This window comes from Streptomyces sp. NPDC058000 (assembly GCF_042886435.1).
Taxonomy (GTDB): Bacteria; Actinomycetota; Actinomycetes; order Streptomycetales; family Streptomycetaceae; genus Streptomyces.
Genome location: NZ_JBHVQS010000030.1, coordinates 1 through 55,898, shown reverse-complemented (window position 1 = coordinate 55,898; position 55,898 = coordinate 1). Strand labels below are relative to the sequence as shown.

At 71.9% G+C, this 55,898-nt stretch carries 53 protein-coding genes (1 of these 53 running past the window's edge); 19 read left to right on the top strand and 34 right to left on the bottom strand.

The genetic code is table 11. The annotated features are described in order from the left end of the window. A protein-coding gene (locus ACFVT2_RS26010) for an MFS transporter (protein WP_390021765.1) crosses the window boundary here: on the top strand, positions 1-984 show its 3' portion. Its footprint begins 339 nt before the window's first position; only the last 984 of its 1,323 coding nucleotides appear in the window; its start codon lies off the left edge, out of view; its stop codon occupies positions 982-984. 70 nt (positions 985-1,054) lie between these two features. On the opposite strand, the gene ACFVT2_RS26005 is transcribed toward ACFVT2_RS26010, so the two are convergent. From ACFVT2_RS26005 to ACFVT2_RS25950, 12 genes are all read right to left on the bottom strand, one after another. Continuing rightward, positions 1,055-1,648 carry a Uma2 family endonuclease gene (locus ACFVT2_RS26005; RefSeq protein WP_390021764.1) on the bottom strand — a complete coding sequence of 198 codons (594 nt, stop codon included), beginning with the start codon at positions 1,646-1,648 and terminating at the stop codon, positions 1,055-1,057. 97 nt (positions 1,649-1,745) lie between these two features. Beyond that, positions 1,746-3,023, bottom strand: a complete 1,278-nt coding sequence (locus tag ACFVT2_RS26000) for a thymidine phosphorylase (RefSeq protein ID WP_390021763.1) — start codon at positions 3,021-3,023, stop codon at positions 1,746-1,748. A gap of 110 nt (positions 3,024-3,133) precedes the next feature. Then, positions 3,134-3,535: a cytidine deaminase gene (locus ACFVT2_RS25995; RefSeq protein ID WP_390021762.1), complete on the bottom strand. Its 402-nt coding sequence runs from the start codon at positions 3,533-3,535 to the stop codon at positions 3,134-3,136. 58 nt (positions 3,536-3,593) lie between these two features. Continuing rightward, positions 3,594-4,874, bottom strand: coding sequence for an ABC transporter permease (locus tag ACFVT2_RS25990; protein ID WP_390021761.1), 1,281 nt, complete (start codon positions 4,872-4,874; stop codon positions 3,594-3,596). Beyond that, a complete protein-coding gene (locus ACFVT2_RS25985; protein WP_390021760.1) occupies positions 4,871-6,115 on the bottom strand; it encodes an ABC transporter permease in 1,245 nt (414 codons plus the stop codon). Before ACFVT2_RS25985 ends, ACFVT2_RS25990 begins: the two co-directional genes overlap by 4 nt. Beyond that, positions 6,112-7,626: an ABC transporter ATP-binding protein gene (locus ACFVT2_RS25980; protein ID WP_390021758.1), complete on the bottom strand. Its 1,515-nt coding sequence runs from the start codon at positions 7,624-7,626 to the stop codon at positions 6,112-6,114. The genes ACFVT2_RS25985 and ACFVT2_RS25980 overlap by 4 nt, the downstream gene beginning before the upstream one ends. 196 nt (positions 7,627-7,822) lie before the next feature. Then, entirely contained in the window at positions 7,823-8,860 is a 1,038-nt protein-coding gene (locus tag ACFVT2_RS25975; RefSeq protein WP_390021756.1) for a BMP family protein, read from the bottom strand. A 204-nt stretch (positions 8,861-9,064) separates the two neighbouring features. After that, complete coding sequence (locus ACFVT2_RS25970; RefSeq protein ID WP_390021827.1) at positions 9,065-10,279, bottom strand: amidohydrolase; 1,215 nt, start codon at positions 10,277-10,279, stop codon at positions 9,065-9,067. Positions 10,280-10,501: 222 nt separating this feature from the next. Next, positions 10,502-11,665, bottom strand: coding sequence for a hypothetical protein (locus tag ACFVT2_RS25965; protein WP_390021826.1), 1,164 nt, complete (start codon positions 11,663-11,665; stop codon positions 10,502-10,504). Between the two features lie 151 nt (positions 11,666-11,816). Then, entirely contained in the window at positions 11,817-12,776 is a 960-nt protein-coding gene (locus ACFVT2_RS25960; RefSeq protein WP_390021754.1) for an N-acetylneuraminate synthase family protein, read from the bottom strand. 126 nt (positions 12,777-12,902) lie between these two features. Beyond that, entirely contained in the window at positions 12,903-14,126 is a 1,224-nt protein-coding gene (locus ACFVT2_RS25955) for a cytidylyltransferase domain-containing protein (protein WP_390021753.1), read from the bottom strand. Between the two features lie 104 nt (positions 14,127-14,230). Beyond that, the gene (locus ACFVT2_RS25950; RefSeq protein WP_390021752.1) at positions 14,231-15,607 is read right to left on the bottom strand and encodes a DUF6716 putative glycosyltransferase; all 1,377 of its coding nucleotides are present in this window, start codon (positions 15,605-15,607) and stop codon (positions 14,231-14,233) included. Between the two features lie 210 nt (positions 15,608-15,817). Here ACFVT2_RS25950 and ACFVT2_RS25945 point away from each other — a divergent pair, with 210 nt between their 5' ends. The 3 genes from ACFVT2_RS25945 to ACFVT2_RS25935 are packed head-to-tail and all read left to right on the top strand — an operon-like array spanning position 15,818 to position 19,343. Beyond that, positions 15,818-16,795 (top strand): glycosyltransferase family 2 protein, encoded by a 978-nt coding sequence (locus tag ACFVT2_RS25945; RefSeq protein ID WP_390021750.1) that lies wholly within the window; start codon positions 15,818-15,820, stop codon positions 16,793-16,795. Next, a complete protein-coding gene (locus ACFVT2_RS25940) occupies positions 16,795-18,159 on the top strand; it encodes a polysialyltransferase family glycosyltransferase (RefSeq protein WP_390021749.1) in 1,365 nt (454 codons plus the stop codon). Before ACFVT2_RS25945 ends, ACFVT2_RS25940 begins: the two co-directional genes overlap by 1 nt. Then, positions 18,159-19,343, top strand: coding sequence for an acyltransferase family protein (locus tag ACFVT2_RS25935; RefSeq protein WP_390021748.1), 1,185 nt, complete (start codon positions 18,159-18,161; stop codon positions 19,341-19,343). Before ACFVT2_RS25940 ends, ACFVT2_RS25935 begins: the two co-directional genes overlap by 1 nt. A 56-nt stretch (positions 19,344-19,399) precedes the next feature. Here the strand turns inward: ACFVT2_RS25935 and ACFVT2_RS25930 are convergent, their stop codons facing one another. After that, entirely contained in the window at positions 19,400-20,080 is a 681-nt protein-coding gene (locus ACFVT2_RS25930; protein ID WP_390021747.1) for a TetR/AcrR family transcriptional regulator C-terminal domain-containing protein, read from the bottom strand. 38 nt (positions 20,081-20,118) lie between these two features. Here ACFVT2_RS25930 and ACFVT2_RS25925 point away from each other — a divergent pair, with 38 nt between their 5' ends. Continuing rightward, entirely contained in the window at positions 20,119-21,717 is a 1,599-nt protein-coding gene (locus ACFVT2_RS25925) for an FAD-dependent monooxygenase (RefSeq protein ID WP_390021745.1), read from the top strand. A gap of 35 nt (positions 21,718-21,752) precedes the next feature. Here the strand turns inward: ACFVT2_RS25925 and ACFVT2_RS25920 are convergent, their stop codons facing one another. The 3 genes from ACFVT2_RS25920 to ACFVT2_RS25910 form a co-directional block, all read right to left on the bottom strand. Beyond that, the gene (locus tag ACFVT2_RS25920; RefSeq protein ID WP_390021744.1) at positions 21,753-22,133 is read right to left on the bottom strand and encodes a hypothetical protein; all 381 of its coding nucleotides are present in this window, start codon (positions 22,131-22,133) and stop codon (positions 21,753-21,755) included. Between the two features lie 103 nt (positions 22,134-22,236). Beyond that, positions 22,237-23,229, bottom strand: coding sequence for a radical SAM protein (locus ACFVT2_RS25915; protein WP_390021743.1), 993 nt, complete (start codon positions 23,227-23,229; stop codon positions 22,237-22,239). Between the two features lie 121 nt (positions 23,230-23,350). Further along, complete coding sequence (locus tag ACFVT2_RS25910; protein ID WP_390021742.1) at positions 23,351-23,887, bottom strand: hypothetical protein; 537 nt, start codon at positions 23,885-23,887, stop codon at positions 23,351-23,353. A gap of 520 nt (positions 23,888-24,407) precedes the next feature. On the opposite strand from ACFVT2_RS25910, the gene ACFVT2_RS25905 reads away from it, so the two are divergent. Beyond that, entirely contained in the window at positions 24,408-25,745 is a 1,338-nt protein-coding gene (locus ACFVT2_RS25905) for an XRE family transcriptional regulator (RefSeq protein WP_390021741.1), read from the top strand. Between the two features lie 4 nt (positions 25,746-25,749). Here ACFVT2_RS25905 and cutA read toward each other — a convergent pair whose 3' ends face one another. The 3 genes from cutA to ACFVT2_RS25890 all read right to left on the bottom strand — a co-directional run bounded on the left by cutA (position 25,750) and on the right by ACFVT2_RS25890 (position 28,272). Beyond that, positions 25,750-26,082: a divalent-cation tolerance protein CutA gene (gene cutA, locus ACFVT2_RS25900; protein ID WP_390021740.1), complete on the bottom strand. Its 333-nt coding sequence runs from the start codon at positions 26,080-26,082 to the stop codon at positions 25,750-25,752. A 130-nt stretch (positions 26,083-26,212) separates the two neighbouring features. Continuing rightward, positions 26,213-27,610, bottom strand: coding sequence for a gluconate:H+ symporter (locus ACFVT2_RS25895; RefSeq protein ID WP_390021738.1), 1,398 nt, complete (start codon positions 27,608-27,610; stop codon positions 26,213-26,215). Positions 27,611-27,756: 146 nt separating this feature from the next. Beyond that, complete coding sequence (locus tag ACFVT2_RS25890) at positions 27,757-28,272, bottom strand: gluconokinase (RefSeq protein ID WP_390021736.1); 516 nt, start codon at positions 28,270-28,272, stop codon at positions 27,757-27,759. Positions 28,273-28,472: 200 nt separating this feature from the next. Between ACFVT2_RS25890 and ACFVT2_RS25885 the strand changes: the two genes are divergently transcribed. Continuing rightward, positions 28,473-29,183: a FadR/GntR family transcriptional regulator gene (locus tag ACFVT2_RS25885; protein WP_390021734.1), complete on the top strand. Its 711-nt coding sequence runs from the start codon at positions 28,473-28,475 to the stop codon at positions 29,181-29,183. A 19-nt stretch (positions 29,184-29,202) separates the two neighbouring features. Here ACFVT2_RS25885 and ACFVT2_RS25880 read toward each other — a convergent pair whose 3' ends face one another. Both ACFVT2_RS25880 and ACFVT2_RS25875 read right to left on the bottom strand, forming a co-directional pair. Next, on the bottom strand, positions 29,203-29,415 hold the full coding sequence (locus ACFVT2_RS25880; protein ID WP_039633444.1) for a hypothetical protein: 213 nt from the start codon (positions 29,413-29,415) through the stop codon (positions 29,203-29,205). Positions 29,416-29,493: 78 nt separating this feature from the next. After that, positions 29,494-31,074: a methylmalonyl-CoA mutase gene (locus ACFVT2_RS25875; protein ID WP_390021732.1), complete on the bottom strand. Its 1,581-nt coding sequence runs from the start codon at positions 31,072-31,074 to the stop codon at positions 29,494-29,496. Positions 31,075-31,210: 136 nt separating this feature from the next. Between ACFVT2_RS25875 and ACFVT2_RS25870 the strand changes: the two genes are divergently transcribed. Next, positions 31,211-31,513 (top strand): peptidoglycan-binding protein, encoded by a 303-nt coding sequence (locus ACFVT2_RS25870; RefSeq protein WP_390021731.1) that lies wholly within the window; start codon positions 31,211-31,213, stop codon positions 31,511-31,513. 242 nt (positions 31,514-31,755) lie between these two features. Here the strand turns inward: ACFVT2_RS25870 and ACFVT2_RS25865 are convergent, their stop codons facing one another. The 3 genes from ACFVT2_RS25865 to ACFVT2_RS25855 form a co-directional block, all read right to left on the bottom strand. Continuing rightward, positions 31,756-32,802, bottom strand: a complete 1,047-nt coding sequence (locus ACFVT2_RS25865) for a hypothetical protein (protein ID WP_390021730.1) — start codon at positions 32,800-32,802, stop codon at positions 31,756-31,758. Beyond that, positions 32,802-33,539 carry an RNA polymerase sigma factor gene (locus ACFVT2_RS25860; RefSeq protein WP_390021728.1) on the bottom strand — a complete coding sequence of 246 codons (738 nt, stop codon included), beginning with the start codon at positions 33,537-33,539 and terminating at the stop codon, positions 32,802-32,804. Before ACFVT2_RS25860 ends, ACFVT2_RS25865 begins: the two co-directional genes overlap by 1 nt. Before the next feature lie 521 nt (positions 33,540-34,060). Then, entirely contained in the window at positions 34,061-35,770 is a 1,710-nt protein-coding gene (locus tag ACFVT2_RS25855; RefSeq protein ID WP_390021727.1) for a glycoside hydrolase family 20 protein, read from the bottom strand. A gap of 204 nt (positions 35,771-35,974) precedes the next feature. Between ACFVT2_RS25855 and ACFVT2_RS25850 the strand changes: the two genes are divergently transcribed. The 5 genes from ACFVT2_RS25850 (at position 35,975) to ACFVT2_RS25830 (ending at position 40,350) form a co-directional block, all read left to right on the top strand. Next, positions 35,975-36,742: a 2-oxo-4-hydroxy-4-carboxy-5-ureidoimidazoline decarboxylase gene (locus ACFVT2_RS25850; RefSeq protein ID WP_390021726.1), complete on the top strand. Its 768-nt coding sequence runs from the start codon at positions 35,975-35,977 to the stop codon at positions 36,740-36,742. 182 nt (positions 36,743-36,924) lie between these two features. Beyond that, positions 36,925-37,305 (top strand): succinate dehydrogenase, cytochrome b556 subunit, encoded by a 381-nt coding sequence (gene sdhC, locus ACFVT2_RS25845; protein WP_016574684.1) that lies wholly within the window; start codon positions 36,925-36,927, stop codon positions 37,303-37,305. A gap of 6 nt (positions 37,306-37,311) precedes the next feature. Beyond that, positions 37,312-37,791, top strand: a complete 480-nt coding sequence (locus ACFVT2_RS25840) for a succinate dehydrogenase hydrophobic membrane anchor subunit (RefSeq protein ID WP_390021724.1) — start codon at positions 37,312-37,314, stop codon at positions 37,789-37,791. Between the two features lie 31 nt (positions 37,792-37,822). Beyond that, positions 37,823-39,577 (top strand): succinate dehydrogenase flavoprotein subunit, encoded by a 1,755-nt coding sequence (sdhA, locus tag ACFVT2_RS25835; RefSeq protein WP_390021722.1) that lies wholly within the window; start codon positions 37,823-37,825, stop codon positions 39,575-39,577. Beyond that, positions 39,577-40,350, top strand: a complete 774-nt coding sequence (locus ACFVT2_RS25830; protein ID WP_390021720.1) for a succinate dehydrogenase iron-sulfur subunit — start codon at positions 39,577-39,579, stop codon at positions 40,348-40,350. The genes sdhA and ACFVT2_RS25830 overlap by 1 nt, the downstream gene beginning before the upstream one ends. 152 nt (positions 40,351-40,502) lie before the next feature. On the opposite strand, the gene ACFVT2_RS25825 is transcribed toward ACFVT2_RS25830, so the two are convergent. Then, entirely contained in the window at positions 40,503-40,940 is a 438-nt protein-coding gene (locus ACFVT2_RS25825; RefSeq protein ID WP_390021719.1) for a MerR family transcriptional regulator, read from the bottom strand. 74 nt (positions 40,941-41,014) lie between these two features. On the opposite strand from ACFVT2_RS25825, the gene ACFVT2_RS25820 reads away from it, so the two are divergent. Then, positions 41,015-41,836 (top strand): alpha/beta fold hydrolase, encoded by an 822-nt coding sequence (locus ACFVT2_RS25820; protein ID WP_390021717.1) that lies wholly within the window; start codon positions 41,015-41,017, stop codon positions 41,834-41,836. Between the two features lie 103 nt (positions 41,837-41,939). Here ACFVT2_RS25820 and ACFVT2_RS25815 read toward each other — a convergent pair whose 3' ends face one another. The 7 genes from ACFVT2_RS25815 to ACFVT2_RS25785 all read right to left on the bottom strand — a co-directional run bounded on the left by ACFVT2_RS25815 (position 41,940) and on the right by ACFVT2_RS25785 (position 47,050). Then, positions 41,940-42,449 carry an FBP domain-containing protein gene (locus ACFVT2_RS25815; protein WP_390021716.1) on the bottom strand — a complete coding sequence of 170 codons (510 nt, stop codon included), beginning with the start codon at positions 42,447-42,449 and terminating at the stop codon, positions 41,940-41,942. Positions 42,450-42,519: 70 nt separating this feature from the next. Beyond that, complete coding sequence (locus ACFVT2_RS25810) at positions 42,520-43,956, bottom strand: hypothetical protein (protein ID WP_390021715.1); 1,437 nt, start codon at positions 43,954-43,956, stop codon at positions 42,520-42,522. Between the two features lie 62 nt (positions 43,957-44,018). After that, on the bottom strand, positions 44,019-44,330 hold the full coding sequence (locus tag ACFVT2_RS25805; RefSeq protein ID WP_390021714.1) for a hypothetical protein: 312 nt from the start codon (positions 44,328-44,330) through the stop codon (positions 44,019-44,021). A gap of 167 nt (positions 44,331-44,497) precedes the next feature. Then, complete coding sequence (locus ACFVT2_RS25800; RefSeq protein WP_390021713.1) at positions 44,498-45,256, bottom strand: serine hydrolase; 759 nt, start codon at positions 45,254-45,256, stop codon at positions 44,498-44,500. Between the two features lie 95 nt (positions 45,257-45,351). Continuing rightward, complete coding sequence (locus ACFVT2_RS25795; RefSeq protein WP_390021711.1) at positions 45,352-46,095, bottom strand: isocitrate lyase/phosphoenolpyruvate mutase family protein; 744 nt, start codon at positions 46,093-46,095, stop codon at positions 45,352-45,354. Continuing rightward, positions 46,092-46,541 carry a carboxymuconolactone decarboxylase family protein gene (locus ACFVT2_RS25790; protein ID WP_390021710.1) on the bottom strand — a complete coding sequence of 150 codons (450 nt, stop codon included), beginning with the start codon at positions 46,539-46,541 and terminating at the stop codon, positions 46,092-46,094. The genes ACFVT2_RS25795 and ACFVT2_RS25790 overlap by 4 nt, the downstream gene beginning before the upstream one ends. Before the next feature lie 5 nt (positions 46,542-46,546). Continuing rightward, positions 46,547-47,050: a carboxymuconolactone decarboxylase family protein gene (locus ACFVT2_RS25785; protein WP_390021709.1), complete on the bottom strand. Its 504-nt coding sequence runs from the start codon at positions 47,048-47,050 to the stop codon at positions 46,547-46,549. 47 nt (positions 47,051-47,097) lie between these two features. On the opposite strand from ACFVT2_RS25785, the gene ACFVT2_RS25780 reads away from it, so the two are divergent. Continuing rightward, the gene (locus ACFVT2_RS25780; protein ID WP_390021708.1) at positions 47,098-48,537 is read left to right on the top strand and encodes a PLP-dependent aminotransferase family protein; all 1,440 of its coding nucleotides are present in this window, start codon (positions 47,098-47,100) and stop codon (positions 48,535-48,537) included. Positions 48,538-48,652: 115 nt separating this feature from the next. Here ACFVT2_RS25780 and ACFVT2_RS25775 read toward each other — a convergent pair whose 3' ends face one another. Together ACFVT2_RS25775 and rocD are read right to left on the bottom strand one after the other, a co-directional pair. Next, a complete protein-coding gene (locus ACFVT2_RS25775; RefSeq protein ID WP_390021707.1) occupies positions 48,653-49,543 on the bottom strand; it encodes a hypothetical protein in 891 nt (296 codons plus the stop codon). A 107-nt stretch (positions 49,544-49,650) separates the two neighbouring features. After that, entirely contained in the window at positions 49,651-50,856 is a 1,206-nt protein-coding gene (gene rocD / locus ACFVT2_RS25770) for an ornithine--oxo-acid transaminase (protein ID WP_390021705.1), read from the bottom strand. 363 nt (positions 50,857-51,219) lie between these two features. On the opposite strand from rocD, the gene glyA reads away from it, so the two are divergent. The 4 genes from glyA to ACFVT2_RS25750 all read left to right on the top strand — a co-directional run bounded on the left by glyA (position 51,220) and on the right by ACFVT2_RS25750 (position 55,726). Next, the gene (gene glyA, locus ACFVT2_RS25765) at positions 51,220-52,497 is read left to right on the top strand and encodes a serine hydroxymethyltransferase (protein ID WP_390021704.1); all 1,278 of its coding nucleotides are present in this window, start codon (positions 51,220-51,222) and stop codon (positions 52,495-52,497) included. Between the two features lie 256 nt (positions 52,498-52,753). Beyond that, positions 52,754-53,767 carry a tryptophan--tRNA ligase gene (trpS, locus tag ACFVT2_RS25760; protein WP_390021702.1) on the top strand — a complete coding sequence of 338 codons (1,014 nt, stop codon included), beginning with the start codon at positions 52,754-52,756 and terminating at the stop codon, positions 53,765-53,767. Positions 53,768-53,871: 104 nt separating this feature from the next. Beyond that, positions 53,872-54,471 carry a 2'-5' RNA ligase family protein gene (locus ACFVT2_RS25755; protein ID WP_390021700.1) on the top strand — a complete coding sequence of 200 codons (600 nt, stop codon included), beginning with the start codon at positions 53,872-53,874 and terminating at the stop codon, positions 54,469-54,471. 340 nt (positions 54,472-54,811) lie between these two features. Then, a complete protein-coding gene (locus tag ACFVT2_RS25750; RefSeq protein WP_390021825.1) occupies positions 54,812-55,726 on the top strand; it encodes a YihY/virulence factor BrkB family protein in 915 nt (304 codons plus the stop codon). Positions 55,727-55,898: the final 172 nt, after the last annotated feature.

Genomic DNA, 55,898 nt, shown 5'->3' with positions numbered 1-55,898 from the left:
ACCATGATGACGGCCTCCCTCACCGTCGCCGCGATGATCGCGCTGCTGGTGCCGTTCGCCCCCTCCCTCGGTACGTTGATCGCGCTGCGCGCCGTCCAGGGCATCGCGCTGGCCGGGCTGCCCGCGTCGGCGATGGCGTTCCTGGCCGAGGAGGTGCGCGCCAAGGCGCTGGTGGCGGCGATCGGCCTGTTCGTGGCCGGCAACAGCATCGGCGGGATGTCCGGGCGGATCGTCACCGGCTGGGTCGCCCAGGCGTGGGGCTGGCGGGCGGCGCTCGGCGCGGTGGGCGTACTGGCCGTGGTGTGCGCGGTGGCGTTCCGGCTGCTGGTGCCCCGGGCCCGGCACTTCGTGGCGCGCTCGGTGGGCCCACGGGCACTGGCCCGCACGCTCGGCGGGCACCTCGCCGATCCACTGCTGCGCCGCCTCTACGCCATCGGCGCCCTGTTCATGACGGTCTTCGGCGCGGTCTACACAGTGATCGGCTACCGCCTGGTCGCCGAGCCGTTCAACCTGCCGCAGGGCATCGTCGGCTCGATCTTCGTGGTCTACCTGGTCGGTACGGTCTCCTCGGCCGCGGCCGGGAAGCTGGTCGGCCGGGTCGGCCGGCGCGGTGCGCTCTACCTGGCCGTGGGCACCACCGCCGTCGGTCTGCTGTTCACCCTGGCCTCGTCGGTGGGCGCGGTGCTGGCGGGCCTGATCCTGATCACCGCGGGCTTCTTCGCGGGCCATGCGGTCGCCTCGTCGTCGGTCAGCCGCACCGCCAAGACCGCCCGGGCCCAGGCGTCCGCCCTGTACCAGTGCGCGTACTACATCGGCAGCAGCCTGGGCGGCGCGCTCGGCGCCGCCGCCTTCCACTCCGCCGGCTGGTCGGGCACCGTCCTCCTCGGCCTGGCCGCGATGGTCGGCGCCGCCGGCATCACCCTGTACGCCACCCGCAAGGCAAGCGCCGAACGCCGCCTTCTGCACCTCCAGAAGGCCGCGTAACACCCCACAGCGCGAAGGGCCCGCCCCACCACCTGTCCTGGTGGGGCGGGCCCTTCGTCGTGAGGGAGCCTCAGCTGCTGGGGAAGAGCGCGGTGTCGACCGTGACATCGAACGGCGCCGGCAGGTGCAGCTTGTCGCCGTACTTCACGGTTTCGAGCACGCGATACCGACCTCCCGCCGGCTGTCCGTACAGCGTTGCGGTGGGCCTGCCGGAGTGCCAGGGGTCGAGCAACAGGTAGAGGGGAACGCCGGCGTCGGCGTAGCCTTGGAGCTTCTCAACCCGGTCGTGATTCGCATTGGACCGGGACGTGATCTCGACGATCAGCTCGGCGGCGTCAGCCATGCGGCGCTCACCGCGGCGCGGCAGCAGTTTCTTGGGAATGACCGCCAGGTCGGGGATGTAGAGCCCCTGCTGGCTGGGAACGGTCAGCCCTTGCGTCTGGTAGATGCCCCAGTCCCGGGGGATGACGGTGTACAGCAGGCGCTGAAGTTCGTCCGCGGTGTCGTTGTGGTCGCTCTCCGGCGGTGGTGCCACGGTGACGATCCCCTCAATGATCTCCACCTTGCAGCCCTCCGGAGCGTCAGTCCGCTCCCATGTGCGGAGTGCCTCGTTCCAGCTGCTTTCATCAGCCTGGTGGGGGCGCTCGGCGATCACTGCTGCCATGGTGTGCTCCTCTATCGGTACGTCACCGATCCCAGCATGCCGAACGGGACCGGTGCCGGTCCACCGATCCCGTTCACCCGAATGAGAAAACCGCAGGTCAGGCGATACGTTCCAGCACGACCGGACGCGCCGCGAACGGGGTGTCCGACGGGCCGATCTGCACCCCGCCGTTCAGGGCTTCGAGCGCGTAGTCGAACTTTTCCGGGGTGTCGGTGTGGAGGGTGAGGAGGGGCTGGCCGGCGGTCACCGGGTCGCCGGGCTTGGCGTGGAGTTCGATGCCCGCGCCGGCCTGCACCGGGTCCTCCTTGCGGGCCCGGCCGGCGCCCAGGCGCCAGGCGGCGAGGCCGACGGCGTAGGCGTCGAGAGACGTCAGCACACCAGAGGCGGTGGCGGTGACGGTGTGCTGTTCGCGGGCGAGGGGGAGGGTGGCGTCCGGGTCGCCGCCCTGGGCGCTGATCATGCGGCGCCAGTGGTCCATGGCGGAGCCGTCGGCCAGTGCCTTGGCCGGGTCGGCGTCCTTGAGGCCGGCCGCGTCGAGCATCTCGCGGGCGAGGGCGAGGGTGAGGTCGACGACGTCGGACGGGCCGCCGCCGGCCAGCACCTCGACGGATTCGCGGACTTCGAGGGCGTTGCCGGCCGTGCGGCCGAGCGGGGTGGCCATGTCGGTGAGGAGGGCCACCGTCTTGACGCCGTGGTCGGTGCCCAATCCGACCATGGTGGAGGCGAGTTCACGGGCGTCGTCGAGGTGCTTCATGAAGGCGCCGGAGCCGACCTTGACGTCGAGGACGAGGGAGCCGGTGCCTTCGGCGATCTTCTTGGACATGATGGAGGAGGCGATGAGCGGGATCGACTCCACGGTGCCGGTGACGTCGCGGAGGGCGTAGAGCTTCTTGTCGGCGGGGGCGAGGCCGTCGCCGGCGGCGCAGATGACCGAGCCGACGTCGCGCAGGACGTCCAGCATCTCGGCGTTGCTGAGCTGGGCGCGCCAGCCGGGGATGGACTCCAGCTTGTCGAGGGTGCCGCCGGTGTGGCCCAGGCCGCGGCCGGAGAGCTGCGGGACGGCGGCGCCGCAGGCGGCGACCAGCGGGGCGAGCGGGAGGGTGATCTTGTCGCCGACGCCGCCGGTGGAGTGCTTGTCGGCGGTGGGCCGGGGCAGCGAGGAGAAGTCCATCCGCTCACCGGAGGCGATCATGGCGGCGGTCCAGCGGGCGATCTCCTTGCGGTTCATGCCGTTGAGGAAGATGGCCATGGCGAGGGACGACATCTGTTCGTGGGCGACGTCGCCGCGGGTGTAGGCGTCGATGACCCAGTCGATCTGTTCGGGGGTCAGCTCACCGCGGTCGCGCTTGGTACGGATGACGGAGATGGCGTCCATGGACGGGTTCCTTTCGAACGGGTAGCTCCCGTTCTACACGCATAGACGCGACGGCCGCCAGGGCGGGCGGCGAGCGGCGCCATCCGCGGTCCGCGGGGCGCCGCCCGCCGTCATTCCGCCAGGTGTCCCGGACCGAACGCGTCCGGCAGCAGTTCCGCCAGCGGCCGGATGCCGGCCGCGGTGTCCACCAGCATCTCCGGTCCGCCGTGCTCGTGGAGGAGTTGCCGGCAGCGGCCGCACGGCACGAGCAGCTCGCCCTTGCCGTCGACGCAGGTGAACGCGGTCAGCCGGCCCCCGCCGCTGGCGAACAGGGCGGAGACCAGGCCGCATTCGGCGCACAGCGCGAGACCGTACGAGGCGTTCTCGACGTTGCAGCCGGTGACCGTGCGGCCGTCGTCCACCAGGGCGGCGGCGCCGACGGGATAGCCGGAATAAGGGGCGTAGGCCCGGGACATGGCGTCCCGGGCCTGCGTCCGCAGTGCGGTCCAGTCGACCGGCACTTGGTGCGTCATGCGCGGTGTCTTCCTTCGTTTCTTGCTTCGCGCGGGGTGCGGGGATCCGCTCCGCGCGTCAGTGGCCCTGGCCCTTGCGGTAGGGCTTGCCGATCGCCTTCGGGGCCCGCAGGCGCTGCGAGAAGAGCGCCAGGACCAGCAGCGTAGCGATGTACGGGCTGGCCTCGACCAGTTCCAGCGGGACGTTGTCGGAGAGGGCGTACCAGACCACCAGAACGGCGGCGGCCACCGCGGCGACCGCGGCCTGGGCCCGCTTGGCGGCGCGCAGCCGCACCAGCGCCAGCCCGGCGAGCAGCGCGGCCAGACCCAGCAGCAGGGCGTGCACGGTCGGGCCGCCGCTGCGCAGCTGCATGGCGTCCATGAAGCCGAACAGGCCCGCGCCGAGCGCGACGCCGCCCGGCCGCCAGTTGCCGAAGATCATCGTGGCCAGGCCGATGTAGCCGCGGCCGCCGGTCTGGCCGTCCTGGTAGAAGTGCACGCTGATCGCCAGGAAGGCGCCGCCGAGGCCGGCCAGCGCGCCGGAGACCAGGATCGCCGCGTACTTGTAGCGGTAGACGTTGACGCCCAGCGACTCGGCGGAGAGCGGGGCCTCGCCGCAGGAGCGCAGCCGCAGGCCGAACGACGAGCGCCAGAGGAGGAAGAAGGTTCCGACGAAGAGGCCGACGGTGAGCAGGGTCAGCCAGGAGACGCCGGTGACCGCGCCGCCGAGCACCCCGGCGAGGTCGGAGACCAGGAACCAGTGGTGGCCCTCGATCCCGTTCAGCCAGTCCGCGAGGCCGGGGACGGTGAAGGTCGGCATGTCGGGCATCGGCGGGGACTGCTTGTCGTTGCCGCCGGCCAGCATCGCGGCGCTGTGCTCCTGGCCGAACCACAGGGTGGCGAGGTACTGGGTGGCACCCAGCGCCAGGATGTTGAGGGCGACACCGGAGACGATGTGGTCGACGCCGAAGGTGACGGTGGCGACGGCGTGCACGAGGCCGCCGAGCGCGCCGCCGAGGATGCCGGCCGCGGCCGCCGCCCAGGGGCCGTGCTGCCAGCCGACCGCGCCGGCCGCGAACGAGCCGAGCATCATCATGCCTTCGAGGCCGATGTTGATCACGCCGGCCCGTTCGGACCACAGACCGCCCAGACCGGCCAGCCCGATCGGCACGGCGGCGCTGAGCGCGGCCCCGAACTGGCCGCCGGAGGTGAGGTCCCCGGCACCGCTGACGGCCCGCAGGGCGGAGACCGCGACCAGCGCGCCGGCGATGATCAGCAGCACCCAGGGGTAGGTCAGCTTCCGCCGTCCGCCCGTGCCGGGAGCCGCGGGCCGCACCGCGGACTTGAGTTCGGTACTCACGCCGTCACCTCCGGCTTGTCACTGTTGTCGGCGCTGTCGGTGTTGCCGGTGCTGCCGGTGCTGCCGGCGTTACCAGTGCTGCCGGTGCTGCCGGCGCCGTCGCCGGTGCGGGCCAGCGCGGCCAGTTCCTCGCCGACCTTGCGCTGCTGGAGGCGCAGCCCGTAGCGGCGGACGACCTCGTAGGCGATGACCACGCAGAGCACGATGACGCCCTGGATGACGCCGACGATCTCCTGGGCGTAGCCCTCGAACTCCAGCCGGGAGCCGGTGCGGTCGAGGAACGCCCACAGCAGTGCGCCGAACGCCATCCCCGCCGGGTGGTTGCGGCCGAGCAGCGCGATGGCGATGCCGGTGAAGCCGATGCCGGCCGGGAAGTCGGTGCCGTACTGGAACGATTCGCCGAGCAGGGTCGGCATCCCGACCAGGCCGGCCGCGGCACCGGACAGCAGCATGCTGATGACGATCATCCGCTTGACGCTGACGCCGCTGGCCTCGGCGGCCGGTTCGGAGGCGCCCACCGCCCGCAGGTCGAAGCCGAAGCGGGTGCGGTTGATCAGGAACCAGTACAGGGCACCGGCCAGGACCGCGACCACCACGAAGCCCTCGACCGGCTTGGGGTGGGTGGAGAAGGCGAAGAAGTGGCTGGACTCCGGCAGGAACTTGGTGTGCAGGAGGTTGCCGTCCTTGATGGCGAGCCGGCCGTCCTGGAGGAAGTAGCCGATCACCGAGGCCGCGATGGAGTTCAGCATGATCGTGGTGATCACTTCGCTGACCCCGCGGGTGGTCTTCAGCAGACCCGCGATGCCCGACCAGATCGCGCCCACCAGCATCGCGATGACGATGAGCAGGATGATCTGGAGGGCGCCGGGCAGGGCTATGGCGCCGCCGACCGCAGCCGCGGCGAAGGCGGCCAGTCGGTACTGCCCGTCCACCCCGATGTTGAAGAGGTTCATCCGGAAGCCGATGGCCACCGCGAGCGCCGAAAGGTAGTACGGCACCGCCTTGTTGATGATCCAGACCTGGCTGTCGCTGTAGTGGCCGTAATCGGCCATGATCCCGTAGGCCCGGAACGGGTTCTCGCCGGACGCCAGGAAGACCAGCGAGCTGATGACGATCGCGGCGACGATGGCCAGCGCCGGTGCGGCGATGGCGAGCAGGACCTTGTCCCGGGCGGCGCTGCGCGCGAGGGCGGCAACGGCCGGGTTCTTCTTGGCCGTTGGGGTGGTGGTGGACGTACTCACTTCCCGCCACCCCCTTGGGCGGCGGCGGTGTCGTCCGACGCGCTGAGGTGGCCGCTGGCGGCACCGGTCATGGCGGAGCCCAACTCCTCCGGGGTGATCACGGCGGGGTCGGCGTCCGCGACCAGTCGGCCCCGGTACATCACCCGCAGGGTGTCGGACAGCCCGATCAGCTCGTCCAGGTCGGCAGAGATCAGCAGGACCGCCAGGCCCTCCCGGCGCGCGGCGCGGATCTGCTCCCAGATCTGGGCCTGCGCACCGACGTCGACCCCGCGGGTGGGGTGGGCGGCGATCAGCAGCTTGGGGTGGTGGCTCATCTCGCGGCCGACGATCAGCTTCTGCTGGTTGCCGCCGGAGAGCGAGGCCGCGGTGACCTCGATGCCGGGGGTGCGGACGTCGTACTCGGCGACGATCCGCTCGGTGTCCTTGCGGGCGCCGGCCAGGTCGAGGAGCTTGCCCTTGCTGTTCGGGCGCTCGGTGACGTGGCCGAGGATGCGGTTCTCCCACAGCGGGGCGTCCAGCAGCAGGCCGTGCCGGTGCCGGTCCTCGGGGATGTAGCCGATACCGCCCTTGCGCCGGGCGCGGGTGGAGGACCGCGACAGGTCCGTGCCGTCGAGGGTGATGGTCCCGCCGTCGGGCGTGCGGGTGCCCATGACGGCCTCGACCAACTCGGCCTGCCCGTTGCCCTCGACGCCGGCGACGCCCAGCACCTCGCCCTTGCGGATGGTGAACGAGATGCCGTCCAGCACCGTGCGGACCTCGCCGCTGGCGTCGGTGGTGGTCAGCCGCACGTCGCTGACCCGCAGCAGTTCCTCGTCCGTGACGGTGGACTCGCGGGTCTCCGGGGACGGCAGTTCGCTGCCGACCATGAGTTCGGCCAGCTGCTTGGGGGTGGTCCCGGCCGGCTCGACGGACGCCACCGTCGTACCGCGCCGGATGACGGTGATGTCGTCGGCGACCGACAGCACCTCGCCCAGCTTGTGCGAGATGAAGATGACGGTCAGGCCCTCGGACTTGAGCTCGCGGAGGTTGTCGAAGAGCGCGTCGACCTCCTGCGGGACGAGGACCGCGGTCGGCTCGTCGAGGATCAGCGTCCGGGCGCCGCGGTAGAGGACCTTGAGGATCTCCACCCGTTGCCGGTCGGCGACGCCCAGGTCCTCGACGAGCACGTCGGGCCTGATGTTCAGCCCGTACGCGTCGGAGATCTCCCGTATCCTCGCGCGGGCGCCGGCGCCGATGCCGTGCAGTTTTTCCGCGCCGAGGACGGTGTTCTCCAGGACGGTGAGGTTGTCGGCGAGCATGAAGTGCTGGTGCACCATGCCGATGCCGCGGGCGATGGCGTCGCCCGGGGAGTGCAGGGCGACGCGTTCGCCGTCGAGCGCGATGGTGCCCTCGTCCGGCTTCTGCATGCCGTAGAGGATCTTCATCAGGGTGGACTTGCCGGCGCCGTTCTCGCCGCACAGGGCGTGGACGGTGCCACGGCGGACCGTGAGGTGGATGTCGTGGTTGGCCACGACGCCGGGGAACCTTTTGGTGATCCCGCGGAGTTCTACAGCAGGGGCGTCCTGGCCGGGCGGGCTGCTGCTGGTGGGCGCTGCGTTGATGGCGCACTCCCCTCAGGGGCGAAGGAGCGGAAGAAGCGGACAGGGTGGGGCGGGGAGGCGGGGCCGGCGGCGCTCACACGAGGCTGCCGGGTACGGCCCCGGGAGGCTACGACTTCGGCGTCTCCTTGACCTTCACCTGACCCTCGATGATCTGCTTCCGGGCCGCGTCGATCTGCGGCTGGATGTCCGAGATGAAGCCGCCCGAGGTGGCGAGCGAGACACCGCCGTGCTTCAGGTCGTAGGTGTGGATGCCGGTCAGCGGCTTGTGCTGCTCACAGCTCTTGATCAGGTCGAAGACCGCCACGTCCACGTTCTTCACCACGGAGGTCAGGATGTGGTCCTTGTAGCGGGCCAGTCCCGGCTGCCGGTACTGGTCGGAGTCCACCCCGATCGCCCAGGCGCCCTTGACCTTGCTGATCGCCTCGATGGAGCCGGCGCCGGACTGGCCGGCGGCCGAGTAGATGATGTCGATCCCGCTGTCGAGCATGCCCTGGGCCTTGGCCTTGGCTGCGGCCGGGTCGTTGAACCCCTTGTCGTTGTTGGGGTACAGGTACTGCGAGACGACCTTGGCCTTCGGGTCGGTGGCGCGCACGCCCTGCTCGAAGCCGGCCTGGAACTTCTGGATCAGCGCGTTGTTCACGCCGCCGATGAAGCCCACCTTGTGGGTCTTGCTCTTCAGCGCGGCCGCGACCCCGGCGAGGTACGACCCCTCGTGCTCGGCGAACACCATCGCGTCGACGTTCTTGCCGGTCGGCACCGCGTCGACCACGCCGAAGGTGGTGTCCGGGAAATCCTTGGCGACGTTCTGCACGGACTGGCTGTAGGCGAAGCCCACCCCGATCACCGGGTTGTACCCGGCCTCGGCGAACGACGTCAGCCGCTGCTCACGGTCCGCCTCGGTCTCGCCGTTCTTCGCGGTGAGCATCTTGACCTTGACGCCCAGCTGCTTGCGGGCGTTCTCCGTACCGCGGGCGGCCGCCTCGTTGAACGAGTGATCGTCCCGACCGCCGATGTCGAAGGCCAGCCCGACACCCGCGTGTGTGGCGCGGTTGGCCTCGGCGAAGCTCTGTCCGCAGGCGGTGGCGGTGAGCGCGAGACACGCGGTGGCGGTGGCCGCGGCGGCAACCCTGATAACCCGACGCACGGGGCCTTCCCTTCGCTGTAAGCGCCCCCAGTGGCGCTGGCTTGTCGGGAGATTAACGCGCGTAGACCTGGCGCAAAACCCTCCACTGCGTTGCCGTTACCGATTCGTCTCTCAGGGCACGGCCCGGAAACACAGCGGGCGGCCGGCGCGGGGCCGGCCGCCCGTAGTGGCGGGGTGTGGCTCGTTTTATACGCTCCACGGGGCTCAGAGCAGTGCCGCCGCGGTGAAGAGTTCCACGCCGACGGTGATCGCGTGCTCGTCGACGTCGAAGTCGCCGCGGTGCAGATCGAGGCCGCTCAGCTCGCCGGGCGGGCGGACGCCGAGCCGGGCCATGGCGCCCGGGACGTGTTCGAGGTACCAGGAGAAGTCCTCGCCGCCGAGGGACTGCTCGGTGTCCTCGACGGCCTCGGCGCCGCGCCGGGCGGCCATCGCGTCGTGCAGCAGCTGGACGCTGGCGGCCTCGTTGACAACCGGGGGGACGCCCCGGACGTAGTCGATCTGGGACTTGGCGCCGTGCAGGGTGGCGACCTCGTCGATCGCGGCGTGGACGAGGTCCGGCGCCTGCCGCCAGGCGTCCAGGTCCAGGCAGCGCATGGTGCCGGAGAGCGCGGCCCGCTGCGGGATGACGTTGCAGGCGTGGCCGGTCTCCAGGCGGCCCCAGGTGACGGCGAGGCCGGCCCGGGCGTCGACCCGGCGGGAGATCAGCGCCGGCACGTCGATCGCGACCCGGGCCGCGGCGGTGACCATGTCGGTGGTCAGGTGCGGGCGGGCGGTGTGGCCGCCGGACCCTTCGAGGGTGACTTCCAGCCGGTCGCAGGCGGAGGTGATCGGGCCGATCCGCAGGCCGATCCGGCCGGCGTCCACCCGGGGGTCGCAGTGCACGGCGAGGATCTGCCCGACGCCGTCCAGCACCCCGCACTCGACGGCCTCGGCGGCGCCGCCGGGCAGGACCTCCTCGGCGGGCTGGAAGAGCAGCCGCACCGGGCGGGGCAGTCGGCCCTGACGGGCCAGCTCGGCGAGGACCAGGCCGGCGCCGAGCACCACGGTGGTGTGCACGTCGTGGCCGCATGCATGGGCGCGGCCGGGGACCGTGGAGGCGTAGTCGACGGTCTTGGTGTCGGGGATGGGGAGGGCGTCGATGTCCGCACGGAGGGCGAGCGACTCGCCAACCGGGCTGCCCGGGGTGCCGTCGACCGTACCGATGTCACAGACGAGGCCGGTGCCGGTGGCGAGGACCCGGGGGCGGAGCCCGGCCCGCTCCAGTCGGTCCTTGATCGCCGCGGTGGTCCGGAACTCCTGGTTGCCGAGCTCGGGGTGCATGTGCAAGTCGCGGCGGAACGCGAGGAGTTCGGCGCGTAGTGCCTCGGGGAGCGTGCCGGGCAGGGCGGGGGCGAGCGGGTCGGCGGCGGGGTGGGACATCAGTTGGTTCACCCGTTGAAGGTTACGGGCCCGAACCGGGCAACTGGCCCTCGATCAACAAAAGTTCAGCCCGTCAGGGGAAGAAATTTTAGGCAGCTGGGTGCATGGACGGATTTTGAGAGGGGTATGAAGGAGGGCTTTATCGCTCCCTGTCAGGTTCTGCTCTCAGGTTCGGTTCCCAGGTTCGGTTCCGCGGTGTGATTCCGCTGTCAGGTTCTACCGTCAGGTTCCGCTCCAGGTTCTGCTGTCTGGTTCTGCTCCGGGTTTCGTTTCCGGTTTCGCTACCGGTCCTGCTTCCGGTTTCGCTTCCGGTTCTGGTGTCAGGTCCGGTCGTCCCGGTAGTCGTTGTACGTCCCGGGCGGTGCCGGTGACGTCGTCGAGGAAGCCCTGGGCGCGGGGCGAGGCGTGTGCGGTGAGCCAGGCGGGGTCGATGTCGCACACCGCGACCCGGACTCCGGTGCCCTTGAGGGCCAGCGGCAGGGTGTGGACGACGGTGGAGGGGAAGCTGAGGACCAGGCGGCCGACCGGGCCGCGGCGGGCGATCAGCTCCAGCGGGAGGTCGGGGCGGACCACCTCCAGGCCGGTCTCGGTGGCCAGCCGGTGGAGCTTGCCGGCGCCTTCCCGGCGATGGGCGAAGTAGCGGGTGGCGCCGTGCGTACGGGCCAGGCGGGCGACCGCGGCCAGGTAGCGGTCGGCGTCGACCACGCCGGTCTCGACGAGCGAGGTGCCGACGATGTCGGCGGTGCGGGTCAGGCGGGGCGGGCCGAAGCGGCCGCGGGTCCAGGCGAAGTCGTTGGCGGTGACCGCCATGCCCTCGGGCACCTCGACCGGCATCGAGCTGAAGAGGGCGACGGTGCGGCGGCGCCGGGCGCCCTCGGGGCCGGGGGTGAGGCGGCGGCGGGCGGTGGCGGCGAACGGTGCGAAGAGCAGATCGCGCGGGCTGCGCCCGGAGCCGTGCCGGTGCCAGCGCACCAGCCGTTCACCGCGGGCGAGTTGGCCGATGAACTCCATGGTGGCGGTGCCGTCGTCGACCACGACCAGGTCGCGGGCCCGGGTCAGGCTCAGGAGCAGTTGGACGTAGCGGGAGAAGGGGTCGCCGAGGACGACCCGGTGGGCCCGGCGGAGGAGCGGGGTGAGGCCGCCGATGGTGCGCAGCGGGGCGGTGGCGCCGCCGCGGGCCTCCTCCCAGCGCACGGTGTGGCCTTCGTCGCGGGCGAGTTCGGCCATCCGGCGCAGCTGGCCGCGGGTCATCGGGTCGTGCGGGGAGAGCACGACGACGGTGAGGGCGGCGGCTCCGGCGGTGTGCGCCCATTCGAGGACGTTCAGCAGCTGCACCGGGCTCTCGACGAAGGCGAGGGTGCCGGTGTCCGCGGGGGCGGGGCTCATGTCGTCACCGCCGGGTTCGGTCCGGTTGCGCTGCCGGGGCACCCCGAGGAGGCGGCGGGCGGGAGTCCCCGCCGCCTCCCGGGGTGGGACCTCGGCGCCGGCGGCGCGGGTCCCTTCGGGTGAGTTCACGTCGCGAACTCCGCTCGGCCCGTCAGACGGCGGCCGGCGCGCGGTCGGCGGCGGTCTCGGCGTCCGCGTCCTGTGCGGCGTCGGCCTCGGCGACCACGCCGGCGACCCGGCGCAGCTTCTTCATCGGGCCGAGCTCGCTCTCGTAGACCTTCTTGACGCCGTCGCCGAGGGACTCCTCGATGGTGCGGATGTCGCGGACCAGGCGGGTCAGGCCCTGCGGCTCGACGGAGGCGGCCTGGTCGGAGCCCCACATGGCGCGGTCGAGGGTGATGTGCCGCTCGACGAAGGTGGCGCCGAGGGCGACCGCGGCGAGGGTGGTCTGGAGGCCGGTCTCGTGGCCGCTGTAGCCGATCGGGACGTTGGGGAACTCGGCCTGGAGGGTGTGGATCATGCGGAGGTTGAGCTCTTCGGCCTTGGCCGGGTAGGTGCTGGTGGCGTGGCAGAGCAGGATGTTGGCGCTGCCCAGGACCTCGACGGCGTGCCGGATCTGCTGCGGGGTGGACATGCCGGTGGAGAGGATGACGGTACGGCCGGTGGCGCGCATGGCGCGCAGCAGTTCGTCGTCGGTGAGCGAGGCGGAGGCGACCTTGTAGCAGGGCACGTCGAACTTCTCCAGGAAGGCGACGGACTCGACGTCCCAGGGGGAGGCGAACCACGCGATGCCGCGCTTCTTGCAGTACTCGTCGATGGCGCGGTAGCCGTCCTCGTCGAACTCCACGCGGTGGCGGTAGTCGATGTACGTCATCCGGCCCCAGGGGGTGTCGCGCTCGATGTCCCACTGGTCGCGCGGGGTGCAGATCTCCGGGGTCCGCTTCTGGAACTTGACCGCGTCGCAGCCGGCGTCCGCGGCGGCGTCGATCAGCGCGAAGGCGTTCTCCAGGTCGCCGTTGTGGTTGATGCCGATCTCGCCGGTGACGTAGACGGGACGGCCGGGGCCGACCGGGCGGTCGCCGAGGGAGCGGAAGCGGGAGTCGCTGCTCATGGGAGGTTCCTTCGTTCTGTTCGAGGGTGGTGGATCTGGGGGCGGGGCAGGGGGCGGGTCAGGGGGTGGCGGCCGGGTTCCTGTAACGGCGTTACAGGGCTGGGTGGGTGCTGAGGCGGGTGGGAGCTAGAGGGACGGCCCCAGCAGCCAGCCGGCGATCTCGCGGACGGCGCCGCTGCCGCCGGGTGTGGCGGTGACGGCGCGGGCCGCGCCGCGCACCACGTCGTGGGCGGAGGCGACCGCCACCGGCCAGCCGACGAGGTCGAAGCAGGGCAGGTCGTTGACGTCGTTGCCGACGTAGAGCACCCGCTCGGGGGTGACGCCGGCCTCCTCGCACCACTGCTTGAGGGCGATGTCCTTGCGGTCGATGCCGTGCAGGACGGGCACCTTGAGCTTCCGGGCGCGGGCGGCGACCACCGGGTTCTGCTCGGTGGACAGGATCAGCAGCTTCAGCCCGGCGCGGCGGAGCGCGGCGATCCCCAGGCCGTCGCCCCGGTGCACGGCGACGGTCTCCCGCCCCTCGGCGTCGACCAGGACCCGGTCGTCGGTCTGGGTGCCGTCGAAGTCGAGGACGACGGCGTCGACGTCCTCGCGGGACGGCAGGGTGCCGGGGCGCGGAGCGTCGAGGAGCGGGGCGAGAGCGCGGGCCCGGGCCAGATCGTGCGGGTCGTCGATCTCCAGCACCCGGGCCGGGTCGGTGCGGACCAGTTCGGTGCGGCCGAAGAAGCGGTGGCCGCTGGTGCGGAAGCCGGCCGCGTCCATGGCGTAGGCGGCGCCGGTCTCCAGCAGGTCCTGCGGGCGGTCCTGGCGGCGCGGCCGGAAGGACTTGTCGTGGTTGACGCCGTGGCCGCCGTCGGTGGCGGCGCTCCCCGCGGCGACCGCGCCGACCGCGCCGACCGCGGCATCGGCGTCCCGCCAGACGAAGCCGTGGAAGGGCGCGACGGTCAGTGCGCTGTCGGCGCCGTCCTCGACGACCGCGGCGGCCACGGCGTCGATGTCCTCGCTGGTGAGGAACGGGCTGGTGCACTGGACGAGCAGCACCGCGTCGACCGGGCGGCCCTGTTCGGCCTCGTAGGTGTCCATGGCGTGCCGGACCGCGGCCTCGCTGGTGGCGGTGTCGCCGGCGATCTCGCCGGGGCGGGCTATGACCACCGCGCCGGCGCCGCGGGCGGCGGCGGCGATCCCGGCGTCGTCGGTGGAGACGATCACGTCGGTGACCAGCCGGGCGGCCCGGCACTCGCGGACTGCGCGGGCCACCAGAGGCACGCCCCCGACGGCGGCGAGGTTCTTGGCGGGGACGCCCTTGGAGCCGCCGCGGGCGGGGATGACGGCCACAACGGTGGGGGGCATGGGGCTCTCCTTGGTCGGGCGGGGGCCGGTCGCGGTTCCTGGTCGTGCGCCGCCGCGCCGGGCGTCACGCACGGTTCTCGGTCGTTCGCTTCTTGCGGCGGCGCTCACAGTTGCCCCCAGCGGCGGATGGCGGGGGCGACGCGTTGGACGCCGTGCCGGTACGCGCCCCGGGCCGCCTCGCGCACCGTGTCGCGGACGAACTTCCGTAGCCCGCCGGCCTCTTGGGCCGTCTCGACGTGGCCGGCGAGGGGTGCGCCCTGCGGGTCCAGGCCGTAGCGGGCGAGGATGCCGGGCAGGTAGCCGGGGGCGGTGCGGGGCGTGTAGTACGGGGTGAGCGGCGGCAGGTGGTCGGCGGCGGCCAGCGCGGTGACCCGGTCGCGGGCGGCGTCGAAGGCGGTCTCGTATGTCCCGCCCGCGGCGACGCCCTGGCGGGCCAGCCACTCCGGGCGGGGCTCCGGGCGGTGGCCTGCGTCGAGTTCGTCCCAGGAGGCCAGGCAGCCGGAGCCGAGGAAGTGGTGGTTGCCGAGCGCCTCGCGGATGCCGAGGTCGGTGAGGACGGCGGTGGGGATGCCGCGGTGCAGCGACTCCAGGGCGGCGGTGGAGCTGACCGTGACCATCAGGTCGGTGCGGTCCAGGACCTCGCCCATGTTGCCGTACACCAGGCGGCAGTTGGCGGGCAGTCGGCCGGGGAGTTTGGCAACGAGCTTCTGGTAGGGCAGTTCCTCGATGTGAGTGGTGTGCTCGCCGGGCCTGCTGCGGAGTTTGACCAGCACCTCGCGGTCGGGGTGCCGGCTGGCGTGCTCAACTGCCCGCCGCAGCAGGTACGTTCGCGCCTCGCGGCTGTCGGGGACGGAGGGCTGGGCGGCGAACACCACGGTGTGGGGCCGGTGTCCTTGCTCCGCGGACGGGGTGTGCGGCTCCTGGTAGGGGGCGCCGCCGAGGAAGGGCAGTGCGCACTCCACGACGCTGTCGTCCGGTGCGCCGACGCCCTGGTAGACCGCGCGGAACCGGTCCGCGTCGTGCCGGGAGTTGGCGAGCACCACATCCGCGCCGTGCCGCAGCAGCAGGCCGTCGGCGAGCTTCTCGTAGACCACGCCGACGTAGCCGGTGACGACGACGGGGCGGCGGCCGCCCGCCGGAGCTTCGGCGCGCCAGGCGTGCCGCAGTCCGTGCAGCATCGCCTGGACGGCGCCGCCGACGCAGGCCAGCACCAGCACGTCGTAGCCGGTGTCGTCCCCGGCCCGCGCGCCGCGTTCCATCAGGTCGAGGAAGTCGACGCCCCGGATTTCCCGCAGCGAGTCCGCGCGGGCGCCGACCTCGCCGAGTTGGCGGACGGTGGGGGTGGCGCGGCCGCGGAGCAGGTAGCCGTCGAGCCGGGCGTCCGGTTGGAGTCGGCGGGCGGTCAGGGCGCCCCACTTCCACCGGGTGTCCGAGTCGGCGAGCACCGCGACCCGCGGTGCGGAATGGGTACGTGATGGCACGTCGAAGACGCTAGGAAGGCGCGACGGTCGGCGGGCCAACTGGGAAGCAACAAAGGGTTAACAGCCGACCGACGAACGTCGAACCCACCCGGATACCGCCCGGTTACCGCCCGGCCACCGGCCTGGTTAACCATCCCGCCATTCTTCGTTCACCGCCAAGTACGCGCCGCGTCAAGACGAATGCCGGGCGCCGCCCCTAACGTCACGGGGGTGGTCAAGCTCTCCGTCGTCGTGCCGTTCTACAACGTGCAGACATACGCGCCCGATACTCTGAAAAGCCTGGCGGCGAACTCTCGCGAGGATTTCGAATTCCTGCTCGTCGACGACTGTTCACGCGACGGGACACCGGAGATCCTCACCCGCGCCGCGGCGGACCTCCCGGGCGCCCGGGTGCTGCGGCACGAGAAGAACGGCGGCCTGGCCACCGCCCGGAACACCGGGCTGGACGCGGCCCGCGGCAGGTACCTCACCTTCCTCGACGGGGACGACTGGCTGGCCCCCGGCTACCTTTCCGAACTCCTCTCCACCATCGAGGAGTTGGGGTGCGACTTCGTCCGGACGGACCACGTCCAGTGCACCGCCCGGACGCGCACCGTGCACCGGGTCCCGCACGGCCGGCGGGGGGTGGTGATGGATCCGCGGAGCGTGATCCTGCCCGCCGACCGCTCCACCTCGGTCGACTACGCCTACGCCTGGGCCGGGATCTACCACCGCCGACTCCTCGACGACGGGCTGCTGCACTTCACCGACGGACTGCGCACCGCGGAGGACCGGCCGTGGATCTGGCGGCTGCACCGCGAGGCGAAATCCATGGCGGTGACCGGTCTGCTGGGCGTTTTCTACCGGCGCGGAGTGGCTTCCTCGCTGACCCAGATCGGCGATGTCCGGCAATTGGACTTCATCCGCGCTTTCGATCAGGTGATCGAGGAAACGGCGCGGGACCGCGAGGCGCATCTGCTGTTGCCGAAGGCGGTCCGCACGTATTGCGCGATCATTTCCCACCACCTCGGCTCGATCGAACGATTCGAGCCACCGGTCGCCCGTAAATTGCGGGCGATGAGCGCCGCGGCCATGAAACGCATGCCGCAGGACGTACTGAAGGAAGCCCTGGATTCCATGGATGTACAGCGCGCGTCCCGGCTGCGGCGGCTGCGTCGTCGCGGCGTCCCGGCGGAGGTCGCCGCCTGATGCCCGGCCGGCCCCGTACCCAGATCTTTCTGGCGTCCACCCTCTACGGCGCGGCGACCCTGGCCGCCGCCCTGGACGCCGACCTGTTCGCACCGGCCGACCGTCGACTGCTGCTGATCAGCAACAACGCGACGACCCCGGAGACCACCCCGGCGCTGGACGCCATGCCCGGTTTCGCGCGGCTGCGCGACCGCTTCGACCGCGTGCTGTCCTGGAACGAGACGATCCGCCCGTTCCACCCCGGCGGCTGGTCCCCGCGCCTCGACGACGTCCCGCTGTGGGAGCGGCAGCTGCGGCTGCTGTGGGAACTTGGCGACGACGACGTCGAGTTGGTCGTGGAGTCGATCCAGGTCAACCCGGCGCTGGCGCTGGCGCAGCTGTTCCCCGGCGCGCCCGTCCACGTCTACGCCGACGGGCTGATGAGCTACGGCCCGACCCGCAACAAGCTCGACCCGCTGGTCGGCACCCGGATCGACCGACTGCTGCACCTGGACCTGGTGCCGGGCCTCAAACCGCTGCTGCTCACCGAGTTCGGGGTGGAGCCGGTGACCGTGCCGACCGCCGCCTTCACCAAGGTGCTGGCCGAACTCGCCGACGACGGCGAGGCACCGGACGATCTGGCCGACGTCCCGGAGGGTGCGGCACTCCTGCTCGGCCAGTACCTCTCGGCACTGTCCATCCTCACCCCGCAGGAGGAAGAGGAACTGCACGTCCGGATGGTGCGCGGGGCGGTCGAGCGGGGCCACCGCGAGATCGTCTTCAAACCGCACCCGTCGGCACCGGCCCGCTGGTCGCGACTGCTGGAACAGGAGGCCGAGAAGCTCGCGGTCTCACTGACCGTGCTGGACCGGCCGGTGCTCGCCGAGGTCCTCTACCAGCGGGCCCGCCCGGCGCTGGTGGTCGGCTGCTTCTCCACCGCGCTGCTGACCGCGTCCGTCTTCTACGACCTGCCGGTGGCCCGGGCCGGCACCGGGCTGCTGCTGGAGCGGCTCAGCCCGTATCAGAACAGCAACCGGGTGCCGGTGACGCTGGTGGACGCGCTGGTGCCGGACCTCGCCGACCGCAGCGAGCGGCCGCGCGCCGCCGCCCGCCCGGAGGACGTCGCCCCGCTGGTCACCGCCGTCGGCTACGCGATGCAGCACCAGATCTACCCGCACCTGCGGCCGGCCGCCGAACGCTACCTGGCGGCCCACCTGAGTCCGTACACCCGGCGCTACTTCAAGCGCCGCCGGCTCACCGCGCTGGCGCTGCCCGGCGCGATCCCGTCCCAGCTGTCGTTCATCCCGCGCAATGCCGCGGTCCGCCGGGTGGCGCGTCGGGCCCGGGCCGTGCAGCGCCGATTGAGGAAGCGGACCGCCGCCTGATGACCACCACCTCACCGCCGGCCGGGGCGCCCCGCGTGGCACCGGACCGCACCGCGGCCGGCGCGCCGGGCGCCGGTCCGGCCGCCACCCGGGACACCGCGATACCGGCCCGCGGCCGGAGCGGTGGCGCCGCCCGACTGCGCGCCCTGGACGGGCTGCGGCTGCTCGCCGCCCTGATGGTCGCCGCGTACCACTACGGCGGCCGCAACGGCGACATCTCCCGGGCCTGGGGCGACTCCCCGGCCCACCAATTCCCCTACGCCTCCGGCGCGTTCGCCTACGGCTGCCTGGGCGTCCAGATCTTCTTCGTCATCAGCGGCTTCGTCATCTGCCTCAGCGGCTGGGGCCGGACCCTGCGCTCCTTCATCGCGAGCCGCGTCTCCCGCCTCTATCCCGCCTACTGGGTGGCGATCCTGCTGGTCACCGCGGTCTTCGCGCTCCCCTGGGTCGCGTTCAAGGCCCTCTCACCGAGCGAGGTGCTGACGAACCTCACCATGCTCCAGTACCCGCTGGGCGTGCACCGGGTCCTCGGCGTCTGCTGGACGCTCTGGGCGGAGATGCGCTTCTACGCCCTCTTCGCGCTGTGCGTCGTCCTCCCGGGCGCCACCCGCGGCCGGGTCGTGCTCTTCTGCGCCGGCTGGACGCTGGCCGCGGCCCTGGCGCAGTCCGCCCACGACCCGTTCCTCAGCACCGTCCTGATGCCGCAGTACGCCCCGTTCTTCATCGGCGGCGTGGGCCTGTACCTGCTGCACCGCTTCGGCCCCCGGGACCCGGTCGCCTGGACGATCGTGCTGGTCAGCTGGCTGATCGGCCAGCACTACGCGGTCGCCGGCCTGTGGCACGCGCCGTCCGTGCACGCCTTCTCCTACCGCTCGGCGTCCGTGATCATCGCCATCGTGACCCTCGGCTTCGCCGCGGTCGCCGCCGTCGCCCTCGGCGCATTCCGCTGGGCGAACTGGCGCTGGCTGACCGTCGCCGGGGCGCTGACCTACCCCTTCTACCTCGTCCACGAGCACCTGGGCTGGGTCGTGATCGGCGTACTGCACCGCGGCGCCGGGCTGCCCTCGTACGCCACGTTCCTGCTGACCGTCGGCCTGATGCTGCTGCTGGCATGGGTGCTGCACCGGTGGGTCGAACGACCGCTGACCCCACGCCTGCGCCGCGCGATCGACCCGCGCCGCTAGGGCCTGCCGCCACCCCGCGGGGCGGACCACCCCCGCCCCGCGGACCGCTCAACCTCTCAACTCCCCTCCCTCTTCAGGCGGTTGGCCTCGATGCCGGCCACGATGATCCGCAGTCCGGCCTCGAACGCCTCCTCGGTGTCCCCGAAGAGCGTCCGCCCGGCCCGCGCGGCGAGCGGGTACGTCGCGCCCAGCCGGCGCTCCCGCTCATCGAGGTCGTAGGACGGGTCACGGACCTCCGGGCGCTCTGGTTCCGGGTGCACCGACTGCTCCTCGATGACCAGCCCGACCGTGTAGTTGTACGCGGTCCACCAGGCGCGGGCCGCCTCGGTGAGGGTGAAGCCGACCGCGGTGAAGTGGCTGAGGAAGAGTTCCAGGGGCGCGGCGAAGCTGTCGTCCGTCATCCGCGTCCCGGCGACGACCTTGCCCCCGTCGCGGTAGGTGAGCAGTTCCCGGCGGAGCGCGGCGCAGGTGTTCCGGACCATCTCCTGCCAGGACGGCCACCGGCCGTCCGCCCCCGGCCCACCCGCGGGCAGCGTCGACCGGAACAGCCGCCGGAAGATCTCGGTCGCCATCTCGTCCAGCAGTTCCTGCTTGTTCTTGAAGTGCCAGTAGAGCGCCGGCGCCTGGACGTCGAGTTCCTTGGCGATCCGCCGGAGGGTCAGCCCGTCCAGGCCACCCTCGTTCAACAGCCGCAGGGCGGTCTCCACCACCGAATTCCGGTCAATACGCGAAGCCATGTTGACAACTTAACACCGTTAAGGGCAGCCTCGAAAGCATGGCACTTAACAGCGTTAAGGAAACCTTCGCCAACCCCACCGAGGGCACCTTCGAGGCCGCCGCCGGGGACGCCACCGCGCCGCCCGTCGACGTCCTGATCTCCGGCGCCGGCCCGACCGGCCTCGCGCTCGGCATCGACCTCACCCGCCGGGGCGTGACCACCCTTGTCGTCGAGCGGCAGACCACCCTCTCCCCCGGCGCCCGCGGCACCGGCGTCCAGCCGCGCACCCAGGAGGTCTACGACGACCTCGGCGTGCTCCCCGCCGCGCACGCCGCCGGCGGCCTCTACCCGCCCATGGCACTGTGGGAGGACGGCCGGATCGTCCGCACCCACCAGATGATCGAGCGGGTCGCCCCGACCCCCTCCACCCCCTACTCCGAGAGCCTGATGCTCCCCCAGTGGCGCAACGTCCAGCTGCTCCACGACCGCCTGCGCGACCTCGGCGGCAGCGTCCAACTGGACACCGCACTCACCGACTTCACCCAGGACGACGACGGCGTGACCGCCCGCCTGACCGGGCCCGACACCGCCGTACACACCGTCCGGGCCCGCTACCTGGTCGCCTGCGACGGCGGCGGCAGCACCGTTCGCAAGCAGCTCGGCACCCGGATGACCGGGCCGGAGCTCGCCCCGGGCCACGCCGTCCTCGCCGACGTCCGCCTCGACGGCCTCGACCGCGACCACTGGCACCGCTGGATGCTGCCGACCGGCGGCTTCGTCGGCCTCCTCCCGCTGGCCGGCACCGACGACTTCCAGATGCTTGCCGCGGCGGCCACCGCCGAGCCGGACACCTCCCACGAGGCGGTCCGCGACCTGATCGCCACGCACACCCACCTCACCCGCGACCAGGTCCGCGAGGTGCTGTGGACGTCCCTCTACCGCCCCAAGGCCGGCATGGTCGACGCCTACCGCCACGGCCGGGTCTTCCTGGCCGGCGACGCCGCGCACGTCCATTCCCCGGCCGGCGGCCAGGGCCTGAACACCAGCGTCCAGGACGCCTACAACCTCGGCTGGAAGCTCGGCCAAGTGCTCCGGCACGGCGCCCCGGACACCCTCCTCGACACCTACCAGACCGAGCGCCGCCCGATAGCCGCCCGCATCCTGGAGACCAGCACCCGACTGCACCGCTCCGGCAGCCTCCACCGCGGCCGCGACCTGCACCAACTCGACATCGGCTACCCGGACAGCCCGCTCACCCGCGAACTCCGCGCCGACCTCCCCGACGGCGCCCGCACCGCCGGCGACCGCGCCCCCGACGCCCCCTGCACCACCCCCGACGGCACGCCCACCCACCTCTTCGACGCCTTCCGCGGCCCGCACTTCACCGTGCTCGCCCTCGACGCCCCGGACCTGGACACCCCCGCCCTCACCAAAGCGGCCGGCTCCACCCCCCTCCACACCCTCCACGTCGGCGGCCCCACCCCCGACCTCCTCGACCCCGACGGCCACCTCCGCGCGGCCTACGGCACCACCCCGACCGTCTTCCTGATCCGCCCGGACGGCTACGTCGCGGTGGCGGCCCCACCGGAGGAGGCGACGGCGGCCGTAGCCGAAGCGTTGGAGACGCACTTCGGTGCCACGCCCGCTACCGTCTGATCCCCCGAGGCGGCCGGCCGATCGACGCCGAAGACTCAATCCGCCTCGGGCAGGAGCCCCTTCAAGTACCGGCCCGTCGCGGCGACGAACGCCTCGCGGGCCTTCTTGAAGTCGACCCAATTCGGCTCGGTGCCGCCCCCCTTGTGCAGGGCCGCCGCCCGCTCCACCAGGACGCGGGCCTCCTTGACCGGCCCCACCGCTTCCAGGTCGATCACGTTGAACGCGGCGCGACTCTTGAGATAGGCGCGGTCGACGTCCTCCACTGCCGCCGCCTCGTCCGGTCGGCCGTCGGACGTCTTGTACCGACCGTCGCAGCGGTGCCAGGCGACGCGGAGTTCGTCGTCCACGGCGTTGAGGAAGGCGGCGTAGGTGTCGCGGCGGGCGAGGTAGAGAGTGACGGCGGCCGTGTCATCCATGGCGGTGACTCCCGTGGTAAACGCTGGCTTACGGGCCGACACGGTACCCGCCGACCCCCTCGAACACGGGCGTACGGGCGGGAATTCACCGATGCGAGAACGCTCAACAGTCCGTACGGGAGATCTCCGGATTGGCGTACCGCACCGAGCGCCGTGGCGACATGCGTACCGGCGCCACGGTCCGCCGTCCGTCCACCCCGCCGTTCTCGCTGTCACCGCCGGTCGGCGCGCACTCTGCATCCGGCGCGCAGGCCAGCTGCGGGGAACACGTGTCGAAACTGGGGTTGCAGTCCGGCAGACACGTGGGCTGCTCAGAGACACGCGTGTGCGGGAACGTCTCCTCCAGTGCGGCGCGCACCTCGCACGCCGCATGCCCCTTGTAGATCTCGTCGAGGCTATGGGTGTGGACGTTGCCGAGCACCATCCAGCGGGCGAACACGCACGGCCACACTTCCCCGCTCGGAGAGATCGCGAACTTGCCCCGGCCGCATCGCCCGCACAGTTTGCGCATATCCGGCGCCGCATTCTGGGCGCCCCGGCCAAACGGGCGGATACCGTCCGTACGCACATCCCGGATACCGAGCTGCATCAGCGCGTGCGAGGCGTGGCCGGCGCGCTGCCCCTCCAGGACGTGAATCACGCTGCCGCGCATCGGGATGCCCAGCTCGCGCGCCTTGTCGATGTTGGCCCGGGTACGGGCGTGAGATCCCCTGCCTTCGGTCACGTCGTCATGGTCGGCGTGCTCGTCGCTGTAGTAGCTGAAAGCCAGACGCACCCCACGTAGGCTCAGCACCTCCCACACGGCATCGGTGATGTGCGTCAGGTTGGAGAACACTTCCACGCGCATCGCGTACGTGAGGGCGTGACGAATGTAGGTCGGCAGGCCAGGGTGCAGAGTGGGTTCGCCACCGATGAACTGCACATCACGTACGCCCATGCCGTGCAGCTCGTCGATCACCCGCAGCCAGTCTGCGTCGGTCATGTCCCCGTGATCCCCTTGCGGGGAAGAACCGGCATAGCAGTGACGGCAGTTGAGATTGCAGAATCCAGTGATCTCCAGCCATGCAAACGTGGGCCGGAGAGGTAACACGCTCATCTTCCCTCCAGAAAAGGGCGAGGTTCAGCGGGGCACCGTCAGCTCAGGAACTGGGCGCCGTGGCGCCGGATGAGTCCGCCCTCCCGCGTGACTGGGGGGGGGAGGGCGGACCCGATTTCCCTCACCGCGCGGGCGAACCCTGCGCGGCATCCTTCAAGGGAGCGCCCGGGGCGCTCCCCGCGGGACGGACCGGGGCCGCGAGCCGAGCCCGTGGGCTCGGACGGGACGTGCGCTGTCCCTCCTCAGGGCCGTTCCGATCGGGGGAGTCATGCGCGGGCGCGGATCCATATCCGCCCTCACCCGCATCGCTTGCCGCGGAATCGTCGCCCGCGTCGCCCTCGCCGTCTCCCTCGTCCTTGTCGGCAGCGCCCTCCAACTGGAGCAACCGGGCGCCCCGACTCTTCGAAACGCGGTGGACCCTGGCCAGGTGGGCGTTCAATTCGACGGCCAGTAAGTGAAGTTCACCGGGAGTCCAGGACCGCCCGGCGAGGACGTCGCCGGCGTCCTCGATGAGTTCGGCCGCCGAGTCCATCTGCTCCGCCTCCACCCTGTCGGCGAGGCGGGAGACGTAGCCGGTCCCGGTACCGCCGAGAAGGAAGCACGGCTTTCCCTCCGGGCTGCTCCACGGCAACAGCCGTGCGGAGTACATGGGGTTCATCGCGTGGGCACCTCCAGCCCATGGATCCGGCGTGGGCCGATGTCGATGCCATGCACACTCAGCCAGAGCGTCCACCGCCGCTCACGCTGCACGCGGCGCGTACGCCGCTCTTCGGGCGTGAGGACGTAGGGGCGAATCAGTTCGCCGTCCTCAACATCTCCTTCGCACAGCGACAGCGGGCGGGTGCGTCGCCGGATTGAGGTGGCGGCCTCGCCCGCAGTCAGGACTAGCGGAGTTGGCTCGGGCCACGGGTCAGCCGCACAGCAGCGTCCCGAAGCAGGGAATAACAGCCGCACGAGCAACTGACCTAGGGACGCGATAACTTGGGTCACGTCGTCAACCTTCCAGGGGTTGATGGCCATGCCCCCGGGCGTCGACAGCGCCGCGGGGGTCAGATCACCCCAAACTCTGCTGCGATGCGGCAAGCTTGGCTTCCCCTCCGTGGGTATCCCCATCATGGGTAGGCCGATGTTCGAACCAATGCGTCACACTGGCACCAGCAGTTGCGACGGGGCATCCAATGACCGCTTATAAACCGCCGACAGCGTTACCGTGTGACTTCCTGAACCGCGAAGATGTGAGAATCGCGATTGCCGCTCACGACTTCGGCATCGTGTTCCGGCTCGCACGCTCCGAAGCCAAGATCAGTTATTCGAAAATCGCGGCTGAATGCGACATCAAGCCGGAACGCGTCGGCGCCTTGGCACGTGGCCACGGCAGCGTCACGACGTTCGAGAAGATCACCAAGATTGCCGATGCGCTACGCATCCCAGGCCACATGCTCGGTCTCGCTCCCCGTGAGTGGGAGCGGGATCAACCACCTAGTCATGCCCCAGACATGTCTGCACGCACCATGCACACGAATCGGAGCGGAGGAGACACAGTGCGGCGCAGGGAGTTTTTCAAAGCATCGGCCGGAGCGGGATTGGTCGCCGGCTTGCCCGAACCCGAGCAGTTCACGACCGGGCGTCGTATCGGTCGCACTGTTCCCAACCAGCTCAGGGAGCGAACGGCGCGGCTGAGGCGCCTTGACAACATCCTCGGCGGTGGCGACACCTACCGCGTCTACCTCGGCGAGTACCAAGCCACCAAGCGCATGATGCGCGAGGCCAGCTACACGGAAGAGACCAAGCGCGGTCTCCTATCCGTATTGGCCGAACAGGCCCAGCAAGCCGGATGGGCCGCATTCGACGGCGGCATGTCCTCCGACGCGACTGGCTTGTACGAGGAGAGCTACCACGCCGCCTCCGACGCTGGAGATGTGGCCCTCACCGGCAACGCTCTTGCATTCCTCGCCTATCAGAAAGTCAACGATGACCGACAGGCCGGCACGGAGATCGCCCTCCGGTCATGCCGCACGGCAGGTCCCGACGCTCCGCGCGGCGTTCGAGCCTTGTTGTACGAACGCCTGGCGTGGGCCTACGCCGTCGCAGGCGATGCAAGCGGGACAGAACAGGCACTCAATTCGGCCGAAACCGCATTGAGCGAGGATGATGGGACGCCGCAGCCCGACTGGACGGCGTGGGTCGACCTCAACGAGCTCCAGATCATGACCGGTCGCTGTTGGGCCGAACTACACCGTCCGCTACGTGCAGTTCCCGTTCTGGAAGAGGCACTCGGCAAGTACGACAACACCCACGCCCGCGACAAGAGCCTGTACCTGTCCTGGCTGGCGGACGCATACCTGTCCGCCGGAGAAATCGAGCAGGCGGCAGACGTCACGAACCGAGTACTGGACCTCTCCGCCGGAGTAGCATCCGTCCGCCCGCATCAGCGCATCGCGCCGACACTCCGACAACTCATCCCCCACCGCCATCTATCTGCTGTGGCCGAGGTGCTGGACAGGGCAAGGGCCTGAAAGCTCAGCCCACCGAGTCAGGGGCGGTGGCCGTCTCCACCCAGCGCAGGTACGCCGCCGACCCGGCGACGATCGGTACCGCCGTGACTTCCGGGTTGTTCCACGGGTGGTGCTTCAGCAGATGCGCCTCGATCTCGTCGTACCGGTCGGCACGGGTCTTGAACAAGAGCTGCCACTCCTCCCCCGTGCCGAACTGGCCCTGATGCCAGAAGACGGAGACCACGGGGCCGACGATCTGTGCTCCCGCCGCGAGCCGAGCCGACACGACCGACTGAGCGAGCTTGACCGCGGCCTCGCGGGTCTCCGTCGCAGTGGATACCTGAAGGAAGTCCGCCATGTGGCGAGCCTATCGACGCCTGCTCCGCTTCTCGGCGAACACGCATATCTGGCGCAAAGCCCCCGCCAGCCACCCGTAAGGCAGCCGGCAGGGGCTCGTCCGTGGCCGTGGAAACCGTAGGCGACGGCCGCTACACGACCAGCGAGAGCAGCAGCACCCCCACGATCCCCACCACCGAGATCAGCGTCTCCATCACCGACCAGGTCTTCAGGGTCTGGCCGACGTCCATGCCGAAGTACTCCTTGACCATCCAGAAGCCGGCGTCGTTGACGTGGCTGAAGAAGAGGGAGCCGGCGCCGATGGCGAGGACGAGGAGGGCGGTGTGGGTGGTGCTCATCTCGGCGGCGAGGGGAGCGACCAGGCCCGCGGCCGAGATGGTGGCGACCGTGGCGGAGCCGGTGGCGAGGCGGATGGTGACCGCGATCAGCCAGGCCAGCAGCAGCGTGGAGATGTTCCAGTGCTTGGAGATCTCCAGGATCATCTGGCCCACACCGGAGTCCACCAGTGTCTGCTTGAAGCCGCCGCCGGCGCCGACGATCAGCAGCACGCCGGCGATCGGGCCGAGCGAGGACTCGACGGTGGAGGCGATCCTGCCGCGGGTGAAGCCGGCCGCCCGGCCGAGCGTGAACATTCCGACGACGACGGCGGTGAGCAGCGCGATCAGCGGCGAGCCGATGACGTCGAAGACCCGCTGGAGGGTGTGCGCGGGGTTGTCCACGACGACGTCCACGAGGGCCTTGGCCAGCATCATCACGACCGGCAGCAGGACGGTGGCGACGGTGATGCCGAAGCCGGGGCGCTTCTCCAGATCGTCGGCGGTGCGCTGGGGGATCATCTTCTCGGGCGGGGTGATGTCGACCCAGCGGGCCGCGTAGCGGGAGAAGAGCGGGCCGGCGATGATCGCCGCGGGGATGGCGATGACGACGCCCAGCGCCAGCGTGACGCCGAGGTTGGCCTTGACCGCGTCGATCGCGGCGAGCGGCCCGGGGTGCGGGGGAATCAGCCCGTGCATCACGGAGAGTCCGGCCAGCGCCGGGATGCCGATCCGCATGAGGGAGAAGTTGCCGCGCTTGGCGACGAGCAGCACCACGGGGATCAGCAGCACGATGCCGACCTCGAAGAAGATCGGCAGCCCGACGATCCCGGCGATCAGCACCATCGCCCAGGGCATCGCCCGCCGTCCGGCCTTCGCCAGGATCGTGTCCACGATCTGGTCCGCGCCGCCGGAGTCGGCGAGCAGCTTGCCTAGGACGGCGCCCAGCGCGATCAGTACGCCGGTGCCCGCGACCGTGGTCCCCAGCCCGGTGGAGAAGCTGGCGATGGCCTTGTCGAGGGGCGCTCCGGCCACCGCGCCGAGCACCAGCGAACCGATGATCAGCGACAGGAAGGCGTGCAGCTTGAACTTGGTGATCAGCAGGACGATGACGGCGATACCCGCCAGGACGGCGATGCCCAGCTGTGCGTGACCGGCCGAGGTGATCGGCGTGGTCGCGTCCGCTGCGAGCATCTCGACGCTGAGATGTGGCACGGCGATTCCCTTGGTTGGAGGGGAGGGGGAGAAGGGAGAAGCGGCGGAGGGGGTGGGGACGGGGGGTGGGGACGGGTGGGGAGCCGGGCCCCTCGGGGGGGGAAGGGAGGGGCCCGGCGGTCTGGGGGTTCGGCCTCGGCGCGGGGTTACGCGGCCGGGGCCGGGCGGCGCAGTGCGGTGGCGGCCCGGTCGGCGATCTGCTCCGGGGTGCCGGAGACGTCGACGACGACGCCCGCCTCGTCCGGTCCGAGCGGTTCGAGCGTGGCGAACTGGGAGTCCAGCAGTGCGGTGGGCATGAAGTGGCCCTTGCGTTCGGTCATCCGCGCCTCGATGAGCGAGCGGTCGCCGGCGAGGTGGAGGAAGACCACGCCCGGGGCGGCGGCCCGCAGCCGGTCGCGGTAGGCGCGCTTGAGCGCGGAGCAGCTGACCACGCCGCCGTGGCCGGCCCGTCCGTGCGCCCAGGCACCGATGGCGTCGAGCCAGGGGCCGCGGTCGGCGTCGTCCAGGGGGGTGCCCGCCGACATCTTGGCGATGTTGGCCGGCGGGTGGAAGTCGTCGCCCTCGGCGTACGGGACGCCGAGCGCGTCGGCCACCAGGGGACCGATCGTCGTCTTGCCGGTCCCGGCCACACCCATCACGACGATGACGTCGGCGCTGCCCATCCCGAATACCTCGATACCTCGTATGCAGGACATCGCTCACCAGTCAGCCGTTACCGGCGCAATCGGTATGACGCTGTCCTCTTCGACCTCGTGCGCTCCCCACTGAAACTCATTAGGTACGACGTATTCAAGCCCCTGTGACGCAAACGTCATACTTAATTGGCTGAAGTGGCGGAGAGACGGGAACGTAGGCTTGGCCCATGGAAGCGACCGGGAACGGGGACAAGGGGCTGCACGCCCGCGTGCTGGAGTCCCTGGGGCCGGCGATCACCGCGGGCGACTACCCTCCGGGCACGGTCCTGCGCACCGATGAGCTCGCCGGGCGGTTCGACGTCTCCCGCACGGTGATCCGCGAGGCGATCCGGGTCCTGGAGTCCATGCACCTGGTCGCGTCCCGGCGCCGGGTCGGGGTGACCGTCCGCCCGACCGAGGAGTGGAACGTCTACGACCCGCGGGTGATCGGCTGGCGGCTGGCCGGCCGGGACCGTCCCCGGCAGTTGCGCTCACTGACCGTGCTGCGCTCGGCCGTCGAACCGGTGGCGGCCGGGCTGGCCGCCCATCACGCCACCCCTGCTCAGTGCGCCGAACTCACCGAGCACGCCATGGGGATGGTCTCCACCTCGCGCGGCCAGCAGCTCGACGCCTACCTCGTCCACGACATGGCGTTCCACCGGGTGGTGCTGTCCGCCTCCGGCAACGAGATGTTCGCCCGCCTCGCCGAGGTCGTCGCCGCCGTGCTCACCGGCCGCACCCACCACCACGTGATGTTCACCGACCCCGACCCGGCCGCGGTCACCCTGCACGTCCAGGTCGCCGAGGCGATCCGCACCGGGGACGCGGTCCGCGCGGAGGCCCTCACCCGGGAGATCACCGCCGGCGCGATGGCCGAACTCGACGTCCTGGCACCGTAGTTCGCGCCGGGGGCGCCCGTCAGAACAGCGGCTGCTGACCGGGCATCGGCGGTTCCTCGGGGTCGAAGAGCATCGAAGCGGGCGCCATCATCGGCGCGGTCCGCCGCGATCCCGGGCAGGAGATCAGCTCGATCCCGGTCCGCCGCCCCGGCGGGTCGTGGCGGGCGTACCGGCCGCCGACCACGGCGATCTCTCGGGTGCAGATGGGGCAGCGGCGGCGGGGTGCGGACATGCCTCCAGTGTGGCGGACGCGTTCCGGGCACCGCACCCGGCACCCGATCCGGGCACCGACCCGACATCCGTCACGGCCTCAGAACGCGTCCGTCGGCACGTACGTCCCCCACACCTCGCGCAGCGCGTCGGACACCTCGCCGAGCGTCGCCCGGGCGCGCAGCGCCTCCCGCATCGGGTAGAGCACGTTGTCCGGGCCCTCGGCGGCCTTCCGGAGCGTGCCGAGCGCCGCGGTGACCGCGTTCTGGTTGCGGCGGGCGCGCAGCCGCGCCAGCCGCTCGGCCTGCTGCGCCTCGATGGCGGGGTCCACCCGCAGTGGCTCGTAGGGCTCCTCCTCGTCGGTGCGGAAGCGGTTGACGCCGACCACCACCCGTTGGCCGGCGTCGGTCTCCTGGGCGATCCGGTAGGCGTTGCGCTCGATCTCGTCCTTCTGGAAGCCCCGTTCGATGGCGGCGACCGCACCGCCCAGGTCCGCCACCCGCGTCATCAGCGCCAGCGCCGCCTCCTCGACGGCGTCCGTCAGCGACTCGACGGCGTACGAGCCGGCGAACGGGTCGACGGTGGCGGTGACGTCGGTCTCGTGGGCGAGCACCTGCTGCGTCCGCAGGGCGAGTCGGGCCGCCTTCTCGGTGGGCAGCGCGATCGCCTCGTCGAAGGAGTTGGTGTGCAGCGACTGGGTCCCGCCGAGCACCGCCGCCAGCCCCTGCACGGTCACCCGGGCGAGGTTCACCTCCGGCTGCTGGGCGGTCAGTTGCACCCCCGCAGTCTGCGTGTGGAACCGCAGCATCTGCGACCTGGGGTCGTGCGCCCCGAATTCCTCCCGCATCAGCCGCGCCCAGATCCGCCGCGCGGCGCGGAACTTGGCGACCTCCTCCAGCAGCGTGGTGCGGGCGACGAAGAAGAACGACAGCCGGGGCGCGAAGTCGTCGACGTCCATGCCGGCGGCGAGCGCGGTGCGGACGTAGGCGATGCCGTTGGCCAGCGTGAAGGCGATTTCCTGGGCGGGCGAGGCGCCGGCCTCCGCCATGTGGTAGCCGGAGATCGAGATGGTGTTCCAGCGGGGGATCTCGGCGCGGCAGTAGCGGAAGATGTCCGCGGTCAGCCGGAGCGACGGCTGCGGCGGGTAGATGTACGTGCCCCGCGCGATGTACTCCTTCAGCACGTCGTTCTGCACCGTGCCGTTGAGCTGATGTCCCGCCACCCCCTGTTGCTCGCCCACGAGTTGGTACATCAGCAGCAGCACGGCGGCCGGCGCGTTGATGGTCATCGACGTCGAGACCGCCCCCAGCGGGATGCCGCCGAACAGCGTCTCCATGTCCTCGACGGAGTCGATCGCCACGCCGACCTTGCCCACCTCGCCGGCCGCGATCGGGGTGTCGGAGTCGTGGCCCATCTGCGTCGGCAGGTCGAAGGCGACCGACAGTCCGGTCGTCCCGTGCTCGATCAGTTGCCGGTAGCGCGCATTGGACTCCCGCGCCGTCCCGAACCCGGCGTACTGCCGCATCGTCCAGGCCCGCCCGGTGTACATGGTCGGGTAGACCCCCCGGGTGTACGGGTACCCGCCCGGCTCACCCAGCTCGGCGTCCGGGTCCCACCCCGCCAGCCCCGCCGGCCCGTACACCGGCTCGATGGGCAGCCCGCTCTCGCTGTACCGCACCATGTCCGCTACGCCTCCAAACAGGTGAACAGTGAAGGTTTGCACCGCCTTCACAGCATGCCTGGAGGTTCGCCCCACCGCACCGTTGGGAAAGGGGTGGGTCGTGCGAAGAAGCGGGAGAAGGGGACCGGCGGCAGCGGTGGCACTGGCCGTGCTGACGTTGGCGACGGCCTGCCACCCGGCGAAGGCCACTCCCCTGCTGGCGCCCGGCGCGCACGGCCCCGCCGTCCGCGACCTCCAGGCCCGCCTGGCCCAACTGGGCGTCTTCCAGCACACTCCCACCGGCCACTACGCCACCGAGACCGCAACGGCCGTCCGCACGTTCCAACACCAGGCCGGCCTCCCTCCAACCGGCACTTTCACAACGGCAGACCGCGCGGCCCTCACCTCACGCACCAGAAAGCCAACGGCCAGCGACCTGCACCACCAAAGAATTCCCTGACCAAAGCGAAAATTGAGCAACCCCCACCCACCGCAACCACATCCGCGAGAGCGCGCGCCGGCTTAGGCGCAAAGAGGGGGGGCGCCGGCTTAGGCGCAAAGAGGGGGGGCGCGGGCAGGGCCGGGGGAACGTGCCCCGCCCGCGCCAGGTGCGCTGAGCCACGGGTACGGGGGGAACCCTGGCTCTTGCGCCGCCGATGACCAGTCGGCTCATTTCTTACAGCGTCACGGCGTCAAAAAACGTCACACCGGACCGGTGGGAAGGGTTCCGGTTGGGGTCGGCACGGGTGTGCTGGGGGTCGGTGCGGGGGTGGTGCTGGCGGGCGGGGTGCTCGGGCCGGGCGAGCCGGACGGGTCGCCCTCCTCGTCGCCGCTGCCGCCACCGTTGTGGCCGCCTCCGCCGTTGCCACCGTCCCCGCCCTGGCCGCCGCCGCCCTGGCCGTCGCCTCCGCCATCGTTGTCACCCGAGCCGCCGCCCTGCTGTCCCGCCTGGGAGAGGTACTGGCGACAGAAGGCGTGCACCTTCTCCGGGCCACCGGCCTTGGATTCGAGGCGCCGCAGGGTGTCGCGGTCCAGGTCGCCGCGCTTGCCGGATTCGTAATCCTTGCAGAGCGCCAGCAGCAGCCGCTTCTTGTTCTTGCCGTCGGGGTCCGACGGCGACTGGCCGTCGTCGCCGGGAGTGCCGGGCGTCTGGGCGCCGGGCGCGGGGGTGGTGCCGTGGCCGCTGCCAGGGGTGGGGCTGGCGCCGGGGGAGGTGGTCCGCCCGTCCGGCGGGGTGGCCGGGGTCCGACCGGTCTCGCCGGTGGTGGTGGCGGGCTCCTGGGTCTCGAAGATGCTGGGCGTCTCGGCGGCCGAGACGCTGGCCCCGGGCTGCGGCTCGCCGCCCCGGAACGGCGTGGGCAGGACGCCGGTACCGGCGGCGACCGCGATACCGCCGATCGCGCAGACCGCGAGGGCGACCGCGAAGCCGCGTCTGAAGGGGCGGGCGAGCCCGTTGCGTTCGGCGACGCGGCTGCCGCGGCCGGCACGCACGGTGGACAGTGCGGCGCCGCGGACGGCTTCGCGCGGGTGGGCGCCGGGACCGTGGTGGGCCTGCCGGAAGGCGGCCAGCGCGGCCTCCTCGCCGGGCAACGCGACGGTTTCGGGCCGGTCGGAACCGGCCGCCGCGGCGGCCTTCAGCAGGTGTTCGAGTTCGCGTGCGCCGTCACCGACCTGGGAACCGGCCGGCTCACCACGCAGCAGTCGCTCCGCGGCGTCCTTGTCGAGCCAGCTATACCGGTCGTCGGCCATCACATGTCCTTCTGCGTTCGTGCGGCCGTTTCCGTCACACCTGGTACGTACGAATCCGCCACACCGTCAGGGTGTCTTCGGTCCTGTACGGGCAGCTCACCGACTGTGCCACCGCCCGTGCCCGGACCGGCGGACAGCCCTCGGGGTACCCCGTCGCCCTCGTCCCCACCACCGTCCTCGGTGAGGAGTTCGGCCAGCTTCTTCAGACCGCGGTGGGCGGCGGTGCGCACCGCGCCGGGCCGCTTGCCCAGGACCTGTGCCGCGCTCTTGGCGTCCAGGCCGACGACCACCCGCAGGGTCACCGCCTCGGCCTGGTCCTGCGGGAGCCGGCCTATCAGGCGGAAGGTGTGGCCGGTGCCCAGGGCCTCCAGCGCCTCGCCCGCGGTGTCGGAGGCGGCGGGGGTGTCGGTGAGTTCGCTCTCGTCGCCCCCGACGGCCGGGCGGCGGCCGCGCATCCGGATGTGGTCCAGCGCCCGGTTACGGGCGATCCGGGCGGTCCAGCCGCGGAAGCGGTCCGCGTCGCCGCTGAAGCGGTCAAGGTCGCGGGTGATCTGGAGCCACGACTCGGACGCCACGTCCTCGGCGTCCGCTTCGCCCACCAGGGTCCGGACGTAGCCGAGGAGGCGGGGCTGTATGGCGCGGTAGACGAGCCGGAACGCCGCCTCGTCGCCGTCCTGCGCCGCCTGCACGGCAACCGTCAGCCGTCCGTCGTCCGGCTGAATGTCGTCCCCTCGCACGGGTCCATCCTGTCGCACGCTGAATGTCCGCCGCCCGGTCCTTGCCGCTTCGCGCTGTCGCTGTTTCTTCGCTGCTGGTTGGTCGTCTGGCCCGCCGTGGTCACCGCGGCGGCCGGTCCGTTCCTCCGCTGCGTCGGCGGTGGGCCGTCCGGCCGTTCCTGCTGACCGTAACGGGTGAGACCCGGTGCCTGGCACCCGGGCCACCTCTTGGGACGGGCGGCGCACCGGTACGACGTGCCCACGCTTCCCACCGAACTCCCCGGTAACCAGCTGCTCTTCCGGTCGCCGGACCCCCCGCGAGCGGCCTGCCCGCCGGCGCATTCCGGCACGTTACGGGCCCTGCCCGGCCCGCGTCCAGACCACTGGCCGTGCCGCCGCCCGTACCCCGTGTGACGCTTTCGGGCCCGCTGGCGCTGTATCGATTAGGAGCCCGTCTCGGGCTCCTCGTGAGCGACGGCCGGGGCCTCTCCTGTGGGGGGTGGCGGCCCCGGCCGTCTCTCGCATTTCTCCCGCCCGGCCGCTCAGAGCCGGTTTGCCAGCGCCTTGAAGTCCGTCCAGGACAGCGCGGGGTTCCGCGGGTCCCAGGTCTTCTGCGCCAGCGCCGCGAGCGGCAGCTTGATGCCGGCCGCGATCTGCTGCGCGGTCTGCGCCTGTGCGCGGTCGCACCAGATCGCGAACCGCGCGCCCGGGATGCGGTCGGCCCCGGTCTGGCTCTCCGGTACGTTCACCGGCGAGGTGCCCCGCAGCACCCGCGGGGTCCAGCTCTTGTAGATCCGCTCGCCGGTCGGGTACGTGAAGTTGTTGGGCTCGCCGAGCACGTAGTAGAGGTACTCGTCGTTGAGGTTGAGCACCGTGCGGCCCTCGCGGAGGAACTCGGCGGGGTCGCGGGCGCCGATCTCCTTGCCGGTCCAGTAGGCGACCCTGCGGTTCTTGTCCGCGGCCACCGTCCCGCCGGCGAAGAAACCGTCGTTCCAGGCTTCGATCCGGGTCTTGCCGGCGGCCTCCACGGTCTTCTGCCGGTCGTTCAGCCAGCCGGTCGCCAGGTCCTTGATGGTGGCGCCGGAGCCGTACTTGTCCCGGGCGGCCTTGGCCAGCTGCGGGTAGGACGCCTCGGGGTTCGAGGCCGTCAGCGCCTGGTACTCGTCGCCGCCCAGGTGCCAGTACGGGCCGGGGAAGAGCTGCCCGAACTCCTTCAGCAGCGAGTCGATCAGCGCGCCGGCCCGGGGGTTGGAGATGTCGATGGCGCCGCGGAGCACCTTGCCGGAGGCGTTGCGCAGCTGGAGGTCGGGGTGCTGGTCGAGGACGGCGCCGAGGTGGCCGGGTGAGTCGATCTCCGGGACGAGGGCGACGTGCAGGCTCTGTCCGACCTTGATCAGGTGGCGGACCTGGGCCTTGGTCAGGTGGTCGGCCGAGACGATCTCGGGGTGGCTGTCGCTCTGGATGCGGAAGCCCTGGTCGTCGGAGAAGTGCAGTTGGAGCTGGTTGAGCTTGAGGTCGGCGAGCTGCCGGATGCGGGCCTCGATCCAGTCCGCGGTGAACGGCTTGCGGGCGTTGTCGAGCAGCATGCCGCGCTCGGGGCGGTCCGGGCGGTCCTCGATGGTGCCCTCGGGGAGGCCGCCGGCATTGTGGACGGCCTGTTTGACGGTGCGGGTGCCGTTGAAGATCCCGGTGTCGGTGGGGGCCGTGAGGGTGAGCCGGCCGCCGCGGGCGGTCAGGGTGTAGGACTCGTCGGCGGTGCTGCCGGGCGGGGCGTTGTCGGGGCGGTTGGCACCGGCCGAACCGCTGAGCTTCACCTCGATGTCACCGGGCCGGACGTCCTGCTTTCCCCACACCACCGCCAGCCCGCCGAGATCCTTGGCCATGAGTTGCGCTTCATCGGCGACGGTGCTCTTCTCCCCGGCCGGTACCACGACCCGGGCGCCCTTGGTCGGCCGCCAGCCGTTTCCGTCCGCCGGGCGGAAGTCCCGTACGGCCGGCACGATGTGCGGCGGGCCGATCACCTTGGCCCAGCTGGGGATGGGTGCGGCGGGGCTGGAGGAGCTGGGAGCGGCCCCCGGGGGCTGGGAATCGGCCCCTTGCGCGCAGCCGCCGAGCACCAGCGCACCGGCCAGTACCGGGGCGGCCAACAGCGCACGGCGGGCCGCCGGGCCGGCGGCCGGCGCGGCCTGGAGCGGGGGCCGTGGGGAGGCCGAGGGCCGCGGGAAACGCGGCGGCCGCATCGGGTTCGACATCGTGCAATCCTCACTTTTCGGGGCGAAGGTATTGCCAGGAGTGCGAGACAGGTCGTCCACCGAGCGCGCGAAAGCTCTCTCATCCGGGTGAAAATCGCGCATCCGTCGGACAGTGGCCGGCGAGCGTCGTTAGCGTGGCCTCGCCGTCGCTCACTCCCTTCCGGGGCGCGTGGACCGCTGGAAATCCGCCGGGTGCCACCTCATGTGACGTATCACCACTTCTGCCTCATATTCCGTACGTATCAGACTTTTCATCCGTTTCGCCCCACCCGCCGCTCGGTTTCCGCCAGCCGCCCACCACCCACCCGCCACCTCCGCACGCACCCCCGCCCCTTCTCGTCCGCCTCATCCCCCTCACCCGTTCCGGCCCGATCCCGTCCGCCCGAGGAGCCCACGCTGTCCGGTGACACTCCGGCCGCCCGTCCGCCGGCGCGGCCCCGCCCGCCCGCTCCGCGGTGCGGCATACCTTGGCAGAACCGGCTCACCCCGCCGTCGACGGCCGGCCTCGACCGCTTCAACACCCTCCCCCGCGACCGGGCCGTCGCCACCCTGCTGACCTGCTGCGGTTGCCTCCGCTGGGCCGAGCGGATCGCCGCCCACCGCCCCTACCCGGACCCGGAGTCCCTGCTGGCCGCCGGCGACGAGGCCGGCTACGACCTCACTCCGACCGAACAGGCCGAGGCGCTGACCCAGGAGGCGCCCGCACCGCTGCCGCCGGCCCGCCCCGGCCCCGGCACCCTCGCCGCCCACACCGCACTGCGCGCCGCCCACGCCGCATACGAAGTCCGCTTCCGGCACGCCTTCGTGATCTGCCTGGACGGCTACCGCGACGACGAGCTGATGGACCAGACCCTGCACGCCATCCGCACCCGTTTGGCGCACGAACCGGACGAGGAGCGGTCGGTCGCCGCGGACCACTTACGACGGCTGGCCCGCGTCAGACTGGGACAACTCGCGGTGACTTGTCCCTGATGGGTCGGTTCGTGCTTGTGTGATAGCCCGTTGGTGCCTGTTTGATCACACCTAAGGACCCCCGCGCGAGGAACCGACAGCTCGTCGATACGATGACGAGCGGCCGGTGGACCGTACCCGGCCGGGCCCGACCGACAGAGAAGCCGGCGCGGCCCTAATCCCCGCTCCCGGAGGGTTCTTCCGTGCCGGCTGGAACGCTGTACCGCGGCCGGGAAGGCATGTGGTCCTGGGTGGCTCATCGAGTCACTGGCGTCCTCATCTTCTTCTTCCTGTTCGTACACGTCCTCGACACCGCTCTCGTTCGTGTCTCCCCCGACGCGTACGACAACGTCGTGGCGACCTACAAGACGCCCATCGTCAACGTGATGGAGTACGGCCTGGTGGCCGCCATCCTCTTCCACGCGCTCAACGGCCTGCGAGTCATCGCGGTGGACTTCTGGTCCAAGGGCCCGAAGTACCAGAAGCAGATGCTCTGGACCGTTGTCGGCGTCTGGGTCGTGCTGATGGCCGGCGCCTTCTACCCCGTGCTGCAGCACACGCTGCGCACGCTGTTCGGGAGCTGACGCGAGATGTCTGCTGAATCCACCACCGCGGGCGCCACCGCCGCGGAGAACGTCGCGCTCTACGACGCGGACAACCCGGCACCGGTCATCGAAGCGCCCCGCAAGCGCACCGGGAAGACCCCCAAGTCGACCCGTACCAACTTCGAGCTGTACGGCTGGCTGTTCATGCGGCTGTCCGGCATCGTCCTGGTCGTCCTGGTCCTCGGCCACCTGCTGATCCAGCTGGTGCTCGACGGCGGCGTCTCCAAGATCGGCTTCGCCTTCGTCGCCGGCCGCTGGGCCTCGCCCTTCTGGCAGGTCTGGGACCTGCTGATGCTGTGGCTGGCCATGCTGCACGGAGCCAACGGCCTGCGTACCGTCATCAACGACTACGCGCAGCGGGACAACACCCGCTTCTGGCTGAAGATGCTCCTCTACACCGCCACGGTGTTCACCGTCCTTCTGGGCACGCTGGTGATCTTCACCTTCGACCCGAACATCCGCTAGGCCCCGGGCTGAGGGACTGAGGTATCCACCCATGCAGATCCACAAGTACGACACCGTCATCGTCGGCGCCGGCGGCGCCGGCATGCGTGCCGCCATCGAGGCGACCAAGCGCAGCCGGACCGCGGTCCTGACGAAGCTCTACCCCACCCGCTCCCACACCGGTGCCGCCCAGGGCGGCATGGCGGCGGCCCTCGCCAACGTCGAGGACGACAACTGGGAGTGGCACACCTTCGACACGGTCAAGGGCGGTGACTACCTGGTCGACCAGGACGCCGCCGAGATCCTGGCGAAGGAGGCCATCGACTCGGTCCTCGACCTGGAGAAGATGGGCCTGCCCTTCAACCGCACGCCGGAGGGCCGGATCGACCAGCGCCGGTTCGGCGGGCACTCCCGCAACCACGGTGAGGCCCCGGTCCGCCGGTCCTGCTACGCCGCGGACCGCACCGGCCACATGATCCTCCAGACGCTGTACCAAAACTGCGTCAAGGAGGGCGTGGAGTTCTTCAACGAGTTCTACGTCCTGGACCAGCTGATCACCGAGGTCGACGGCGTCAAGAAGTCGGCCGGTGTGGTCGCCTACGAGCTGGCCACCGGCGAGATCCACGTCTTCCAGGCCAAGTCGGTCATCTACGCCTCCGGCGGCACCGGCAAGTTCTTCAAGGTGACGTCGAACGCCCACACGCTGACCGGTGACGGCCAGGCCGCCGTCTACCGCCGCGGGCTGCCGCTGGAGGACATGGAGTTCTTCCAGTTCCACCCGACGGGCATCTGGCGGATGGGCATCCTGCTGACGGAGGGCGCCCGTGGTGAGGGCGGCATCCTCCGCAACAAGGACGGCGAGCGCTTCATGGAGAAGTACGCGCCCGTCATGAAGGACCTCGCCTCGCGTGACGTCGTCTCCCGCTCCATCTACACGGAGATCCGCGAGGGCCGCGGCTGCGGTCCCGAGGGCGACCACGTCTACCTGGACCTGACCCACCTGCCGCCGGAGCAGCTGGACGCCAAGCTCCCGGACATCACCGAGTTCGCGCGGACGTACCTCGGCATCGAGCCCTACACGGACCCGATCCCGATCCAGCCGACCGCGCACTACGCCATGGGCGGCATCCCGACCAACGTCGAGGGTGAGGTGCTGGTCGACAACACCACCGTCGTGCCGGGCCTGTTCGCCGCCGGCGAGGTCGCCTGCGTCTCCGTGCACGGCGCCAACCGCCTGGGCACCAACTCGCTGCTGGACATCAACGTCTTCGGGCGTCGGGCCGGCATCGCCGCGGCGGAGTACTCCGCCACCGCGGACTACGTCGAGCTGCCCGAGGACCCGGCGTCGCTGGTCGTCGAGCAGGTCGAGCGGCTGCGCAACGCCACCGGCGGCGAGCGGGTGGCCGTGCTGCGCAACGAGCTCCAGGAGACCATGGACGCCAACGTCATGGTCTTCCGCACCGAGCAGACCATCAAGACCGCGGTCGAGAAGATCGGCGAGCTGCGCGAGCGCTACCGCAACGTGTCCATCCAGGACAAGGGCAGGCGCTTCAACACCGACCTGCTGGAGGCCATCGAGCTGGGCAACCTGCTCGACCTGGCCGAGGTCATGGCGGTGTCGGCACTGGCCCGCAAGGAGTCCCGCGGCGGTCACTACCGCGAGGACTACCCCAACCGCGACGACGTCAACTTCATGCGGCACACCATGGCGTACCGCGAGGTGGGCGCAGACGGCTCCGAGTCGATCCGCCTCGACTACAAGCCGGTCGTGCAGACCCGCTACCAGCCGATGGAGCGTAAGTACTGATGAGCACCCCCACTCTCGACAAGCACTCCGCGGCTCTGGACGCGGCCGAGAACGACGCGTCGCACCTGATCAGCGTCACCTTCCGGATCCGTCGGTTCAACCCGGAGGTCTCCGAGGAGGCCAGCTGGCAGGACTTCCAGCTGGAGATCGATCCCAAGGAGCGCGTCCTGGACGCCCTCCACAAGATCAAGTGGGACCAGGACGGTTCGCTGACCTTCCGCCGCTCCTGCGCCCACGGCATCTGCGGCTCGGACGCCATGCGGATCAACGGTCGCAACCGGCTCGCCTGCAAGACGCTGATCAAGGACATCAACCCGGAGAAGCCGATCACCGTCGAGGCCATCAAGGGCCTGACGGTGCTGAAGGACCTCGTCGTCGACATGGACCCCTTCTTCCAGGCGTACCGGGACGTGATGCCGTTCCTGATCACCACCGGCAACGAGCCGACCCGCGAGCGCCTCCAGTCCTCCGAGGACCGCGAGCGCTTCGACGACACCACCAAGTGCATCCTGTGCGCGGCGTGCACCAGCTCGTGCCCCGTGTTCTGGAACGACGGCCAGTACTTCGGCCCGGCGGCGATCGTCAACGCGCACCGCTTCATCTTCGACTCGCGTGACGAGGGCGGCGAGCAGCGGCTGGAGATCCTCAACGACAAGGACGGCGTCTGGCGCTGCCGGACGACCTTCAACTGCACCGACGCCTGCCCGCGCGGTATCGAGGTCACCAAGGCGATCCAGGAGGTCAAGCGGGCCTTGATCACCCGGCGGTTCTGAGCGCGCCTCTTCGCGCCTAAGCCGGCGCCGCTTTCGCGGAGTCGGTTGCCCGCCGTACAGGTGCCTCAATTGATGGTTGCTGTACTGGTGGGCATGGGCCTCGCCTCCTCCTACGGAGGCGGGGCCTTCGTCGTTCCCGCGCCCGGTGCCGCTCAGCCCGAGCGCAGGGCCATCGCGGCCAGTGCCTCGTCCTGGGCGCGCCGTTCCCGCATGACCTGGGCGTAGGCGCCCAGGGCCGCCCGGCGCTGCTGCAACTCGGCTATCTCCGCGTCGAGTTGGGCCATCTGCCGCTCCACCACGCCGCACGAGAACGTGCACGGGTTCAGCCCGGGGCCGCCCTGGGCGCAGGGCAGCAGGTCGCGGATGGACTCGGTGTTCAGACCGGTGGCGAGCAGTTCGCGGATGCGGGTGACGGTCTCGACGGCGTCGGTGTCGTAGGTGCGGTAGCCGTTGGCGTCGCGCCCGGCGCAGAGCAGACCGCGCTGCTCGTAGTAGCGCAGGACGCGGGCGCTGACGCCTGCGCGGCGGGCCAGTTCGCCGATCCGCATCCGGCCTGCCGGGCCCGGGTCCGTCCGTGCCGCGTCCCCCATGTGATGCTCCTCTCCCCATGTCTCCCCGTCCCGGCTTGACCTTGACACCGGTGTCAGACGGCAACCTCGTGGGCATGACGCAGATTCCCGTAGCGCAGACCCCGTCCGTTTCCCTTCCGCCGCTCTCCACCACCGTCGCCGGCCCGGCCGGCGGGCCCGGCGTCCTGCTGGCGCACGGCGCGACCGGCAGCGTCCGGGACAACTACGGCACGCTGATACCGGCCCTGACCGCCACCGGCCACCGGGTGGTGGCTCCCGACTACCCCGGTTCGGGGGACTCCCCGCGCGCCACCGGCCCGTTGGAGCTGGACGCACTGGCCGACGCGCTGGTCGCCGAGGCCGTCGCGGCCGGGTCGGAGACCTTCACCGTGATCGGCTTCTCGTTGGGGACCACGGTGGCCGTACGGGCCGCGGCCCGCCATCCGGAGCGGGTGCGCGGGCTGGTCCTGACCGCCGGGCTCGCCAAGGCGGACGCCCGTGCGCAGGTCTGGCTGGACCTGTGGCTGCGACTTCTGGACCGCGGCGACTACCAGGGCTTCGCCCAGGTGCGGGCGCTCAGCGGGCTGTCGGCGGAGCGCTTCAACGCACTGTCGCCGGATGAGTTGGCGGCCGTCCTGGACCCGGACCCGACGCTGCCGCCGGTCGGCTCGGCGGAGCAGGCGGCCCTGGTCAAGGCCGTGGACACCACCGCCGACCTGCCGGGCCTCGCGGTCCCGACGCTGGTCATCGCCACCACCCTGGACGCGCTGCTGGCCCCGGCCAACTCCCGCTATCTGGCGGAGCACATCCCGGGCGCGGAGTACGCGGAGATCGCCACCGGGCACCTGCCGATGGTCGAGCGGAACGCGGAGTGGCTGGCGTTGATCGGGGAGTTCCTGGCCGCGCGGGGGCTGTGACCGGCCGGGCCCGGCCCGGAGGGCGGCAGCCGGCGGGGGCGGCAGCCGGCCGGGCGGGTCCGCGATCGGGTCCGTCGCCTGGTCCGCCACCGGGGCCGTCGTCTCAGGCCGGCTCGCCCTCCAGCACCTTGTCGAGGAAGGCGTGCAGATTCCGCACGGTGCGCGCGATCCGGTCGTCCAGCGGGAGGGTCTCCTCGTGCCGGCCGGCGAGTTGGGACGTCTTGCGGCCGCGGACGTAGAGGGAGCAGGCGAGGTCGGCGCACAGGTAGGTGCCGACGGTGTTGCCCTGCCGGCCCGCGGGCCCGGCGCGGCGGGCGGCGAGCAGGCTGACCCCGGAGCCCGGGTGCCCGGTCAGGCAGACCGAGCAGACCGTCGTCTTGGTGAAGCTGCGCCGCACGCCCTGCGGCACCCGGAGGGTCACGCCCATCAGGCCGCCGTCCCGCGGGGCGACCAGGTAGCTGCGGTCCGGTGCGCCCGGGTCGCGCCACCCCAGGAAGTCGAGGTGCGCCCACGGCAGTTCGGCCAGTCCCGCGGGGAGGTGGAGCCGGCTCGCCTCCCCCTTGGAGCAGTTCACGAAGGACGCGCGTATCTGTTTCTCAGCAACCGGATCCATGATTCCGGACGCTAACAGCGGGTGGCGGGGCGCGTCGTCTGGTTTTCCCGCGCCCCGTCCCCGCGGTGCCTCACTCGATCACGGACGGCGGGATCTCCCGCCGCGGGGGCGAGGTGTCCTCGTCCTCGTCGAGGTACCGGGACCGTTGGGCTCCGGGGCGGCCCCGACCGCCCTTGTCGGCCTGGGCGCCCTTCTTGCCCTTCTCCTGGCCGGCCGTCGGGTCCGCCGGGGTGGCCCGGGCGCCGCCGCGGCTGCGGTGGAGTCCGGCGCCGCCCTGGCGGTTACCGCCGGCCGGGCCGGTCGCCGGGCCGGTCGGCCGCGCGACCGGGGCGCCGGGGGTGCGGGGCGGCAGGGCCGCGCGGGCGGCGACCGCGTCGGGGTTGCCCGACCCGCCGTTGGCGCTGCGGCGCGGCCCGCCGGAGCCGCGTGCCGGACTGCGCGTGCCGCCGGCGGGCATCCCGCCGCCCGTCACACCGATGACGCCGGGCATGGCCGTGCCGCCCGGGAAGCCGCCGCCCGCGGGGGCGGGGCCGCCCTGGCCGCCGGACGGCGTCGCGCTGCTGACGGTGTGGCCGGCGGGGGGCGCGGCGAGGGTGCCGCCGCCCAGGCTCTCCAGTCCGGTGGTCACCGGCCGGTCGGCCCGGGGGCTGTCGAAGCCGGCTGGGACCGCGCCGCCGCCCGCGCCGTTGGGCTGCTTGGCCGTGGGCGGGTGGTGCGGCTGGGGGCCGCCGGTCACCGCGGCGTTCACCGGTGGCGGGGCCGGGCTGCTGGTCGGGGCGACCGGCCAGTCCCCGGCGATACCGGGTCCGGTGCCCTCCCGGAGCCGCTTCCCCTGCGCTTCGTAGTGGGCGGCCAGTTCGTCCATCACGACGACGGCCTCGATCTGGCGCACCTTGCTGGGCGGGAGGTTGCCGCGGTTGAGCTCCAGCGCCATCCGGGCGTCCAGCTTGGGGTTGGCCATGTCCCGCTTGAACTGGCTCTCGTCGCCGGTGGGCGCCACCGGGTCGGGGGCGCCCCCGGCGAGCTGGAGCGTCACCATGGCCTTCTTGGCCTCGCGGAGGTTGTGCGCGACGCCGACCTCCGGGCCCGAGGCGCGCGAACCGATCAGGGTGGACTCGACGTTCCTGGCGTGCTGGTAGCTGCGGTCGAGCTTCGACAGCACCTTGGCGGCCTCCCGGCGGAACGCCTGGGCCGCCGTGCCCTCCCAGTGCGCCGCGGCGTGGTCCACAGCGTCCTTGAACGCCTTGCGGAGCCCGCCGTGGCCGTCGTGGCCGCCCAGCTGGTCGGCGGAGGCCCGCCAGTGCCGGCCGGAGGTCTCGATCGTCTCGGGGCTGGCGTGCTCGATCATCGACCGGAGCGCGGCCAGGTCGTGCTTCTGGAAGTCGGAGGGGGACCGCGGGGTCAGCCGGTGTCCTTTGAGCGACTTCAGCTGTTCCGCCCGCTCCTGCTCGGCCCTCCGACGCTCCATCTCCTTGGAGCCGTCGTGCTCCTGTCCGGCCTCCGTCATACCGGTCCCCCTCCCTCGTCCTCGCCGTCGTCATGCCCGCCCGGTGTCGGGCGGTGGACCCGTCAGTCGTGCCTCGGCTGCCGGGCCGCGTGCTCCTCGTCCTCGTAGGCGCCGCGGCTGGCCTCCGTCTTCTCGCCGAAGGTGCCGAGGAGGTCCTGGAGTGCGCCGAGCACGTCCGCCAGGTACGTCTGCATGCCGTCGTGGGCGCCGGCGAGCTTGCCGGCCTCGACGAAGTCGACCCCGAATGCCGACTTCGGGATCGACGTGCTGTATTTGACGGTCTGACTGGGGTCGTCCATATCGCGCTGTAGATGTCGCAGCTGTCGCACGACGACGTCCAGCTCTTCCAGGTCAACCCTGAATTGCTCGGCCATGTACCGCTTCTCCCCGTTCCCCCGCGGGCCTTGACCACCAAGCTATCAAGCCCACCGGGCTGCCCGTACGTCCGTTCTCCTGATACCCGCAACGGAGCGGCTTCTAGCGTGACCCGTACGGCCTGGAGCAGGCAATTCGGTAAAGGGAAAAGAAATATGACGGTGCGTCAGGCGCGGTGGGGTGCGAGACGGTGACGGCAGTCCCAGACGCGGGACGAGATGGCGGCCAGCAGCCGGGCCGCGGGGTCGTCGACGTCCTGGCCGCCTGCGAGCGGGCCGGTGTAGCAGACGGCGAGGACGTAGGGCGGGGCGTCGTGCGGGTGGACGACGGCGACGCCGTGCCGCACCCCCGTGATCCAGCCGTTCTTGCTGGCCAGCCGGGTGCCGGGCGGTAGGCCGGCGGCCAGGTCGACGCGGTGCGCGTTGTGTTCCAGCCGGGCCAGGACCTCCGGTTCCAGCGACGTCAGCAGCCGGACCAGGTCGTGGGCGGTGACGCGGTTGGTGAGGCCGGCGGCGCGGGCCGGGGCGTCCTCGATCCCGCGCGGGCTACCGGAGGCGGCGGACGCCCCGGCCCGCCGCCACACCTCGGCCACCGCGGCCGGGCCCACCGCGGCCAGGCAGAGGCTGCTGGCCAGGTTGGAGGAGTGGCTGACCATCCGGTCGGCGAGCCAGCGAAGCGGCGCGGTGCGGCCCAGCAGCTCCCAGGGCTCCGGGTCGCCGTCGTCGGCCCGGGAGTGGGCGTAGCTGCCGCCGACCGCCGAGGGGAAGTCGTTGACGACCGGGACCTCCCGGTCGAGGTCGAGTCCGCTGCGGTGGACGGCGGCGAGCACGGCGACCTTCATGGTGCTGGCCGCGTAGTGCGGGACGTCGGCGTTCCGCAGGATCACCGGGGGGCGCTGCCAGGGGGCTACGGCGACGGAAAGCATGGCTCATCGTAGGGCGGCGGGGCGGCCGAGCCCGGGCGCGAACGTCCCCGTGCGCCCCGCGCGAGCCCGGCCCCGCCGGCACAGCTGATGCCCCGTCAGTTGGCGCCCTCGGTCCGCAGCCGTTCCGCGACCGCCGCCAGGGCCGTCATCGCCTCGTGCTGGAGGCCGCCGCCGAAGGTGATCCGGGTCGCGCCCAGGGCGCCCAGTTCGCGCGGGGACGGGCCGCCGGTCCTCGCCAGGGCGTTGAGCGGGAGGGCGACCGCGGCGGCCAGTTCGGGCAGCAGCTCGGGCGGGGCGAAGATCGGGTAGAGGCAGTCGACGCCGGCCTCGGTGTAGTGGCGGGCCCGCTCCAGGGCCGCGTCGAGGCCCGGCGTACCGCGCAGGAAGGTGTCGATCCGGGCGTTGATGACCAGCGCGTCGCCCGCCTCGGCCCGTACGTCGGCCAGCCGGTCGGCCTGCTCCCGCGGGTCGCGGAGGGTGCCGGTGGCGTGGTCGGAGTCCTCCAGGTTGCAGCCGACCGCGCCGGCCTCGGCGAGCCGGCCGACCAGTTCCTTGGCGGACAGCCCGTACCCGGCCTCCACATCCGCCGTCACCGGGACGTCCACGGCCCGCACGATCCGGGCGACGGCCGCGAACATCTCGTCGGCCGGGGTCTCGCCGTCCGCGTACCCCAGGGACGCCGCGATGCCCATGCTGGGGGTGGCCAGCGCCGGGAAGCCGGCGTCGGCGAAGACCCGGGCGGAGGCGGCGTCCCAGACGTTGGGGAGGATCAGCGGGTCGCCCGGCCGGCGGCCGTGGTGCAGGGCGCGCAGCGTCGCCGCGGGGGCGGTGGCGGTCACAGCTCCGACCCCGGGGGCTGGCGGACCGTGACGTTGACCCGGTTCCAGTTGTTGATGGCGACGATCACGGCCAGCAGGTGGGCGAGTTCGACCTCGCTGAACTGGGCGGCGGCCCGTTCGTAGACCGCGTCCGGGACGGAACCCACGGTCAGCACGGTGACCGCCTCGGTGAAGGCCAGGGCCGCCCGCTCCCGCTCGGAGTAGAGGTCGCCGGCCTCCTCCCAGGCCGGCAGCAGGTCGATCCGCCGCTGCTCGACGCCGGCCTCGCGGAGGTTGGTGACGTGCATGTCGACGCAGAACGCGCACTTGTTGAGCTGGGAGGCGCGCAGTACGACCAGCTCCGCCAGCACGGCGTCGCCCAGGCCCTTCTTGGCGGCCATGGTGAGCTTGAGCTGGGCCTGGAAGAAGGCGGGGACCCGGCCCCAGAACTTCATGCGGTGGGTCATCGCGCTCACACCTGCCCCGGGACGAGGCGGGTGGTCACGCCGAACCGGTTCCACGCGTTGATGGTGGTGATCAGGGCGATCAGCTGGGCCAGTTCGGCCTCCTCGAAGGCGGCCTCGGCCTGCGCGTAGACGGCGTCGGGGACGAAACCGTCGGTGAGGACGGTGATCGCCTCGGTCAGGGCCAGGGCGGCGCGCTCCCGGTCGGTGAAGAAGCCGACGGCCTCCTCCCAGGCGGCCAGGAGGGCGAGGCGCTCCTCGCTCTCGCCGGCCTTGCGGGCGTCGTTGGTGTGCATGTGGAGGCAGAAGGCGCACCGGTTGAGCTGCGAGGCACGGATGTTGACCAGTTCGATCAGGGTCGGGTCGAGGCCCTTCTTGGCGGCCGCGTCCAGCCCGATCATGGCCTTGTAGACCTCGGGGGCGAGCTTGGCCCAGCGCATCCGGGGGCCGTGCTGGTGACCGGCGGCGGCCGGGGCCTGCTGTCCTGCGGTGGGTGTCGTCGCGTTCGTCATGCCCTTGACGCTACGGGGTGAGTGGCGCACCGGTATGGTCCACTTCCATGGAGAAATCGCGGGCCACTTTCGGACGGGATCTCGGGCGGGACCTGCACCTGGACCTGGACGGTCCGGGCGGGCTGCGGGTCGCCCTGATGACCGCACTGCGCGACGCCGTACGGTCCGGGCGGCTGACCCCCGGCACCCGGCTGCCGTCCTCCCGGTCACTCGCCACCGACCTCGGCATCGCCCGCAACACCGTCGCCGACGCCTACGCGGAGCTGGTCGCCGAGGGCTGGCTCTGCGCCCGACAAGGCTCCGGCACCGAGGTCGCCGAGCGCGTCCTGCCGCGCGCCACGGCGCCCCGGCGCACCCCGGGCCCGCCGTCGCCGGCCGCCGCCGGGCCGCGCTTCGACCTCACCCCCGGCACCCCGGACGTCTCGTCCTTCCCCCGCACCGCCTGGCTGGCGGCGGCCCGCCGGGCGCTGACCGCGGCGCCCAGCGAGGCGTTCGGGTACGGCACCCCGGCCGGCCGGCCCGAGCTGCGCGCAGTGCTCGCCGACTACCTCGCCCGGGCGCGGGGCGTACGGGCCGATCCGGACCGGATCGTGATCTGTGCGGGGTTCATGCAGGGGCTGGGGCTGCTGAGCCGGGCGCTGAAGTCCCGCGGCGGCGCCCCCGGCCGGATCGCCACCGAGTCCTACGGGCTGCACTTCCACCGCGACGTCATCACCCGCGCCGGGCTCGGCACCGTCCCGCTCCCGGTCGACGCCCACGGCGCGGACACCGGCCGACTGGCGGGCCTGGACCACCTACGGGCGGCCCTGTTCACCCCCGCGCACCAGTTCCCCACCGGCGTCCCGCTGCACCCGGACCGGCGGGCCGCGGCGGTCAACTGGGCGCGTGCCACAGGGAGTTACATCCTGGAGGACGACTACGACGGCGAGCTCCGCTACGACCGGCAGCCGGTCGGGGCCCTCCAGGGGCTGGACCCCGATCACGTCGTCTACCTCGGCACCGCGAGCAAGAGCCTGGCCCCGGCGCTGCGGCTGGCCTGGATGGTGGTGCCGGACCGGCTGATCGACCGGGTGTTGGAGATCAAGGCGACCGGCGAGTGGCAGTCCGGGTCGCTGGACCAGCTCACCCTGGCCGAGTTCCTGTCGTCGGGGGCGTACGACCGGCATCTGCGCGGGATGCGGCTGCGCTACCGGCGGCGGCGCGACCAGTTGGTGGCGGCGCTGGCCGAGGCCGCGCCGCATGTGCACGTCTCGGGGATCGCCGCCGGACTGCACGCGGTGCTGGAACTCCCGCCCGGCACCGAGCAGTCCATCGTCCAGGCCGCGCTGTGGCAGGGGCTGGCGGTGCACGGCCTGCGGGAGTTCACCGACCCGGCGGCCCCCGCGGTCGCCCGCGACGCCCTGGTCATCGCCTACGGCCGCCCGCCGGACCACTCCTTCGCGGCCGTCCTGGACGCCCTGCTGCGGGCGCTGCCGCCGGGGGACTGACGCGGCGGGCCGGGCGGGGCCGGCGCGGCCGACGAGGACGCGCCGCACCCCGCCGACGGCCCGGAGTCGCGGGTCGGGCGCCGCGGCCGGCGCGCCGGGCGCCCGGCGGGGCGCGTCAGGGGCGTTCCGCGGCCACCGCTGCGGGGCCGGGTTCGGCCGCCGGCGCGTCGGTGTGCGCGGCCGGCGCCTCGCCGAACCGGGCCAGGGCCAGCGCGCCCGCGACGGCCAGCGCGAAACCGGCGACGGTCAGCGGGGCCAGGCCCTCGCGGGTGCGGTCGCCGAGCCAGGCGACGCCGACCAGGGCCGGGCCGAGGGTCTCGCCGATCACCATGCCGGCGGTGGCGGTGGTGACCGAGCCGCGCTGGAAGGCGGAGGTCAGCAGCAGGAAGGCGGCGGCCCCGCCGATGAGCAGCGCGTAGGTGGCGGGGTTGGTGAGCAGGTCGGCCGGCCCGAACCCGTCGATGAGCCGCACCGCGACCTCGACGACGCCGAAGCCGAAGCCCGAGCCGAGGCCGAGGGCGGCGGCGCGGGCGCGATCCGGGAGCCGGCCGGCCAGGGCGCCGACGGCGAGCACGGCGACCGCGAAGACCAGCACCCCGATCCGCAGTGCGGGGGTGCCGGCGCGGTGTCCTTCGGTACCGGAGGACAGCGCCAGCAGGCCCAGCCCGCCGCAGACCACCGCGACGGCGAGCCATTCGGCGCGCTGGAGGCGGGTGCCCAGGACGGGCGCGGCGACCACCGCGGTCACCGCGAGGGTGGCCGCCAGTGCCGCGCCGACCGTGTAGATCGGCAGCGAGCGGAGTGCCACCAGTTCCAGCAGGAACCCCAGTCCGTCCAGCGCCAGCCCGAGCAGGTACCGCCACTGCGTCAGCACCCGCAGCAGCAGTCGGGCGTCGACGCCGGACCCGGTGCCGGCCGTGGTGTCCCGGGCCGCCACGGCCTGGAAGACGGAGGCGGTACCGAAGCACACCGCGGACGCGAGGGCGCAGATCATCCCGAGCAGCATGGGCTCGACTGTACGGGGACCGCGCGCCGCGTGGCAGGGGCTTCCCGCGGGCCGGGACGGAGAGGCAGCCAGGACGGGAGGGGGCGGCCGGGACGGCGGGGCGGGCGTTACGCGCCCAGCGCCTCGCGGAGTTGGTCCAGGCCCCAGTCCAGGTCCTCCTTGCTGATCACCAGGGGCGGGGCGATCCGGATCGTCGCGCCGTGGGTGTCCTTGACCAGTACGCCGCGGTCCAGCAGCCGTTCCGAGACGGCCCGGCCGTCGCCGCGGGAGGGGTTGACGTCGATGCCGGCCCACAGGCCGCGGCCGCGGACCGCGTCCACCGCGCCGCCGCCCACCAGCGGCGCCAGTGCGCGGTGCAGGTGGTCGCCGAGTTCGGCGGCCCGCCGCTGGTACTCGCCGGTGCGCAGGATCGCGATGACCTCCAGGCCGACCGCGCAGGCCAGCGGGTTGCCGCCGAAGGTCGAGCCGTGCTCGCCGGGGCGGAAGACGCCCAGCACCTCGCGGGACGACACCACCGCGGACACCGGCACCACCCCGCCGCCCAGCGCCTTGCCCAGGACGTACACGTCGGGCACCACACCCTCCTGCTCGCAGGCGAAGGTGGCGCCCGTGCGGCCCAGCCCGGACTGGATCTCGTCGGCGATGAAGAGCACGTTCCGGGCCCGGGTCAGCTCGCGTACGCCGGCCAGGTAGCCGGGCGGCGGCACCAGGACGCCGGCCTCGCCCTGGATCGGCTCCAGCAGCACGGCGACGGTGTCCGCGTCGACGGCGGCGTCCAGGGCGGCCAGGTCGCCGTAGGGGACGACGGTGAAGCCGGGGGTGAACGGGCCGAAGTCGGCGCGGGCCTCGGGGTCGGTGGAGAAGGAGACGATGGTGGTGGTCCGGCCGTGGAAGTTGTTCTCCGCGACGACGATCCGGGCCCGGCCGTCGGGGACGCCCTTGACCTGGTAGCCCCACTTGCGGGCCGTCTTGACCGCGGTCTCCACCGCCTCGGCGCCGGTGTTCATGGGCAGGACGAGTTCCATCCCGCACAGGTCGGCGAGTTGGGTGCAGAAGTCCGCGAAGCGGTCGTGGTGGAACGCCCGGGAGGTCAGGGTGACCCGCTCCAGCTGGGCCCGGGCCGCGTTCAGCAGGCGGCGGTTGCGGTGGCCGAAGTTGAGGGCGGAGTACCCGGCGAGCAGGTCCAGGTAGCGGCGGCCGGTCACGTCGGTCATCCAGGCGCCCTCGGCGGTGGCCACGACGACGGGGAGCGGATGGTAGTTGTGCGCGCTGTGGGCCTCGGCGGCGGCGATGAACGTTTCCGTGGATGTCACGGGTGACTCCGTCCGGCGGGTCGGACCACCCGGTCCGACCGGGTGGCGATTGCCGGCCCCCGCCGTCGTGCACTCCGGCCTCTTCTCGCGGTCTGCCCTCATTCTCACGCCGGGGCACCGGCACCGCAGGGCGCGCGCCGGCACGGTCCGCCGGAGCCCCCCGAGCGGCCCCTCCGGCCGGCGCCGGACCGCTCCCAGCGCCCGGCGGCGCGGCAGGCCCTAGACTTCCGGTGCGCAGCCGCGACTGGCGTACGGGGAACGGACCCCGAGGGAGCGGTGCGTGGCCACACGCCTACGAGGTGCCGCCCGCCTGGGTACCCCGGGACCACGACCGACCATCGATCGATCGCCCCGGAGGACGCCATGACGGCACAGCCCACCACCCATCCCGCCCTGCACGCCACCGACCCCGAACTCGCCGCGCTGGTCGGCGCCGAGGAGCAGCTCCAGGCCGACACCCTGCGGCTGATCCCCAGCGAGAACTACGTCTCCGCCGCCGTCCTGGAGGCCACCGGAACGGTCCTCCAGAACAAGTACAGCGAGGGCTACCCGGGCCGCCGCTACTACGAGGGCCAGCAGAACATCGACCTCGTGGAGACCCTGGCCGTCGAGCGCGCCAAGGCCCTCTTCGGCGTCGAGCACGCCAACGTGCAGCCGTACTCCGGCTCGCCGGCCAACCTCGCCGTGTACCTCGCCTTCGCCTCCCCCGGCGACACCGTGCTGGGCATGTCGCTGCCGATGGGCGGGCACCTCACGCACGGCTGGGGCGTCTCGGCGACCGGGACGTGGTTCAACGGGGTGCAGTACGGCGTCCGGGCCGACACCGGGCGGATCGACTTCGACCAGGTGCGCGACCTGGCCCTGAAGGAGCGCCCGAAGATCATCTTCTGTGGCGGTACGGCCGTCCCGCGGACCATCGACTTCGCCGCCTTCGGCGAGATCGCGCGGGAGGTCGACGCGGTCCTCGTCGCGGACATCGCGCACATCGCGGGCCTGGTGGCGGGCGGCGCGCACCCCTCCCCCGTGCCGCACGCCGACGTCGTGGCGACCACCACCCACAAGACGCTGCGCGGTCCGCGCGGCGCCATGCTGATGTCCCGCGCCACGCACGCCAAGGCGATCGACAAGGCGGTCTTCCCGGGCCTCCAGGGCGGCCCGCACAACCACACCACGGCCGCCATCGCGGTGGCGCTGCGCGAGGCGTCCGCGCCGTCCTTCCGGGAGTACGCGCACGCCGTCGTAGCCAACGCCAAGGCGCTCGCCGAGGCGCTGCTGACGCGCGGTTTCGACCTGGTCTCCGGCGGCACCGACAACCACCTGGTGCTGATCGACCTGACCTCGAAGGACGTGCCCGGAAAGGTCGCCGCCAAGGCCCTGGACCGGGCCGGGATCGTGGTGAACTACAACACCGTGCCGTTCGACCCGCGCAAGCCGTTCGACCCGTCCGGCATCCGGATCGGCACCCCGTCGCTGACCTCGCGGGGGCTGGGGACGGCGGACATGACGAAGGTCGCGGAGTGGATCGACCGGGGCGTACGGGCCGCGGGCAGCGGCGACGAGGAGGCGCTGACGGGGATCCGCAAGGAGGTGGCGGAGCTGATGTCCGCCCACCCGGCACCGGGTCTGCCCCTCAGCGACTGAGCGGCGGGACGGCCGACCGATCCTCGGGACGCCCTGCCGACCCTTGGGACGCCCGACCGACCCTCGGGACGCCCTGCCGACCCTTGGGACGCCCGACCGACCCTCGGGGCGCCCTTGCCGGGGCCCGGGGAATTTCCCCCGCCACCCCCACGTTGTGGCCCCGCAGGGGGCCTTGCCATCCCCTACGGGATGTGTTCGGCCACCCCCTGCGGGCCTCCACGCCCGGGCTCCCCGCGGACCTGAGAGAATGCATGCCATGGCTCTCGAACGTCCTCGTGTGCTCTCCGGTATCCAGCCCACCGCCGGCTCCTTCCACCTCGGCAACTACCTCGGTGCGGTGCGCCAGTGGGTGGCGTTGCAGGAATCCCACGACGCCTTCTACATGGTGGTCGACCTGCACGCGATCACCGTCCCGCAGGACCCCGCGGAGCTGCGCCGCAACACCCGGGTCGCCGCCGCCCAGCTGCTGGCCGCCGGCCTCGACCCGGAGCGCTGCACGCTCTTCGTGCAGAGCCACGTGCCCGAGCACGCCCAGCTCGCCTGGGTCATGAACTGCGTCACCGGCTTCGGTGAGGCGTCTCGGATGACGCAGTTCAAGGACAAGTCCGCGAAGCAGGGCACGGACCGGACGACGGTCGGCCTGTTCACCTACCCCGTCCTGATGGTCGCCGACATCCTGCTCTACCAGGCCGACCAGGTCCCCGTCGGTGAGGACCAGCGCCAGCACCTGGAGCTGACCCGCGACCTCGCGGACCGCTTCAACACCCGGTACGGCGACACCTTCACCATCCCGAACCCGTACATCGTCAAGGAGACGGCGAAGATCTTCGATCTTCAGGACCCGTCGATCAAGATGAGCAAGTCGGCGTCCTCGCCCAAGGGCATCATCGACCTCCTCGACGACCCCAAGGCCACCGCGAAGAAGATCAAGAGCGCCGTGACGGACACCGACACGGTGATCCGCTTCGACCGCGAGGCCAAGCCCGGCGTCAGCAACCTCCTCACCATCCTGTCCACCCTCACCGGCGAGGACATCCCGTCGCTGGAGCGCTCCTACGAGGGCAAGATGTACGGCGCGCTCAAGACCGACCTGGCCGGGGTGATGGTCGACTTCGTCACACCGTTCCGGACCCGTACGCAGGAATACCTCGACGACCCGGAGACGCTGGACACGATCCTGGCCAAGGGCGCCGAGAAGGCCCGCGCGGTGGCGGCCGAGACGCTGGCCACCGCCTACGACCGGCTCGGGTTCCTGCCGGCCAAGCTCTGACCGTCCGCGGAAGGCCGGGACGTGCCCGTCAGGGTCCGTCCCGGCACACTGAGAAGGGTGCGCGCCCACGCGGCGCGCGCACACACGTCAGGAGGGAGAACGCAGTGGGGACCGTAACGCTCGGTGTTTCGCTCGCGGTCCCGGAGCCGCACGGCAGCTTCCTCCAGCGGAGGCGCGAGGGCTTCGGGGACCCGGCCGCCCGCGGCATCCCCACCCACATCACCCTCCTCCCGCCGACCGAGGTGGACGCCGCGGCGCTGCCCGACATCGAGCGGCATCTCGCCGAGGTCGCCGCCGGCTGCCGGCCCTTCGCGCTCCACCTGGCGGGCACCGGCACCTTCCGTCCGCTTTCGCCGGTGGTCTTCGTCAAGGTCGTCGAGGGCGCCCGCGGCTGCGCCGTCCTCCAGGAGCGGGTCCGCGCCGTGTCCGGGCCGTGCGCCCGCGAGCTTCAGTTCCCGTACCACCCGCACGTGACCGTCGCGCACGGCATCGACGAGGCGGCGATGGACCGTGCCCAGACGGAGCTGGCGGACTTCTCGGCCGCCTGGACGGTCGGCGGCTTCGCGCTCTACGAGAAGGGCGACGACGAGGTCTGGCAGCTGGAGCGGGAGTATCCGTTCGGGGCCGGGAGCGCGTCGGTGACGCTGCCCCGGCAGGCCGCCGAGGCCGCCGAGCTGTCCCGGCCGCCGGCCGCGTCCTACTGAGACACCGTCCTACTGAGGCACCGCCCCCTCTACCGCCGTCACACACGTGCCCGGTGCGCCGGGTGATTGCCGGCTTCCGGGGTAGCCGGAAGCTAATGTTCCGGATCAACCGGGGCAGCCGGCACGGGAGGGCGGTACGGGGATGACGGGTGGACGGGGCACTCGGGACGACGGGGACGACGCGGGCACACCCAAGAACGAGCACGAGAACGACAACCCGAACGAGCGCAAGGGCAACGGCGAGGCCAAGAAGCGGGCCGAGAAGCGGACCAAGAAGCGCACCGAGGAACAGGCCCAGGAGCCGGCCGGGCAGCAGGACAAGGCCGCCGAGGGCGGTCCGTTGGGCTGGATCCCCGGGCTGCCGGTCGTCGGCCCCCGGCTCGCCCCCGCCGTCCGCTGGGTGCTCACCACCCACCTGTGGCGCAGCTTCGATCGGATGCTCCGGGTCCACTGGACCCGGCTGGCCGCGGCCATCACCTTCACCAGCTTCATCGCGCTCTTCCCGCTGCTGACCGTCGCCGCCGCGATCGTCGCCGCCACCATCGGCGACGCCCAACTGCGCACGCTGGAGGCCAAACTCGCCGAGCAGGTCCCCGGCATCTCCGCCCAACTCGACCTCGCCGCGCTGGTCAACAACGCCGGCACGGTCGGCCTGATCGCCGGTGCCGTGCTGCTGTTCACCGGCATCGGCTGGGTGCAGTCCCTGCGCGACTGCCTACGGGCCGTCTGGGAGGCGCCCGAGGACGACACCAACTTCCTGCTCGGCAAGGTCCGCGACGGCGGGCTGCTGCTCGGCCTCGGCGGGGTCGCCCTGGTCTCGGTGGGCTGCTCGACGTTCGCCTCGGCGGCGGTCGGCTGGGCCGCGAAGGAGATCGGGCTGCCCGAGGGCGGCGCGGCCAGCATCCTGCTCACCGTCGCCGGGTTCTGCATCGCGGTGCTCGCCGACTTCGTGATGCTGGCCTACGTGCTGACCAAGCTCGCCGGCGCCCACCCGCCGCGGCGCGCCCCGGTCACCGCCTCGCTCATCGGCGCGATCGGCTTCGAACTGCTGAAACTGCTGCTCAGCGGCTATCTACGGGGCGTCGCCGCGCGCAACATGTACGGCGCGTTCGGCACCCCGATCGCGCTGCTGCTGTGGATCAACTTCACCGCGAAGCTGCTGGTCTTCTGCGCGGCCTGGACGGCCACTCAGCGGACGACCACCCAGGGGACGGCCACCCCCCGGACCGAGCCCGCGCCCACCGCCGGGACGTGACAACCACCGAAAGCGTCACGGCCACCGGGACGTGACGACCACCGCAGCATGACGGCCACCGAGGCATGACGGCCACCGCAGCGTGACTGCCGCAGCCGACATCGAGGACGGCGTCCGCGGCCAACACCAGCGCCAGGTAGAAGTCGTTGTCGGGTCCCCAGGGGTTGAGCAC

Excerpts from the sequence above, each read along its gene's own strand:
- ACFVT2_RS26005 (WP_390021764.1), bottom strand. The coding sequence starts at position 1,648 with ATGGCAGCAGTGATCGCCGAGCGCCCCCACCAGGCTGATGAAAGCAGC.
- ACFVT2_RS26000 (WP_390021763.1), bottom strand. The coding sequence starts at position 3,023 with ATGGACGCCATCTCCGTCATCCGTACCAAGCGCGACCGCGGTGAGCTG.
- ACFVT2_RS25995 (WP_390021762.1), bottom strand. The coding sequence starts at position 3,535 with ATGACGCACCAAGTGCCGGTCGACTGGACCGCACTGCGGACGCAGGCC.
- ACFVT2_RS25970 (WP_390021827.1), bottom strand. The coding sequence starts at position 10,279 with ATGTCCCACCCCGCCGCCGACCCGCTCGCCCCCGCCCTGCCCGGCACG.
- ACFVT2_RS25965 (WP_390021826.1), bottom strand. The coding sequence starts at position 11,665 with ATGAGCCCCGCCCCCGCGGACACCGGCACCCTCGCCTTCGTCGAGAGC.
- ACFVT2_RS25960 (WP_390021754.1), bottom strand. The coding sequence starts at position 12,776 with ATGAGCAGCGACTCCCGCTTCCGCTCCCTCGGCGACCGCCCGGTCGGC.
- ACFVT2_RS25955 (WP_390021753.1), bottom strand. The coding sequence starts at position 14,126 with ATGCCCCCCACCGTTGTGGCCGTCATCCCCGCCCGCGGCGGCTCCAAG.
- ACFVT2_RS25940 (WP_390021749.1), top strand. The coding sequence starts at position 16,795 with ATGCCCGGCCGGCCCCGTACCCAGATCTTTCTGGCGTCCACCCTCTAC.
- ACFVT2_RS25935 (WP_390021748.1), top strand. The coding sequence starts at position 18,159 with ATGACCACCACCTCACCGCCGGCCGGGGCGCCCCGCGTGGCACCGGAC.
- ACFVT2_RS25930 (WP_390021747.1), bottom strand. The coding sequence starts at position 20,080 with ATGGCTTCGCGTATTGACCGGAATTCGGTGGTGGAGACCGCCCTGCGG.
- ACFVT2_RS25925 (WP_390021745.1), top strand. The coding sequence starts at position 20,119 with ATGGCACTTAACAGCGTTAAGGAAACCTTCGCCAACCCCACCGAGGGC.
- ACFVT2_RS25920 (WP_390021744.1), bottom strand. The coding sequence starts at position 22,133 with ATGGATGACACGGCCGCCGTCACTCTCTACCTCGCCCGCCGCGACACC.
- ACFVT2_RS25915 (WP_390021743.1), bottom strand. The coding sequence starts at position 23,229 with ATGAGCGTGTTACCTCTCCGGCCCACGTTTGCATGGCTGGAGATCACT.
- ACFVT2_RS25910 (WP_390021742.1), bottom strand. The coding sequence starts at position 23,887 with ATGAACCCCATGTACTCCGCACGGCTGTTGCCGTGGAGCAGCCCGGAG.
- ACFVT2_RS25905 (WP_390021741.1), top strand. The coding sequence starts at position 24,408 with ATGACCGCTTATAAACCGCCGACAGCGTTACCGTGTGACTTCCTGAAC.
- cutA (WP_390021740.1), bottom strand. The coding sequence starts at position 26,082 with ATGGCGGACTTCCTTCAGGTATCCACTGCGACGGAGACCCGCGAGGCC.
- ACFVT2_RS25890 (WP_390021736.1), bottom strand. The coding sequence starts at position 28,272 with ATGGGCAGCGCCGACGTCATCGTCGTGATGGGTGTGGCCGGGACCGGC.
- ACFVT2_RS25885 (WP_390021734.1), top strand. The coding sequence starts at position 28,473 with ATGGAAGCGACCGGGAACGGGGACAAGGGGCTGCACGCCCGCGTGCTG.
- ACFVT2_RS25880 (WP_039633444.1), bottom strand. The coding sequence starts at position 29,415 with ATGTCCGCACCCCGCCGCCGCTGCCCCATCTGCACCCGAGAGATCGCC.
- ACFVT2_RS25875 (WP_390021732.1), bottom strand. The coding sequence starts at position 31,074 with ATGGTGCGGTACAGCGAGAGCGGGCTGCCCATCGAGCCGGTGTACGGG.
- ACFVT2_RS25865 (WP_390021730.1), bottom strand. The coding sequence starts at position 32,802 with ATGGCCGACGACCGGTATAGCTGGCTCGACAAGGACGCCGCGGAGCGA.
- ACFVT2_RS25855 (WP_390021727.1), bottom strand. The coding sequence starts at position 35,770 with ATGTCGAACCCGATGCGGCCGCCGCGTTTCCCGCGGCCCTCGGCCTCC.
- ACFVT2_RS25840 (WP_390021724.1), top strand. The coding sequence starts at position 37,312 with ATGTCTGCTGAATCCACCACCGCGGGCGCCACCGCCGCGGAGAACGTC.
- sdhA (WP_390021722.1), top strand. The coding sequence starts at position 37,823 with ATGCAGATCCACAAGTACGACACCGTCATCGTCGGCGCCGGCGGCGCC.
- ACFVT2_RS25830 (WP_390021720.1), top strand. The coding sequence starts at position 39,577 with ATGAGCACCCCCACTCTCGACAAGCACTCCGCGGCTCTGGACGCGGCC.
- ACFVT2_RS25825 (WP_390021719.1), bottom strand. The coding sequence starts at position 40,940 with ATGGGGGACGCGGCACGGACGGACCCGGGCCCGGCAGGCCGGATGCGG.
- ACFVT2_RS25820 (WP_390021717.1), top strand. The coding sequence starts at position 41,015 with ATGACGCAGATTCCCGTAGCGCAGACCCCGTCCGTTTCCCTTCCGCCG.
- ACFVT2_RS25815 (WP_390021716.1), bottom strand. The coding sequence starts at position 42,449 with ATGGATCCGGTTGCTGAGAAACAGATACGCGCGTCCTTCGTGAACTGC.
- ACFVT2_RS25810 (WP_390021715.1), bottom strand. The coding sequence starts at position 43,956 with ATGACGGAGGCCGGACAGGAGCACGACGGCTCCAAGGAGATGGAGCGT.
- ACFVT2_RS25805 (WP_390021714.1), bottom strand. The coding sequence starts at position 44,330 with ATGGCCGAGCAATTCAGGGTTGACCTGGAAGAGCTGGACGTCGTCGTG.
- ACFVT2_RS25800 (WP_390021713.1), bottom strand. The coding sequence starts at position 45,256 with ATGCTTTCCGTCGCCGTAGCCCCCTGGCAGCGCCCCCCGGTGATCCTG.
- ACFVT2_RS25790 (WP_390021710.1), bottom strand. The coding sequence starts at position 46,541 with ATGACCCACCGCATGAAGTTCTGGGGCCGGGTCCCCGCCTTCTTCCAG.
- ACFVT2_RS25785 (WP_390021709.1), bottom strand. The coding sequence starts at position 47,050 with ATGACGAACGCGACGACACCCACCGCAGGACAGCAGGCCCCGGCCGCC.
- ACFVT2_RS25780 (WP_390021708.1), top strand. The coding sequence starts at position 47,098 with ATGGAGAAATCGCGGGCCACTTTCGGACGGGATCTCGGGCGGGACCTG.
- ACFVT2_RS25775 (WP_390021707.1), bottom strand. The coding sequence starts at position 49,543 with ATGCTGCTCGGGATGATCTGCGCCCTCGCGTCCGCGGTGTGCTTCGGT.
- glyA (WP_390021704.1), top strand. The coding sequence starts at position 51,220 with ATGACGGCACAGCCCACCACCCATCCCGCCCTGCACGCCACCGACCCC.
- trpS (WP_390021702.1), top strand. The coding sequence starts at position 52,754 with ATGGCTCTCGAACGTCCTCGTGTGCTCTCCGGTATCCAGCCCACCGCC.